Origin of the sequence: Arboricoccus pini, from assembly GCF_900187945.1 — a bacterium.
Taxonomy (GTDB): domain Bacteria; phylum Pseudomonadota; class Alphaproteobacteria; order Geminicoccales; family Geminicoccaceae; genus Arboricoccus; species Arboricoccus pini.
Map to the genome: position 1 here is coordinate 343,997 of NZ_FYEH01000002.1, position 56,637 is coordinate 400,633.

At 64.8% G+C, this 56,637-nt stretch carries 53 protein-coding genes, 1 pseudogene and 1 riboswitch (2 of these 55 only partly in view); of the genes and pseudogenes, 23 read left to right on the forward strand and 31 right to left on the reverse strand.

The window, feature by feature from the left end; translation table 11 throughout:
* A protein-coding gene (locus tag CFB17_RS04345; RefSeq protein WP_243389720.1) for a CreA family protein crosses the window boundary here: on the reverse strand, positions 1-341 show its 5' portion. Its footprint begins 136 nt before the window's first position; 341 of the gene's 477 nt are visible here — the first part of the coding sequence; its start codon is at positions 339-341; its stop codon lies off the left edge, out of view.
* Between the two features lie 217 nt (positions 342-558).
* Between CFB17_RS04345 and CFB17_RS04350 the strand changes: the two genes are divergently transcribed.
* Positions 559-1,713 (forward strand): aminotransferase, encoded by a 1,155-nt coding sequence (locus CFB17_RS04350; RefSeq protein WP_088560159.1) that lies wholly within the window; start codon positions 559-561, stop codon positions 1,711-1,713.
* Positions 1,707-2,546, forward strand: coding sequence for a 23S rRNA (adenine(2030)-N(6))-methyltransferase RlmJ (locus CFB17_RS04355; protein ID WP_088560160.1), 840 nt, complete (start codon positions 1,707-1,709; stop codon positions 2,544-2,546). Before CFB17_RS04350 ends, CFB17_RS04355 begins: the two co-directional genes overlap by 7 nt.
* A 34-nt stretch (positions 2,547-2,580) precedes the next feature.
* On the opposite strand, the gene CFB17_RS19110 is transcribed toward CFB17_RS04355, so the two are convergent.
* Both CFB17_RS19110 and ligD read right to left on the reverse strand, forming a co-directional pair.
* Positions 2,581-2,748 (reverse strand): hypothetical protein, encoded by a 168-nt coding sequence (locus CFB17_RS19110; protein WP_165769418.1) that lies wholly within the window; start codon positions 2,746-2,748, stop codon positions 2,581-2,583.
* 85 nt (positions 2,749-2,833) lie between these two features.
* Entirely contained in the window at positions 2,834-5,401 is a 2,568-nt protein-coding gene (ligD, locus tag CFB17_RS04360) for a DNA ligase D (RefSeq protein WP_088560161.1), read from the reverse strand.
* 395 nt (positions 5,402-5,796) lie between these two features.
* On the opposite strand from ligD, the gene CFB17_RS04365 reads away from it, so the two are divergent.
* On the forward strand, positions 5,797-6,747 hold the full coding sequence (locus CFB17_RS04365; RefSeq protein ID WP_088560162.1) for an aminotransferase class IV: 951 nt from the start codon (positions 5,797-5,799) through the stop codon (positions 6,745-6,747).
* Between the two features lie 61 nt (positions 6,748-6,808).
* Here the strand turns inward: CFB17_RS04365 and CFB17_RS04370 are convergent, their stop codons facing one another.
* Together CFB17_RS04370 and CFB17_RS04375 are read right to left on the reverse strand one after the other, a co-directional pair.
* Positions 6,809-8,002: an acetate/propionate family kinase gene (locus tag CFB17_RS04370; protein WP_088560163.1), complete on the reverse strand. Its 1,194-nt coding sequence runs from the start codon at positions 8,000-8,002 to the stop codon at positions 6,809-6,811.
* On the reverse strand, positions 7,999-8,985 hold the full coding sequence (locus CFB17_RS04375; protein ID WP_088560164.1) for a phosphate acetyltransferase: 987 nt from the start codon (positions 8,983-8,985) through the stop codon (positions 7,999-8,001). Before CFB17_RS04375 ends, CFB17_RS04370 begins: the two co-directional genes overlap by 4 nt.
* Positions 8,986-9,341: 356 nt before the next feature.
* Positions 9,342-9,558, forward strand: a riboswitch (cobalamin riboswitch).
* A 41-nt stretch (positions 9,559-9,599) separates the two neighbouring features.
* Between CFB17_RS04375 and cobW the strand changes: the two genes are divergently transcribed.
* From cobW to CFB17_RS04390, 3 genes are read left to right on the forward strand one after another with little or no spacing between them, the layout of a single operon-like run.
* Positions 9,600-10,646 (forward strand): cobalamin biosynthesis protein CobW, encoded by a 1,047-nt coding sequence (cobW, locus tag CFB17_RS04380; protein ID WP_088560165.1) that lies wholly within the window; start codon positions 9,600-9,602, stop codon positions 10,644-10,646.
* Positions 10,647-10,656: 10 nt separating this feature from the next.
* Positions 10,657-11,556 carry a DUF1289 domain-containing protein gene (locus tag CFB17_RS19440; protein ID WP_243389721.1) on the forward strand — a complete coding sequence of 300 codons (900 nt, stop codon included), beginning with the start codon at positions 10,657-10,659 and terminating at the stop codon, positions 11,554-11,556.
* Positions 11,557-11,578: 22 nt separating this feature from the next.
* Positions 11,579-11,899, forward strand: coding sequence for a DUF1330 domain-containing protein (locus CFB17_RS04390; RefSeq protein ID WP_088560166.1), 321 nt, complete (start codon positions 11,579-11,581; stop codon positions 11,897-11,899).
* A 160-nt stretch (positions 11,900-12,059) separates the two neighbouring features.
* On the opposite strand, the gene ilvA is transcribed toward CFB17_RS04390, so the two are convergent.
* A complete protein-coding gene (gene ilvA / locus CFB17_RS04395; protein ID WP_088560256.1) occupies positions 12,060-13,586 on the reverse strand; it encodes a threonine ammonia-lyase, biosynthetic in 1,527 nt (508 codons plus the stop codon).
* Positions 13,587-13,886: 300 nt separating this feature from the next.
* Between ilvA and CFB17_RS19115 the strand changes: the two genes are divergently transcribed.
* The 6 genes from CFB17_RS19115 (at position 13,887) to CFB17_RS04425 (ending at position 19,237) form a co-directional block, all read left to right on the forward strand.
* A complete protein-coding gene (locus CFB17_RS19115; RefSeq protein WP_165769419.1) occupies positions 13,887-14,051 on the forward strand; it encodes a hypothetical protein in 165 nt (54 codons plus the stop codon).
* Positions 14,052-14,082: 31 nt separating this feature from the next.
* Positions 14,083-14,592, forward strand: a complete 510-nt coding sequence (locus CFB17_RS04405) for a flavin reductase family protein (protein WP_088560168.1) — start codon at positions 14,083-14,085, stop codon at positions 14,590-14,592.
* A 2-nt stretch (positions 14,593-14,594) separates the two neighbouring features.
* Positions 14,595-15,716, forward strand: a complete 1,122-nt coding sequence (ribB, locus tag CFB17_RS04410) for a 3,4-dihydroxy-2-butanone-4-phosphate synthase (protein ID WP_165769420.1) — start codon at positions 14,595-14,597, stop codon at positions 15,714-15,716.
* A 56-nt stretch (positions 15,717-15,772) separates the two neighbouring features.
* Positions 15,773-16,258, forward strand: coding sequence for a GAF domain-containing protein (locus tag CFB17_RS04415; protein WP_088560170.1), 486 nt, complete (start codon positions 15,773-15,775; stop codon positions 16,256-16,258).
* A 164-nt stretch (positions 16,259-16,422) separates the two neighbouring features.
* On the forward strand, positions 16,423-16,875 hold the full coding sequence (locus CFB17_RS04420; protein ID WP_133063835.1) for an oxidoreductase: 453 nt from the start codon (positions 16,423-16,425) through the stop codon (positions 16,873-16,875).
* A 16-nt stretch (positions 16,876-16,891) separates the two neighbouring features.
* Complete coding sequence (locus CFB17_RS04425; protein WP_088560172.1) at positions 16,892-19,237, forward strand: putative bifunctional diguanylate cyclase/phosphodiesterase; 2,346 nt, start codon at positions 16,892-16,894, stop codon at positions 19,235-19,237.
* 153 nt (positions 19,238-19,390) lie between these two features.
* Here the strand turns inward: CFB17_RS04425 and CFB17_RS04430 are convergent, their stop codons facing one another.
* The 4 genes from CFB17_RS04430 to CFB17_RS04445 all read right to left on the reverse strand — a co-directional run bounded on the left by CFB17_RS04430 (position 19,391) and on the right by CFB17_RS04445 (position 23,614).
* The gene (locus CFB17_RS04430) at positions 19,391-20,386 is read right to left on the reverse strand and encodes a 2-hydroxyacid dehydrogenase (RefSeq protein ID WP_088560173.1); all 996 of its coding nucleotides are present in this window, start codon (positions 20,384-20,386) and stop codon (positions 19,391-19,393) included.
* Positions 20,387-20,594: 208 nt separating this feature from the next.
* On the reverse strand, positions 20,595-21,365 hold the full coding sequence (locus tag CFB17_RS04435; protein WP_088560174.1) for a hypothetical protein: 771 nt from the start codon (positions 21,363-21,365) through the stop codon (positions 20,595-20,597).
* A gap of 130 nt (positions 21,366-21,495) precedes the next feature.
* Positions 21,496-21,876, reverse strand: coding sequence for a hypothetical protein (locus tag CFB17_RS04440; protein ID WP_088560175.1), 381 nt, complete (start codon positions 21,874-21,876; stop codon positions 21,496-21,498).
* A gap of 793 nt (positions 21,877-22,669) precedes the next feature.
* Positions 22,670-23,614: a zinc-dependent alcohol dehydrogenase family protein gene (locus tag CFB17_RS04445; protein WP_207761929.1), complete on the reverse strand. Its 945-nt coding sequence runs from the start codon at positions 23,612-23,614 to the stop codon at positions 22,670-22,672.
* A 120-nt stretch (positions 23,615-23,734) separates the two neighbouring features.
* Between CFB17_RS04445 and CFB17_RS04450 the strand changes: the two genes are divergently transcribed.
* A complete protein-coding gene (locus tag CFB17_RS04450; RefSeq protein ID WP_088560177.1) occupies positions 23,735-24,094 on the forward strand; it encodes a winged helix-turn-helix transcriptional regulator in 360 nt (119 codons plus the stop codon).
* Between the two features lie 84 nt (positions 24,095-24,178).
* Here CFB17_RS04450 and CFB17_RS04455 read toward each other — a convergent pair whose 3' ends face one another.
* Complete coding sequence (locus CFB17_RS04455) at positions 24,179-24,688, reverse strand: flavin reductase (RefSeq protein ID WP_088560178.1); 510 nt, start codon at positions 24,686-24,688, stop codon at positions 24,179-24,181.
* 143 nt (positions 24,689-24,831) lie between these two features.
* Here CFB17_RS04455 and CFB17_RS04460 point away from each other — a divergent pair, with 143 nt between their 5' ends.
* Entirely contained in the window at positions 24,832-25,722 is an 891-nt protein-coding gene (locus CFB17_RS04460) for a glutamate racemase (RefSeq protein WP_243389722.1), read from the forward strand.
* Between the two features lie 6 nt (positions 25,723-25,728).
* On the opposite strand, the gene CFB17_RS04465 is transcribed toward CFB17_RS04460, so the two are convergent.
* The 4 genes and pseudogenes from CFB17_RS04465 to CFB17_RS04485 all read right to left on the reverse strand — a co-directional run bounded on the left by CFB17_RS04465 (position 25,729) and on the right by CFB17_RS04485 (position 30,768).
* Positions 25,729-27,477 carry a L,D-transpeptidase family protein gene (locus tag CFB17_RS04465; protein ID WP_088560180.1) on the reverse strand — a complete coding sequence of 583 codons (1,749 nt, stop codon included), beginning with the start codon at positions 27,475-27,477 and terminating at the stop codon, positions 25,729-25,731.
* Between the two features lie 169 nt (positions 27,478-27,646).
* A pseudogene (locus CFB17_RS04470) lies at positions 27,647-28,858 on the reverse strand (multidrug effflux MFS transporter).
* Between the two features lie 66 nt (positions 28,859-28,924).
* On the reverse strand, positions 28,925-29,623 hold the full coding sequence (locus tag CFB17_RS04480; protein WP_088560183.1) for a DUF1045 domain-containing protein: 699 nt from the start codon (positions 29,621-29,623) through the stop codon (positions 28,925-28,927).
* Positions 29,623-30,768: an alpha-D-ribose 1-methylphosphonate 5-triphosphate diphosphatase gene (locus CFB17_RS04485; protein ID WP_243389723.1), complete on the reverse strand. Its 1,146-nt coding sequence runs from the start codon at positions 30,766-30,768 to the stop codon at positions 29,623-29,625. The genes CFB17_RS04480 and CFB17_RS04485 overlap by 1 nt, the downstream gene beginning before the upstream one ends.
* Positions 30,769-31,077: 309 nt before the next feature.
* Between CFB17_RS04485 and CFB17_RS04490 the strand changes: the two genes are divergently transcribed.
* Positions 31,078-32,253 carry an alpha-D-ribose 1-methylphosphonate 5-triphosphate diphosphatase gene (locus CFB17_RS04490; RefSeq protein ID WP_165769421.1) on the forward strand — a complete coding sequence of 392 codons (1,176 nt, stop codon included), beginning with the start codon at positions 31,078-31,080 and terminating at the stop codon, positions 32,251-32,253.
* A 31-nt stretch (positions 32,254-32,284) separates the two neighbouring features.
* On the opposite strand, the gene CFB17_RS04495 is transcribed toward CFB17_RS04490, so the two are convergent.
* Positions 32,285-32,974, reverse strand: a complete 690-nt coding sequence (locus CFB17_RS04495; protein ID WP_088560185.1) for a metal-dependent hydrolase — start codon at positions 32,972-32,974, stop codon at positions 32,285-32,287.
* 310 nt (positions 32,975-33,284) lie between these two features.
* On the opposite strand from CFB17_RS04495, the gene CFB17_RS04500 reads away from it, so the two are divergent.
* The 4 genes from CFB17_RS04500 (at position 33,285) to spt (ending at position 37,642) form a co-directional block, all read left to right on the forward strand.
* Positions 33,285-35,075, forward strand: coding sequence for a fatty acyl-AMP ligase (locus CFB17_RS04500; protein ID WP_088560186.1), 1,791 nt, complete (start codon positions 33,285-33,287; stop codon positions 35,073-35,075).
* A 29-nt stretch (positions 35,076-35,104) separates the two neighbouring features.
* Positions 35,105-36,046: an NAD-dependent epimerase/dehydratase family protein gene (locus tag CFB17_RS04505; protein WP_165769422.1), complete on the forward strand. Its 942-nt coding sequence runs from the start codon at positions 35,105-35,107 to the stop codon at positions 36,044-36,046.
* Between the two features lie 54 nt (positions 36,047-36,100).
* Positions 36,101-36,373 carry an acyl carrier protein gene (locus CFB17_RS04510; RefSeq protein WP_088560187.1) on the forward strand — a complete coding sequence of 91 codons (273 nt, stop codon included), beginning with the start codon at positions 36,101-36,103 and terminating at the stop codon, positions 36,371-36,373.
* 72 nt (positions 36,374-36,445) lie between these two features.
* Complete coding sequence (gene spt, locus CFB17_RS04515; RefSeq protein WP_088560188.1) at positions 36,446-37,642, forward strand: serine palmitoyltransferase; 1,197 nt, start codon at positions 36,446-36,448, stop codon at positions 37,640-37,642.
* A gap of 24 nt (positions 37,643-37,666) precedes the next feature.
* Here the strand turns inward: spt and CFB17_RS04520 are convergent, their stop codons facing one another.
* The 3 genes from CFB17_RS04520 to CFB17_RS04530 all read right to left on the reverse strand — a co-directional run bounded on the left by CFB17_RS04520 (position 37,667) and on the right by CFB17_RS04530 (position 40,912).
* Entirely contained in the window at positions 37,667-38,503 is an 837-nt protein-coding gene (locus tag CFB17_RS04520) for an aldo/keto reductase (RefSeq protein WP_088560189.1), read from the reverse strand.
* A gap of 128 nt (positions 38,504-38,631) precedes the next feature.
* A complete protein-coding gene (locus tag CFB17_RS04525) occupies positions 38,632-38,853 on the reverse strand; it encodes a YbdD/YjiX family protein (protein ID WP_088560190.1) in 222 nt (73 codons plus the stop codon).
* A complete protein-coding gene (locus CFB17_RS04530) occupies positions 38,825-40,912 on the reverse strand; it encodes a carbon starvation CstA family protein (protein WP_207761930.1) in 2,088 nt (695 codons plus the stop codon). The genes CFB17_RS04525 and CFB17_RS04530 overlap by 29 nt, the downstream gene beginning before the upstream one ends.
* Positions 40,913-41,814: 902 nt before the next feature.
* Here CFB17_RS04530 and CFB17_RS04535 point away from each other — a divergent pair.
* Complete coding sequence (locus CFB17_RS04535; RefSeq protein WP_165769423.1) at positions 41,815-42,693, forward strand: TIGR01459 family HAD-type hydrolase; 879 nt, start codon at positions 41,815-41,817, stop codon at positions 42,691-42,693.
* 30 nt (positions 42,694-42,723) lie between these two features.
* On the opposite strand, the gene CFB17_RS04540 is transcribed toward CFB17_RS04535, so the two are convergent.
* A complete protein-coding gene (locus CFB17_RS04540; protein ID WP_407642378.1) occupies positions 42,724-43,416 on the reverse strand; it encodes an orotate phosphoribosyltransferase in 693 nt (230 codons plus the stop codon).
* A 113-nt stretch (positions 43,417-43,529) separates the two neighbouring features.
* On the opposite strand from CFB17_RS04540, the gene CFB17_RS04545 reads away from it, so the two are divergent.
* Entirely contained in the window at positions 43,530-43,742 is a 213-nt protein-coding gene (locus tag CFB17_RS04545) for a hypothetical protein (protein ID WP_088560192.1), read from the forward strand.
* A 10-nt stretch (positions 43,743-43,752) separates the two neighbouring features.
* Here the strand turns inward: CFB17_RS04545 and CFB17_RS04550 are convergent, their stop codons facing one another.
* The 5 genes from CFB17_RS04550 to CFB17_RS04570 all read right to left on the reverse strand — a co-directional run bounded on the left by CFB17_RS04550 (position 43,753) and on the right by CFB17_RS04570 (position 48,218).
* Complete coding sequence (locus tag CFB17_RS04550) at positions 43,753-44,814, reverse strand: sulfate/molybdate ABC transporter ATP-binding protein (RefSeq protein ID WP_088560193.1); 1,062 nt, start codon at positions 44,812-44,814, stop codon at positions 43,753-43,755.
* A gap of 83 nt (positions 44,815-44,897) precedes the next feature.
* A complete protein-coding gene (gene cysW, locus CFB17_RS04555; protein WP_088560261.1) occupies positions 44,898-45,773 on the reverse strand; it encodes a sulfate ABC transporter permease subunit CysW in 876 nt (291 codons plus the stop codon).
* A gap of 4 nt (positions 45,774-45,777) precedes the next feature.
* Positions 45,778-46,641 (reverse strand): sulfate ABC transporter permease subunit CysT, encoded by an 864-nt coding sequence (gene cysT, locus CFB17_RS04560; protein WP_088560194.1) that lies wholly within the window; start codon positions 46,639-46,641, stop codon positions 45,778-45,780.
* A 9-nt stretch (positions 46,642-46,650) separates the two neighbouring features.
* The gene (locus tag CFB17_RS04565) at positions 46,651-47,679 is read right to left on the reverse strand and encodes a sulfate ABC transporter substrate-binding protein (RefSeq protein ID WP_088560195.1); all 1,029 of its coding nucleotides are present in this window, start codon (positions 47,677-47,679) and stop codon (positions 46,651-46,653) included.
* A 92-nt stretch (positions 47,680-47,771) separates the two neighbouring features.
* A complete protein-coding gene (locus CFB17_RS04570) occupies positions 47,772-48,218 on the reverse strand; it encodes an RrF2 family transcriptional regulator (RefSeq protein ID WP_088560196.1) in 447 nt (148 codons plus the stop codon).
* Between the two features lie 267 nt (positions 48,219-48,485).
* On the opposite strand from CFB17_RS04570, the gene CFB17_RS04575 reads away from it, so the two are divergent.
* Positions 48,486-49,202, forward strand: coding sequence for a phosphatase PAP2 family protein (locus CFB17_RS04575; protein ID WP_088560262.1), 717 nt, complete (start codon positions 48,486-48,488; stop codon positions 49,200-49,202).
* Here CFB17_RS04575 and CFB17_RS04580 read toward each other — a convergent pair.
* Together CFB17_RS04580 and CFB17_RS04585 are read right to left on the reverse strand one after the other, a co-directional pair.
* A complete protein-coding gene (locus CFB17_RS04580; protein ID WP_165769424.1) occupies positions 49,180-50,007 on the reverse strand; it encodes an SDR family oxidoreductase in 828 nt (275 codons plus the stop codon). The genes CFB17_RS04575 and CFB17_RS04580 overlap by 23 nt on opposite strands.
* On the reverse strand, positions 50,004-50,375 hold the full coding sequence (locus CFB17_RS04585; protein ID WP_088560197.1) for a phosphomannose isomerase type II C-terminal cupin domain: 372 nt from the start codon (positions 50,373-50,375) through the stop codon (positions 50,004-50,006). The genes CFB17_RS04580 and CFB17_RS04585 overlap by 4 nt, the downstream gene beginning before the upstream one ends.
* A 268-nt stretch (positions 50,376-50,643) precedes the next feature.
* Here CFB17_RS04585 and glyA point away from each other — a divergent pair, with 268 nt between their 5' ends.
* On the forward strand, positions 50,644-51,951 hold the full coding sequence (gene glyA / locus CFB17_RS04590) for a serine hydroxymethyltransferase (RefSeq protein WP_088560198.1): 1,308 nt from the start codon (positions 50,644-50,646) through the stop codon (positions 51,949-51,951).
* A 113-nt stretch (positions 51,952-52,064) separates the two neighbouring features.
* Here glyA and acnA read toward each other — a convergent pair whose 3' ends face one another.
* From acnA to ccmA, 4 genes are all read right to left on the reverse strand, one after another.
* The gene (acnA, locus tag CFB17_RS04595) at positions 52,065-54,776 is read right to left on the reverse strand and encodes an aconitate hydratase AcnA (RefSeq protein WP_088560199.1); all 2,712 of its coding nucleotides are present in this window, start codon (positions 54,774-54,776) and stop codon (positions 52,065-52,067) included.
* A gap of 151 nt (positions 54,777-54,927) precedes the next feature.
* Positions 54,928-55,650, reverse strand: coding sequence for a heme ABC transporter permease (locus tag CFB17_RS04600; protein ID WP_088560200.1), 723 nt, complete (start codon positions 55,648-55,650; stop codon positions 54,928-54,930).
* A 41-nt stretch (positions 55,651-55,691) separates the two neighbouring features.
* Positions 55,692-56,360, reverse strand: a complete 669-nt coding sequence (gene ccmB / locus CFB17_RS04605) for a heme exporter protein CcmB (protein WP_088560201.1) — start codon at positions 56,358-56,360, stop codon at positions 55,692-55,694.
* On the reverse strand, positions 56,360-56,637 hold the 3' portion of the coding sequence (gene ccmA, locus CFB17_RS04610) for a heme ABC exporter ATP-binding protein CcmA (RefSeq protein WP_088560202.1). Its footprint extends 349 nt past the window's final position; only the last 278 of its 627 coding nucleotides appear in the window; its start codon lies off the right edge, out of view; it ends in the stop codon at positions 56,360-56,362. Before ccmA ends, ccmB begins: the two co-directional genes overlap by 1 nt.

Sequence of the window (56,637 nt, forward strand, 5' to 3'; positions counted from 1 at the left end):
GCCAGCGCCTTGAAGATCAGGCTCTGGCGCTGGCTGAAAATTTCCTCACCCTTGGCCCCCTTGGCGATCTTGCCGATCACGATCGCCCCGGTCTGCCGGCAGGCGATCGAGCTGTTCGAGGGGTCCTCGAACCAGTTGCCCTTGCGCAGCTTGTCGATCAGGCCGCGATCGAAATAGGTGACATGGCAGGTCACACCCTCGACGGCTGGATCGGTGATTGCCTCGACGACGATGTCATTGCCGGTCCAGTCCGTGCCGAAGCGGCCCACCTCGTCGGCCCGGACGGCAGGCATGGCCAGCAGCAAGGCGCCGGCGAAAAAGGCAAAACCGAGCATGCGCATTCTAAATCCTGTCCCTCTCATGAGGCGCCGGTGAATGATCCCCGGTGCCGGCGCGCACCATGCCGCGAGCATAAGGGAGGAATAAGTCTGTGCGAGCGGTGGCGCCACGTCGATCGACGATCCTTGCCAAGGTGTCGCTCAGGCTCGCCACCCAGCGATTGGCGGGAAGCCCGATTGCGCCTAGATCCTTGGCCGACGAGCATTCCTGGGCGTTTCGATGAACAGCATCTTCGCGGACCTCGAGACCACCGTCTTCGAGACCATGTCCGAACTGGCAAGACGACACGAGGCCATCAATCTGGGCCAGGGCTTTCCCGACGATCCGGGCCCCCTCGACGTGCGCGAGGCGGCAGCACGCGCGGTGATCGAAGGCTCCAACCAATATCCGCCGATGCTGGGGCTCCCCAGCCTGCGCGAGGCGGTTGCCCAGCACTATGCCGAGCATCAAGGCATCAAGCTCGATCCGGTCACCGAGGTCATGGTGACCTCCGGCGCCACCGAAGCCCTGGCGGCGTCCCTCCTGGCCCTCATCGAGCCCGGCGACGAGGTCGTCCTCTTCGAGCCGCTCTATGACGCCTACCTGCCGCTGGTGCGCCGCGCCGGCGGCTTGCCCCGCCTCGTGACGCTGGCCCCGCCCGAGTGGCGGTTCGATCGCGCCATGCTCGAGCGGGCCTTCAGCCCGCGCACCCGGGTCGTCGTCTTGAACTCGCCGCTGAATCCGGCCGGCAGCATCATCTCGGCGGAAGAGCTGGCACTCCTGGCCGAGTTCGCGGAGCGCCACGACGCGGTCGTCATCGCCGACGAGGTCTGGGAGCACGTCACCTTCGATGGCCGGCGACATCGCTCCGTCCTCCAGGTGGAGGGCCTGCGCGAGCGTGCCGTCAAGATCGGCTCGGCCGGCAAGATCTTCTCCCTCACGGGCTGGAAGGTAGGCCTGGTGGCTGCGGCACCAAGCCTTCTCAAGGCGGTGTCGCGGGCGCATCAGTTCCTGACCTTCACAACGCCGCCCAACCTGCAGGCGGCGGTGGCCTACGGCCTCCTCAAGGACCATGCCTTCTTCGATGATCAAAGACGACGCCTGCAGGCACGTCGCGACCGGTTCGCCGACGGCCTGAGGGCGCTGGGCCTGGCCGCCCTTCCCTGCCATGCGACCTATTTCCTCAATCTCGACATCGGCCCGCTGGGAGCCGACGACGACAGGCTCTTCTGCCGCGACCTTGTCGAGCGGCACGGTCTGGCGGCGATCCCCGTCTCGGCCTTCTATGCCGAGGGTCGGATGCGGCATGTCGTCCGCTTCTGCTTTGCCAAGGACGAAGCCCTCCTGGATGCGGCACTGGAGCGTCTGGGCCGGCTCCGCGACGTCTCATGCTGAGCTATCGCCATGCCTTCCATGCCGGCAACCAGGCCGACATGCTCAAGCACGCGCTGTTCTGCTTCACGCTGGCCTATGCGTTGCAAAAGCCTCGACCGCTCTTCGTCCTCGACACGCATGCGGGTGCCGGCAGCTACGATCTGGAAACGGCCATGGCGCTCAAGACCGGCGAGGCCATGGCCGGCATCGGCCGTCTCCTGCCATTGGCCGGCGAGGCGCCGTCGCTCTTCCAGGATTATCTGCGCCTGGTGCGGGCCGCCAACGGAAAGGGGCCGCTGCGGCGGTATCCGGGCTCCCCGGCCCTGGCGGCGGCGATGCTGCGGCACGGCGATCGCCTTTGCCTGATCGAGCTTCATCCAACCGACCACCAGACCCTGATCGCCACGTTCGCCAGCCAGCGCCGCGTGCGCGTGACGCGAGAGGACGGGCTGAAAGGACTGCTGGCGCGGCTGCCGCCGGCCGAGCGCCGAGCCGTCGTCTTGATCGACCCCAGCTACGAGATCAAGAAGGATTATGAGGACGTCGTGGCCGGTCTCACGGCCGCATACCGGCGGTTTCCCACCGGCACCTACATTCTCTGGTATCCGGTGGTCGATCGCGCCCGGATCGATGCGATGATGACGGATATCGCAGGCTCGGGCATGCGCCGTCTCTTCAGGCTCGAATGGGGAGAGCAACCAGACAGTCTTGGCCACGGCATGACCGCCTCGGGCATGGTTGTCGTCAACCCACCCTACACCTTGCCCGAGGCCGCCGAGTCGGGACTTGAGTGGCTGGCAACGCATCTGGGCGCGGGAGGGCCGCGTCTGGCCGAATGGCTGGTCGGCGAATAGCCCTGCGATGCGGCCGACAGGTGGACGAGGCCGGCTATTTCTTCAGCGATTCATCCTTCTTTTTCGCGGGCTGAGGCTGCGGTTGGGGCGGGGGCTCCTCATCGCCGGTGATGCCGCCGCCGATGGGGATCGGATCACTGCTGGGGAACGTATCGTCCAGGGCTTCGTCCAGATCCTCGTCCTGCTTCTTCTTCTCGCTCATCGGTCATCCTCTCAGGGCCGGTCCTGGCAGCAACGGGCGGCAGGCACGCGATGTTCCGAGCCAAGCCAGGCTTCTTTAGCCCCGCTCAGGACTTCTCGACTCCCATGGTCGCCAGCGCCTTCGGCTTGAGGCCCTGGCGCAACCTCGCATAGCCCGCCCATGGGTCGCCCAGCTCCGACAGGCGGCGCATGGCTTCCTGCAGCGTGACGAGATTGGCCCGGTCGATCTGGGAAAGCTCGTCCCAGGAGACGGGCCAGGCGATCGGGGCGCCCTCCCGTGCCCGCGTCGAATAAGGTGCTATGGCCGTCGAGCCTCGCTGGTTGCGCAGATAATCGATAAAGATGCGCCCCTTGCGCTTGGCCTTGCTCATGTTGGCGACGTAGCGGTCAGGCGATGTCTTAGCCAGATTCTGGGCAACGCCCTTGCAGAAGGCTGAGACTTGCGTCCACCCGTGCTCCGGGCGGATCGGCAGGACGACATGGATTCCCTTGCCGCCGCTCAGCATGGGAAAGCTCTTGAGCCCAAGGCCGGCCAGCAGCGCGCGAACCTCCAAGGCCCCCTCCTTGACATCGGCGAAGGTCAAAGACGGATCGGGGTCGAGATCGAAGACGAGGCGGTCCGGATGCTCGTAGTCGGCAGCCCGCGCGCCCCAGACATGGAATTCCAAAGCGCCGATCTGAGCCAACGAGACCAGCCCCTTGGCACCGTCGATATAGAGATATTCCCCCGTCCCGCCGTCGCTCTCGGGGACGGCCACGCTCTTGAAGGCAGCAGGCAGGCCGCTGCCTTTGTGCTTTTGGAAGAAACAGGCCTTGGTCGGTCCTTCGGGACAGCGCACAAGGCTGGCAAGGCGCCCTTTCACGTGTGGCAGCATGAAGCTCGCCACGGCGGCATAATAGCGGGCGACATCGAGCTTGGTGATCTTCTGGCGCGCGTAGAGCATGCGCCCGGGATGGGTGAGCCTGACACCGGCCACCTCCCCCGCCACGCTGGTGGCAGGCTTAGGGACTGGCGCGGCTGCCGCTTCAAGCTCCAAGGGTTCTTCCAGCACGACCTCCTTGGCGGGCTTGTCCAGACGCAGGCCCTTGAAGCGTCCGTGCCTGATGATCCCCTCGCCCGTGAACCCGGCAAAGGCGATCGCCGCCACAAGTTGGGGCTCTATCCAACGGGCATCGCGTCGGATCGCGGCCGGCACCTTGAGATCCATTGCCGGGTTGGCACGCGCGAGTTCGACAAAGCGCCGGCCCAGATCCTCAAAGTCCCGGGCATCGAAACCGCTGCCGACACGCCCCGCATAGCGGAGCTGCTTTGCCTCGCGCGTCGCCAGCAGGAGGGAGGCAAAGGGCTGCTTGTCGGATGGGCGATAGCCGACGATGACGAATTCCTGATCCTTGCCGCATTTGACCTTGAGCCAGCTCTTGCTCCGGCCAGCCCGGTAGGGCGCATCGATGGCCTTGGCGACGATGCCCTCAAAGCCTTTCTGGCAGAGGGTCTCCAGCATCCTTGCCCCGCCTTGCCGAAGATGATCGGTATAGAAGATTGGCCCCGTCCTGGCCGTGTCGCCCAACAGTCCCTTTAGCCTTTCCTTGCGCTCGATGAGCGGCAGGGAGCGAAGATCCTCGCCCGCGACCCTCAAAAGATCGAAGGCGAAATAAGAAAGGCCGGCATCGTCGCCGGCCTTCAACGTCGCGACGAGGCGGCTGAAATCCGTGCCGCCATCGGCACGGACGGCCACGATCTCGCCATCGATCAACGCGCTCTCCAGCCCCATGGCACCGATCGCGTTCGCCAGACGCGGAAAACGCGCCGTCCAGTCGAGGCCGCTTCGCGTGAGGATGCGAACGTCCTGGCCGGCACAAGCCACAAGGGCGCGATAACCGTCGAACTTGATCTCGTAGAGCCAGTCCTCGCCCTCCGGCACGCGATCGACCAAGGTAGCCAGAGCCGGCGGTTCGAAGGTCGGCAGGCCCAATGCCTTCTGGCGACGACGGGGCGCGGTTTTGGTCTGGGTCGCGGATCTGCTTTTCGATGGGGTGTCGGGCTTGACCGCCCGGCCGCCGGCAGGCGGAGACGCCGCCGCGATCGCCGCGAAATCGCGGCCGGATAGAGCACTTTGGGTGAATTCCTCCACCACGTCCCGCAGGGGATCGGCCACCTGGTCGCGCTCCTTGATCAGGAGCCAGTTCTTCCGCTTGGCATCGCTCTTGCCCTTCATGAGGACGAGGACCCATCGGCCCTTCAGGCGTTCGCCTTGGAGCTCGAACTTCAGCATGCCGTCCTTTAGGCCGGCCGCCGCATCACCCAAAGGCCGCCACTTGCCGATATCCCAGACCATGACGGTCCCGGCACCGTAATTGCCCTTGGGAATGGTGCCCTCGAAGTCGCCATAATCGAGCGGATGATCCTCCGTCTCGACGGCCAGGCGCTTCTCGCCAGGGTCGAGCGACGGGCCGCGCGTGACCGCCCAGCTCTTGAGGACTCCATCCAGTTCCAGGCGGAAATCGTAATGTAGCCGCGTCGCGTCGTGCTTCTGGATCACATAGAGGCCGGGCCGAGCGACGGCCTGGCCGCCATCCGGCTCGGGCGTGGACTGGAATCGCCGCTTTTGCCGATAGATCGCCAGCCTGTCATCGACCCGCGCCCCTGCCGCCATGGCCACCAGCCTCCGCTCCAGAACGGCCCTTAATCCAGGCCGAACGTCGGCCGGCGCTGCATGGTTCCACACTGAACCGGCGCCTGTCGCGAGCCGCAGGGCCACAAGGCAGAAAGCGCCGGCGAAGGCGTTGCCAGCCCATCTGGTCGCCCGCTCTCAGGCCGGTGATCCTGGCATCTTCCGACCCGCCGTCCTGCTCAAGAAACAGGCCGCGTCGCCGAAAGGCCGGGCGTCAATGCGGCAGCACCCCTTTGCTGCCGACCAGGGGCATCCCGTCGGGATTTCTATCTTGGCAGGTGCGCTGGCACAGCCCGAGAGATGCAGTCATTCGTCAAGAAAGCGTGTGGCATTCAAGCTGCATGCACTGAGGCCACACGAGGCTGACGGGGGGACCGATGACGCTGAGCAACGAACGAGTGGCCTGGTTCAATGGCAAGTTTCTGCCCGAAAGCCAGGTCCTGATACCGTTTCGCGACCGCAGCTGGACCGGCGGCGACGGTTGCTTCGATGTCACGAGGACCTTCAATGGCAGGATATTCCGCCTGGATGAGCACATCACCCGGCTCTATCGTTCGTTGAAATATCTACGGATCGATCCCGGCGTGTCACCGGCCGAGATGACGAGGCTGAGCGAGGAAGTCTTCGAGCGCAACCGCCACCTCCTCGGGCCGCATGAGGATTACTGGGTGGGCCAGCGCATCAGCCGTGGCGTTGATCCCTGCCAGGACGACCATATCGACTATCATGGTCCCAACGTGATCGTCGAATGCCGCCCGATCCCCTATCGCCAGCGGGCGCGGATGTTCGAGGACGGCATCCGGATCATCGTCCCCTCGACGAGGCGCACGCCGCCTTCCTCGCTGACCCCCAGGGCAAAGACCCATAATTATTTGAACCTGATCGTGGCCTCGCAGGAGGTCAGCGCCATCGATCCCGCCGCCTGGGCGATCCTCTTGGACATCAATGGCAATCTCTGCGAGGGCAACGGCTCCAACATCTTCCTCGTCAAGGACGGCCAGCTCTTCACCCCGCAGGAGCGATATGTCCTTCCTGGCATCTCGCGCGGCATGGTCATGGATCTTGCAGCCAAGATGGGCCTCGGCGTGCGGGAGGCGGATCTAGATCTCTACGATGCCTATAATGCCGAGGAGATCTTCATCACCTCGACCTCGCTTTGCCTTTGCCCCGCCGTCTCGATCAACGGCAACAAGGTCGGCCCCGAGGGTCAGGTCTGGGGGCCGGTGGCGACAAGCCTGGCCAAGGCTTATGCCGAAGCCGTGGAGTGCGACTTCGTCGAGCAATATCTTCTGCATCGGGAAAACGGTGGTGCCACCCGTCCCTTCTAGGGCCGGGTGGCAACTAAGAGCCGCTTTTCTGGTCGGCCGGCGCCGGTCGCGGCTGGTGGGGTTAGGCCTCCAGGAGGGCCAGCGTATGGCGGGCGATCATGAGCTCCTCGTCGGTCGGCAGGACGCGAAGCTCCAGGCGGCTGGCCGGCGTCGAGATGAGCGGTGCCCCAGCCTCGTTGGCGGCCTCGTCGAGTTCCACGCCTAGCCAGGCAAGGCGCTTGGCTATACCCGCCCGGACAAAGGCGCTGTGCTCGCCGATGCCGGCCGTGAAGACCAGGCCGTCGATCCCGCCCATGAAGCAGGTGAGTTCGGCTGCCGCCATGGCCGCGCGCGTAATGAAATACTCGAGCGCCAGCTTGGCGCGAGGATCTTGGCTCGATGTCAGGTCACGCACATCGTTGGTGCGTCCCGAGAGGCCCTTCAGGCCGCATTCGTGATAGAGCAGATGGTCGATCTCCTCGCCGCTCATGCCTTTCTGCCGCATCAGATAAAGAACGACCCCAGCATCGAGCTGGCCCGGCCGCGTGCCCATGGGAATGCCATCGAGGGCGGTGAACCCCATGGTGCTGTCGACGCTGCGACAGCCGTCGAGGGCGCACATCGAGCACCCTGAGCCCAGATGGGCGACGACTGTGCGACCGGCGGCCAGCCGCGGTGCCACCGCCGGCAGCCGGCTGGCGATGTATTCGTAGGACAGGCCATGGAAGCCGTAGCGCCGCACGCCGTCCTCATAGAGCCATTCGGGGATGGCGAAGCGGTCGGCGATCTCGCTGTGGCCGCGATGAAAGGCCGTGTCGAAGCAGGCGACCTGCGGTAGGTCCGGCCGACGGCGGAGGATCGAGCGCATCGGCGCCAGGTTGGCCGGCTGATGGAGGGGCGCCAGCGGCGTCAGCGCCGTCATGGCCTCCAGGATCGCGGCATCAATCCTGACGGGCGCCTTGAAGTTGAGACCGCCATGGACGACGCGGTGGCCGACCGCCAGGATGCGGACATCGTCCTGGCGGTCCCGAAAGAAGCGGCCGACGACATCCTGGGCGGCCTCGACATCGGCGATGCCTTCCGCAAAGGCCTCGTCGGCCAGCGTGGCCCCCTTCTCGTCCTTGACGCTCAGTGCCGCATGCGGGGTGCCGATGCCGCTGAGCGCGCCATGCAGGAGCGAGCGAAGCTCCTTGCCCTCACCAGTACTCTCGACGGCGAAGCTCTCGAATTTGAGACTGGAGGAGCCGGCATTCAGAACGAGGATCGTGTCGGTCATGGCGCCGATCCCTTCAAGGGCGCGTTCCGGCGGCGATAATCGGCATAGAGCGCCGCCACGCCGGCCGAGGCCAGCCGGGTCTTCAGGCTGTCGGCCCGGCTCGTCAGGATGATCGGCACCCGGGCACCGAGCACGATGCCGGCGGCATCGGCGTTGGCCAGGAAGGAGAGATTTTTGGCCAGCATGTTGCCGGCTTCGAGATCAGGCACGATGAGGATCTGCGCCCGGCCAGCCACCTTGCCGCCGATATGCTTGATGGTAGCGGCCGCCGGGCTGATGGCGTTGTCGAGTGCCAAGGGCCCGTCCAGGTCCCCGCCCTCGATCTGGCCGCGCTCGGCCATCTTGCACAAGGCGGCTGCATCGAGGGTGCCCGGGATCTTCGGATTGACGGTCTCGACGGCTGAGAGGATTGCCACCCGCGGCCGCCCCAGACCCAGGCCTTGATGGAGGTCGATCGCGTTGCGGACGATGTCGGCCTTGGTCTCGAGATCGGGAAAGATATTGACGGCCGCATCCGTGATGAAGAGCGGCAAGGGATAGGTCGGCACGTCCATGATGAAGACGTGGCTGATGCGCCGCTCGGTCCTCAGGCCGCCTTCCTTGGCAACGACGGCCCGCATCAACTCGTCGGTATGGAGGCTGCCCTTCATCAGAAGTTCGGCCTGACCTTCGCGCACCAGGGCCACCGCGCGTTCGGCTGCGGCGTGGCTGTGCGGCATGTCCTCGATCGGCAGATCGCCAAGGTCGAACCCGTGCTCGGCCGCGACAGCGCGGATGCGCGCGGCCGGCCCCACGAGCCGTGGCCTGATAATGCCCATGCGCGCGGCCTCGATGGCTCCCTCGAGCGAGGTCTCGTCGCAGGGATGGACCACGGCGCAGCTTATGGCGTCGATCTTCTGAGTCTTGGCGATCAACTCTTCATAATGCGCGCGCGGCGGTGTCGGCCCATCACCCTTGACCGGCGGCGTAATCACCTCGCTCATGCCTTGCTTCCTGTCGCCGGCATGCGCCGCCGGATGCGGGCCCCGCCCGGGACCTTGATGCTAGGCACCCCGGCGATCGGAAGGGTGCCAAGAAAGTCGGGCCGCATGAATGCCACCATCATGACCTGCCAGCCAGCGACCGGCAGCCTTCGGCTCGCGGATGAAGGGGGCAAAGTCCACGATCGTCCGGACCGCTTCGAGCCTCGCCCCGCCGACGGCCATGATAGACCCTTCTCCGCTGAAGAAAATCCTCTTGCCGAAGGTATAAGGCGGTCTACTCCATCGTCCCGCATGTGCGAAGCAGCCGGTCGCATATTTCAATCACGCTTTGGGCCATTGCGGCGGCGTCGGCCATCGGCCACCATGGGGAGGACGGTGCCCCGTTAAAATCAGGGGCCGAAAAGGGAAGCCGGAAGCGTGCCTGGATATGGCGCTCCAGCCGGCGCTGCCCCCGCAACTGTAAAGGGTCATGTCCCGCCCTTTCCTGCGCCACTGGCGGCCCTGGCCGCTGGGAAGGCCGGGCAGGACAACGAGGCCCTGAGCCAGGAGACCTGCCGTCGCAGCTTGACGTCCACCAGCAACCCGGGCGGGGTGTCCCGGGCAGGAGAAAATGCATGAAAATTCCGGCAACGATCGTTACCGGCTTCCTTGGCGCCGGCAAGACGAGTCTCATCCGCCATCTCCTGGCCAACGTGCGGGGCCGCCCCCTTGCCCTGATCATCAACGAGTTCGGAGATATCGGCGCCGATCGGGAGATCATCAAAGGCTGCGGCATCGCCGAATGCGACGAGACGGACGTCATCGAGCTTGCCAATGGCTGCATCTGCTGCACCGTGGCCGACGATTTCCTGCCGGCGATGCGCCAGATCCTGGCGCGGGAACCGAAGCCCGATCACATCATCATAGAGACCTCGGGCCTGGCGCTGCCCAAACCGCTGGTCAAGGCGTTTGCCTGGCCGGCCGTACGGAACGCCGTGACCGTCGACGGCGTCGTCGTCCTGGCCGATGCCGCGGCGGTCCTTGCCGGCCGCTTCGCGCATGATCCGGCGGCCCTGGCCGACCAGCGCGCCGCCGATCCTTCGCTCGATCACGACAGCCCGCTTGAGGAACTCTTCGAGGAACAGCTCCTCTGTGGCGATCTCGTCGTGCTCAACAAGCAGGATCAGGTGGGCGCCGGTGATCGGCCGGCGATCGAGGCTCTGGTGCGGCCTTATCTGCGCCCGGGCGTGGGGCTGCTCTGGGCGGAGGGCGGCAAGATAGATCCGGTGGTAGCGCTTGGCCTGGGCATCGGCGCCGAGGACGATCTTGAGAGCCGCCCCTCGCACCATGATGACGGCCAGGATCACGACCATGACGAGTTCGACAGCTTCGTCCTACAGGTCCCCTCGATCGCCGATCCCGCCCTTATCGAGACGCGGCTCAAGGTCGCGATCGCGCGCTTCGACATTCTCCGCGTGAAGGGCTTCCTCGCGGTCGATGGCCGGCCGCTCCGCCACGTCGTCCAGGCGGTGGGCCAGCGCCTCGAGCGCTATTACGACCGTCCCTGGCGACCGGACGAGGCACGCCAGGGCGGTCTCGTCGTCATCGGCCAGCGGGGGACGGCAGGCGGCCTGGATCGCGCCAGCATCGCCCGGATGGTGCTGGACGGTCTGCCGGCCTGAGCCGCAGCACTTGAGCCTCATCCCCTCACCCTGCACCGGGATCTGCGCGCTCGACCCGGCGACGGGCTGGTGCCGTGGCTGCGCCCGGACGGCCGACGAGATCACCGCCTGGCCCGGCCTTAGGCCGCCCGCCCAGGCGGCGATCTGGGCGGATTTGCCTGACCGCCGCGCGATCCTTCGCATGCCCTTCGAGCTCCTGCCCTGGACGGGAGCTTCCTTGCTCCGGCGGCTGGCCGAAAGCGGGCGCTCCTTTGCCTGCAGCATGGGGACGACCGGGGCCGTGGCCGAATTCGTGCCCGACGACGCGACCCGGCTGGAGATGCAAGACGACAGGCTGGGCGCGCGTGCCACCGATGGAGCGTTGCTGCTGGAAGACCGGCCTGGCATGCGCGCTTTCGCCGTTAGCCTGGAGAGCGGCGCCGAGGCCGTGGTCCTGGCTTTGCATCGTGCCCGACTCAAGGTCGTTCACCCTGACTGCGTCACTCGGCTCGGACCGGACGACATGGCCTTGATGCCGGGCGAGAATGACTGCGAACTGATCGACCTGGGGCTGGGTCGCCGGACCTGCCGGTTTTGCGTCAGAACCAAGGAGCCCCATCTTCTGGAGGAAGCATCTCTCGCGGCCGGGCGACAGTGGCAGGACAAGACGCATCGTCTGGTCCCTCTGCTTCTCGCTGCCAGCCCCACCCGCGTCCTCCTCGGGCCGTTTGGTCGCATTGAGGTCAAAGGACCGATCGGCCGGCAGGGAGTGGGCTCCCGCACGCATCTGCTGCCACCATTGCTTGAACGTGGCCAGGATCTGGGGCCAGGCTCGGGCCTGCCGCCCGATTACATTGCCTTGGCCATCCTGCACGGCGGTCCCAACACCCTCTTGCCGCCCTGCAATACGCGCGCCTTACTGAGCGTTTGATCAACGGCGGAAAGAATTCCCTATGACCAAGGCATACTGGCTGGCCCAGGTCGATGTGGCCGACGCTGAGGCCTACAAGGCCTATATTACCGCCAATGCGGTTGCATTTCGCAAATATGGCGCCCGCTTCCTGGTCCGCAGCGGCACGGCACGGGTCGTCGAAGGGCAGGCGCGAGGGCGCACCGTCGTCATCGAATTTCCCGATATCGCTGCCGCCAATGCCTGCTATGGGTCGCCCGAGTACCAAGCGGCCATAGCTCTGCGCCGGCCCGTTTCCACGGCCGACGTCCTGATCGTCGAGGGCTATGATGGCCCCCAGCCAGCAGACCGGGCGGCAGGCTGACCCTGCTTGCCCCGGCACATGATGGGGCCCGCAGCGCCTGAGGAATGGCGGCGCGACCGAAGCCGCGCCGCCGGAACCGGACCGCAGCAAACGCTCCAGGCACCTTCCAAAACGGAACTATAACCTAATTGATGAGTCAATCAATAGGGTTTTGGCGGCCTCATGAGGCCGGGGAAGCGCCAAGAAACAGGGCATAGGCCGGATTGTCGGTCTCGTCGCTGTAGGGATAGGCTAGGCGCTCCAGATAGGTGGCAAAGCTGGCCTCCTCGCCGGGCGGGATCTGGATGCCGGCCAGGACGCGGCCGTAATCCGCACCCTGGTTGCGATAATGAAAAAGCGTAATGTTCCAGCTGGCGGACATGCCCTCGAGAAACTTCATGAGGGCGCCCGGCCGCTCAGGAAACTGGAATCGATAGATGCGCTCGTGTGCGATGCCTTCTACGCGACCACCAACCATGTAGCGGGCATGAACCTTGGCCATCTCATTGTCGCTGAGATCGACGACGGAATAGCCTTCCGCCCTTAGGGCCTGGGCAATCTCGCGCCCCTCGGCCAAGCCTTTGTTCAGAGCCACGCCCAGGAAGATCTGCGCCTGCGAGCCGCCGGCGAAGCGATAATTGAACTCGGTAACCGCGCGCCGACCGAGGGACTGGATCAACCGTCGATAGCTGCCCGGCTGCTCGGGGATGCCGACCGCCAGGAGGGCCTCGCGATGCTCGCCGATCTCGGCTCTCTCGGCGATGTGCCGCAGGCGATCGAAATTGAGATTGGCGCCGCTATTGATGGCGATCAGCGCGCCTGGCACGGTCCCTTCCCGCTCGCGGTATTTCTTGAGCCCAGCCAGGCCCAGCGCGCCCGAAGGCTCGGCGATCGAACGGGTCTCGTCGAAAATGTCCTTGATGGCGGCGCAGACCGCATCGGTATCGACCGTGATGATCTCGTCGAGAAGCAGGCGGCAGAGCTTGAACGTCTCCGCGCCGACTCGTCGGACGGCCACGCCGTCGGCAAAAAGCCCCACCTGATCGAGCGTCACCTGGGCATCCGCCTGGATAGCCGCCTGCATGCTGGCTGCATCATCAGGCTCGACACCGATAATGCGGGTCTCGGGACGGAGAAACTTGACGTAGGCAGCGATGCCGGCCGCCAATCCGCCGCCGCCGATCGGCACGAAGATCGCTGCGATTGGAGCGGTGTGCTGGCGCAGGATCTCCATGCCGATCGTGCCCTGGCCGGCAATGACGTCGGGATCGTCGAAGGGGGGGATGAAAGTGAGGCTTTCGGCTGCGGCGATCTTTCGCGCATGCGCTGCCGCCTCGTCATAGCCATCGCCATGCAGGACGACCTCGCCACCAAGGGCGGCCACGGCCTGCACCTTGATGCCAGGCGTGGTGAGCGGCATGACGATAACGGCCCGGCCGCCGAGCCGGCTGGCGGCCAGGGCCACGCCTTGGGCGTGGTTGCCGGCCGAGGCGCAAATCACTCCGCGGCCGAGGCTGTCGGCATCAAGGTTCGCCATCTTGTTGTAGGCGCCGCGCAGCTTGAAGGAGAAGACCTGCTGCAGGTCCTCGCGCTTCAAGAAAATGTCAGCATCCAGGCGTCCGGAGAGCTTTTCCAGCCGGTCGAGCGGTGATTCGATCGCGACGTCATAGACGCGGGCAGCCAGAATACGGCGCACATAGGCAGCGATCAGGTCCGCCGCTTCGTCCAGATCGGCAGGCACGCCATCGGCGTGCGATTTCTGCAGGGCATTCACCATCGATCGACTACTTCGTTACTGGAGATCGGAACGGGCGTTCTAGCCGCTGGCGGCCGAGCGGCCAATGCGCGTTTGGGCCGGCCACTTTCCGGCTATACGACGGGCCTCAGGATCACGGTATGGCATGGGATTTGCTTCCGCCTGACCAGCCCCTCCGGGCGGCCCTGCTTGACGACTTATTATTTGTCTATCAGAATTGTCGTGTTTGGCAGCCAGACGATGGAGACGAAGATGTCTATCTTATCCGGCGGTGAGTTCGAAAGCCTCGTCATGCTCGTCCTCCTCATTCTGACGACGGGTGCCGCTGTTATTCTCAGCCTGACCGACTCGCGGCTTGCCCCAGAGGTTGAAACGCCGCCCACCGATTCGCATTTCCTCTCGGGTCGTCGCTACTAAACGCAACCCTTTCATTTTCTCTGGCGATTTCATGACCACGCAGACGCTCGAGCGCAAAACCGGCTTGCTGGCCGCCGATAAGGATCTTTTCAAGCAGGTAGCCGGGCACTGGGTAAGTGGTGTGGCCATCATCACGACGATCGACGCCCAGGATCGTCCCTTCGGGCTTACGATGAGCGCCGTGACGTCGCTCTCGCTCGACCCGATGCAGTTCCTGATAGCCGTCGACAAGCGCTCGACCTCGCTGCCGGCACTGCATGAAAGCCGCAAGTTCTGCATCAATTTCCTTTCGGCCGGGCAGCGCGACGTTGCGATGCGGTTCGCCGGCAAGAGCCAGGACAAGTTCAGCGAGACGCCGCATGTGCGCAGCATCGACCGACTTCCCGTGATCACGGGCAATCTCGCGACCTTGATCTGCGACGCCGCCGAGATCCTGCCTGGTGGCGATCACGACATCATCATCGGCGATGTCCGCCATATCGAGGTGCTGGGCGGCGAGCCGATGGTCCATTTCCGTGGCGCATTTCGCGACCTAGCTTGACCATGCTGGAAGCCGGAAGCGGCGCGGACCACCTGGATCGGCCGACCCATCCGGGCGTCGTTCGGCACGCGATCGAGGGTCTGACGACGACCGAGCAGCTCCTGGTCGAGGCCCGCGCCGGGCGGATGGTCATTCTCGTCGATGACGAGACCGCGAAGGGTCGAGGGGCGCTCATCATTCCAGCGGATGCGGCATCGGATTCGACCGTCACCTTCATGGCGATGCACGGTCGGGGGCTGATCTGCCTGGCATTGACCGAGGCGCGCTGCCGGGCTCTGCGGCTGGAGCGGCAGCCGCAACGGCGAGCCAACGGCCTGAATAGCGCCTTTACCGTCAGCATCGAGGCCAGGACGGGCGTGTCGACTGGGATATCTGCGGCCGATCGGGCACGCACCATCGCCGTTGCGATCGATCGAGCGGCCACCCAATCGGACTTGGTCTCGCCGGGCCATGTGTTTCCGCTGGCGGCCAAGGAAGGCGGTGTCCTGGCGCGCGAGGGCAGCCCCGAGGCGGCCGTGGATCTGGCGCGGCTCGCTGGCCGCGACCCGTCGGGCGTGATCTGTGAGGTCATGACCGATGATGGTGACATGGCCACATTGCCCGATCTTTTAGCGTTCGGTGCCCGTCACGGGATCAAGATTGGCTCGATTGCTGACTTGGTCGCATACCGGCTGCATCGTGACCGGATCGTCGAGCCAGTGGCGGCCCTGCCCTTCGCCAGCCGGCATGGCGGCCACTTCGAACTGCATGTCTTCGCCGACCGCGTGAGCGGCAAGGAGCATCTGGCCTTGGTCACGGGCGATGTCGCAGGTGGCGTGCCAGTGCCGGTCGGCTCCCATGACGTCGATCTGCTGGCGGACGTGCTGGGCGGTGACCGGCCGACGCGCGAGACCCCGACGCTGCCCGCGACCATGGCGGAGATGGCCGAGGCGGGACGCGGCGTGATCATTCTCGTCGATGCGGATATCGACGGTGGCCCGCCGCGGGAAGAAGGCGACCATCCGCGACTCCATGCGATCGGCGCACAAATTCTGTGCGAACTCGGCATCCGGGATATTTTGCCTCGAGCACTGAGCGAGCGGCATCAATTGGCGTGCCAGCGCCGCGGCCTGCGGCTCGTCTAAAGCGCGGTGGTCAGCTAAGAAGTCTGTCCGCGAGCCACGGGACGAAAGAGACCAGGATGAGGTTTGCCGCGAGCGCTCTTGAGACCGACGACAAGCCCACCTTCTACGCAGATCTCGGCCGCCAGCTTTCGGCCCTGATTGACGGCGAGACGGATCGCATTGCCAATTTGGCCAATGCGGCAGCACTGATCCACGATCAGGTCCCGGACCTGAACTGGTCGGGTTTCTATCTGCTGCAGGGCGAGGAACTCGTGCTGGGCCCCTTCCAGGGCAAGCCCGCGTGTGTCCGCATCCCGCTTGGCCAAGGCGTATGCGGTACCGCCGCCGCGTCACGCCAGACCCTGCGTGTGGCCGACGTGCATACCTTTCCAGGTCATATCGCCTGCGATACGCGATCCCGCGCGGAGCTTGTCGTGCCGCTGATCGCCGGCGACCGGCTTCTCGGCGTGCTCGACTTGGATAGTCCGACCGCGGCACGCTTCGATTGTGAGGATGAGACGGGCCTGCAACACCTGGCCGACCTCCTGGCCCAGCATCTTTAGTTGCCGATTGACACCACTGCGCGAATTTTGCAGCAAATTTATACATCGTTAGGCAAGTTCGTGTAGATGTCGGGACACCGGCAGCAAGAAGGGCGAGCGAGGCGGCGATGAATAGGCGTTTGTTCCTTGGACTGGGCGCCTATGCGGCCAGCGGGACATCCGACATGGTCGAGACCGCCAGGATACAGGAAGAAATTCCCGGACACCTTGTCATACGTGGCGCGATTGATGCCGCTTTGGGCGGCGAGACCATCTACGAACTCCCTCGGCTGCAACAGCTACCATCGGTATCGTTCAAGACCATCACACCCTGGACCACCGGGGCACATACCTTCAAAGGCGTCAACCTGAAGACGCTAATGGCGGCGGTCGGCGCACGCGGCTCAATAGTTCGGGCAACAGCGCTCAACGATTACGCGATCACGATCGATCTCAGTGACTCGGCCGCGAGCCTAGCGATCGTGGCCTACGAGGAGGACGGCCAGCCGATCCGCGTTCGCGACAAGGGTCCACTTTGGATCCTATTTCCTTTCAGCGATCATCCAGAACTGCTGACTGATCGCGTCGAGGGCTGGTCGATCTGGCAGCTCGACGCGATCGAGGTTCTGGCGCCATGATCGCCCTGGCCGTATCTTGACCAAGTTTGCCAGAGCACGTTTCTGGCGGGATCGGCGCACGACGGTGCTCGCCTTGATGGGCCTGCTGGCAGTTTTGATCTCCTTTGGCGCCCAGAGCCTCAAAGATCTCAATCAATGGCATGAGCAACAATTGAGGGTCCTCAGGGACGGCACCTGGTTCACGCTTCAGGCCCAGGCGCATTTTAGTCGCCTTATGGTCGACCTCGATCGATACGCAGAGGGTGACCCCACCGTCACGCATGATGCCCTCATGCTGCAGTTCGAGGTGTTCTGGAGCCGTGTCGACGTCTTCAGCTTCGAGCAGGCGGCCGTCGTCTTCCTGGGAGAGAATGGCGTCCAGGATTTCGTCCGCTCAAGCCTCGCGGTACTGCGACGGACCGAGCCCGGCCTTCAGGCATTGCACGCCGGGGACGCGGTAGCCGCGGCGACGATCCGACGCCAACTCGACGATGTAGGCAGCGCGCTCAGCACCCTGTCGCTCACTATCAACGCCAAGCAGGTCAACTCGCTGCAGACGAACGACGCGCGGAGCGCTGCCTTGTTCCGCCGCGTCTCGTTCGGTATGGCGGCCACCGCCGCGACCGGCGTCATCCTCGTCCTCATGCTCCTTAGCGCCATGCGCCAGCAACAACGACATCTCAAGACGGCGCTGGCCGCCGAACGGCAGGTCTCGACCGCCAAGGCGGATTTGCACGCGGTCATCGATTCCCTTCCTGCCATCATCTCGGCCAGGGATCAGGCAGGTCGCTATCTCTTCGTCAACCGGTCCTTCGCCCAATTCTTCGGTGTCTCGCAGACGGCGACCATCGGCTCCGCCTATCCTCCCCAGGGGATGCTGGCACCGCCAACCGGCGCGGATATGCCGTCGGGCGGCCATGGCGGCTATCACGAGGTCGAGGTCACGGCGCACGACGGCAAAAAGCGAACCATGCTGATGACGGACGTGCCGCTTCGGGACGCCGGCCCGAATCCCGACCGCACCGTGCGCATCGCCCTCGACATTACCGAACGCAAAGAGGCCGAGAACCGGATCCGCTTTCTGGCCGAGTGCGATGTCCTGACCGGCGTGCCGAACCGCGCCTTCCTGCTCGATCACCTGGACAAGCTACTGCGGCAGCGCCCGCAGCCGCTCTTGAGCCTGACGATCGTCGATCTCGACGATTTCAAGGCGGTAAATGAAATGCTAGGCCATTCCGCCGGCGATGCGCTACTCGTGGCCCTGGCGCTGCGGCTCGGCGAGGGCGAGGGCAACCACATGATCTGCCGCCTGGGTGGCGATGAATTCGCCATCCTCAGCCAGGGTGTGCGCTCCGATCGCGCTGCCATGGCCCAGGCAGAAGCCCTGCAACTGCGGCTGCATCAGCCCTTCATCATCAACGATAATGTCGTGCACATCAGCGCCAGCCTCGGCCTCGCCATGACGCACCGAGAATCCAGCACGACCGCCGACCTGCTCCGCAACGCGGCAATAGCTCTCGCCAGCGCCAAGTCGAAGGGACGTGGGCGGATCGCCTCCTTCACGGCCAGCCTCGCCGCCCAGCATACGCACCGCAAACGCCTCGAAGCCGACCTCCACGGCGCCCTCGCGAACGGGACCGAACTGCGGCTCGAATACCAGCCCAAATTCGAACTTTCCATGCGACAGCTGACCGGCTTTGAGACCCTGCTGCGCTGGGATCATCCGCAACTGGGACCCATCAGCCCCAGCGTTTTCGTGCCTATCGCCGAGGAAATCGGCCTGATCGGCCGCCTCGGCTCCTGGGTGATCACCGAGGCCGCGCGGCAGATCGCCGAATGGGAAGGCCGCGGACTGGCCTCCTGGCTCAAATTCGCCGTCAATCTCTCAGCCGCCCAATTCATCCACGGCGATATCGTCAGCTCCACCATCGGCATTCTCCGCACGGCCGGCGTCCGCCCCGACCGGCTCTCGATCGAGATCACCGAGAGTATCTTGATGCGCGACGTCGTGCGCGCCTCCGACGCCCTGAAGCGCTTCCGCGAACATGGCATCGGCGTATCGATCGACGATTTCGGCACCGGCTTCTCCTCCCTCAGCTACCTCGTCCAGTTTCCCTTCGACGAGCTCAAGATCGATCGCCATTTCGTCCGTACGATGCTGCATTCTCCCGCCGCCCGCGCCGTCGTCCGCAGCGTCATCGACCTTGCGCGCAGTCTCGAGGCCACCGTCGTCGCCGAGGGCATCGAGAACGAGCGTCAGCTCATCGCCCTGCACGACATGGGCTGCCGGCTTGGCCAGGGCTTCTTCCTGAGCGAACCCCTCCGGCCGGCCGCCGCCGCCCTGCTCATGGAAGGTTGCAGGGCCCTGGCCGTCGCGTCCTGAAGGTCACGCCCACAGGCCAAGGCCAGCATCGACCACCGCGCCGCCTCGAGCCGCCAGCCACGCTTGCGGCCGACGCACGCGTCGGGCCCTTAGCTCGCGTCGTCCATGACTTCGCGAGCAGACAGAGCCTGAGGCCGCCTCCCCGTCACCGGCTCATGACAGCCGAACCTCGTTCAGCAAGGGCTCGCCCGCCTCGAAGGCCCGAACATTCGCTAGTGTCGTTGCGCAGATCGTGTCGATTGCCTCACGCGTAAAAAACGCCTGGTGGCCCGTGACGATGACATTGGGAAACGAAACGAGGCGCTGGATGACGTCATCGCCGATGACGTCGCTCGAATGATCGCGAAAAAACAAGCTTGCCTCCTGCTCGTAGACGTCGATCCCGAGGCCACCGATGCGCCCGGCCTTGAGCGCCTCGATGGCAGCCAGCGTATCGACGAGACCGCCCCTACTCGTATTGATCAAAAGAAGGCCCGGCCTCGCCTGGGCCAGCGCCTCCGCATCGACGATATGCCGCGTCGCGTCCGTCAGCGGACAGTGCAGGGAAACAATGTCACTCGTCGCCATCAACTCGGCCGACGTAAGATAATGACCGCCCAGCGCCTCGAACGCCGGATTGGGAAACGGATCAAACCCGACAATCTCGCAGCCGAATCCCTGCATGATCGAAGCAAAGACCCGGCCGATCTTGCCCGTGCCGATGACACCCACCCTGCGCCCGCGCAGATCAAAGCCCAAAAGTCCGTCCAGCTCGAAATTACCCTCCCGCGTGCGATTATAGGCGCGATGAATCTTCCGGTTGAGCGCCAGGATCAATCCAACCGCAAATTCCGCAACGGCATAAGGCGAGTAGCTCTCGACCCGGGCCACACGCAAACCCAGATCGCGCGCCGCCGCGAGATCAATGTGGTTGAAGCCCGTCGAACGCGTGGCGATGAACCTGGTCCCCCCCGCCGACAAACCCGTCAGCACCTCGCGGTCGACAAGGTCGTTGACGAAAACCGAAACCGCCGGAAACCCCTCCGCCAGCGTCACCGTATGCGGCTCGAGCATAACCTCGTGAAAGATCAACTCGTGCCCGAACGCTCGATTCGCCTCCGTCAGGAACTCCCGATCATACCGCTTGGCGCTAAATACCGCGACGCGCATCCACCCCATCCCCACAACCCAGCAATCCCACTCAGTATGAGAACAACCGCTCATCCGCCAAGCCCGATTACGTGAGAGGAGGAAGCAGGCTCCGTCGGCCTTCGAGAAAGCAGGGATGCCTCCGGCGGCCAGGGGCCGAAAGGCCCCTGGACCCGGGTTGGGGCGGGATTGTTGGTGCGGGTGAGGATCGAGTCTTAGCCGGCCAGGATCACGAGGGCGGGCCGGTCCCGTAGCGGCCGATCTTCCGGGCACCCTGCAAGCGTATCGCCGCCTGCATGCTCTCCGCCGGCCGCTCGTGCCAGTACCGCGCCACACCCCGCGCCACCGCCTCCAGGCGAAGCGAGGGCAGCGCGTTCTGACCAAGGCCCGTACCCATCCGCTCGGCCTCGGACGCCAGCTTGTCCGCCAGCCGGTTCAGCTCAGCCCGATTGTCCCGCGCCACCCGGCGCAGATCGGCCAGGGCCAGCGCTTCCGCCTCCTCCTGGTGCTCGGGTATCGCCGCGCAATGGCTCCAGTCGCCCGGCGGCTGGCGCGGTTCGGCCGGCGGTGCGGCCTCGCGACGCTCGGGCCTGGGCTGCGTCTCCCGCGCGGCGGCCTCGGCCCGGGCGACGAAACGCTCGGCCATGCTCCGGGCCGGATCGCGGCCCCGGTGCTGCTCATGGAGGACGAACATGGCGACCCGCATGTCGCCCGTCTCCAGACCCATCTCCAGGATGGAGAGCGCCAGGGGTGCCAGCCGGGCGATGCGCTCCTCATAAGGGAGCGATGCCACCGCGCTGTAATGCCGAAGCAGCTCCTGGAACTCCTCGTCCCGCAGCAGCTTCTCGACTTCCATGACCGGCACGCGGTTGACGAGCGCCATCTCCTGGGCGGTACGTCCGGCCGCCATGGCCTGGGCCGTGCGCCTGCGATCACGCCTGGCCCAGAAGGGGTAGCGGCGCCGTGGCGGCTTGGGGGCGAGGCGATCGGTCCAGTCCATGGGGCCCACTGTACAAGGAATATAGTCCTTATACAATAGCTCTCATGCGCCGCCCGCTGTCCGACCCACCCATCGCCCCCAGGTCCAGGAGGCGGTGCCTCCTGGTCGCCGAAGGCCCTTCACTCTTTTATTAAGGTGCCGTGCCCTGTACCTGTTTCTTGGCGTGGGTCAGTTTTTTCTGGCCGCTTTTGGCGGCTGCCTGGGTGTGGGTTCTGGCCTTGCTCGCCTGGCTGTGGATGGTGCTCTTGCCCGTCTGCATGCCCGTTTTGGCCTTGCCCATTTGATCCTGGGTCATGGAGTTGCCGCCGGTCATGGGCGTATTTCCGGCGCCCGAGGCATTGCCGCCCGTCATGGGCGCGTTGCCGACACCCGAGGAATTGGCACCGGCTCCGGAAGTATCGCCGCCGGCTGGCGGAGGGGATGCTTGATCGGTGCTCTGGGCCATTGCCGGGACTGTCGCGCCCAATAGCGCGGCCGCCAATCCGAGGGCGGCGATCTTTGTCGTACGCATGGGGCTGACTCTCCTTTAGTTATCCATTCGCCCCCGACAAATGGGTGCCCTCGGCATTGGGTTCCACTTCCACAACGTTTTTCTGACAATACCCGCCTAACAAGGCGGCAACATATATCGCTATAATGTCAATATTTTCTCATCTCATTAACAAAAAAGAAAGAACATCCATCTTCGTTGAAAATCATCATTGAATTTTTGAACAAGAAATTATCGGATTTATATGACGCCGCATTCATACGAATCCGGCGGCGTGGAATGTCTTATTTTCATCTAGATCGAAGTCGATGTGGCAATATCCTGTCCATGGCCCGATCATCGCGCGCAATGACGCATGCCCCTAGCCGTCCGTCGACGAGGATGGGTGGCTGGACCCACCTCGCAAGCCAGAGGATGCCGTGGGCGATATCCGACATGGAAATGGCCGATGCTTGCGGCAGCCTCTCAACGAGCGGTCGCCTGTCCATCGACTATCCAACGGCCTACCGATGCCGTGATCGTCGACGCGAAAATTGCCTTGCCTCCGGCCGCTATCTTGCGCGGCCAAGGCGGGAGACCCGCCTTTCGACATCTGGCTTGGCGACGGGGCCGCGATGCGGGCAGGATCCGCTCCTCAGGCTGAGGCGGAAATCTACTTTACGACCCGCCCCAACGCTCCTGCCCCCCGGCAGCAAACCGCGAGCGCTTTTGCCCAGGATCTTGCCACGGGAAGGCCGCACCCCGTCGCCGACGTCGCGCTGGCACTTGTTCATGCGCGCGCGGGATTCCTTACTCATCCTTCAGGGGTGCCCCGTCAGTCGGCGACCTCGATGACCAGCTTGCCGAAATGGCCGGCACCTTGAAGCGCCTCATAGGCGGCCTCGGCATCCTCGAAGCCGAAGACCTGATCGACTTGCGGCTTGATACCTGTGGCCACCAGCGATCGCAGCATCGCCACGGGACCCACATAAATGCCTTGCAGCGTGATGCGCTTTTCCAGGATGGCGCCAGTATTGACCGGTCCATCAAAGCCGGAGATCACGCCCATGAGGGAAATCCGGCCGTCGAAGCGCGTGGCCTCGAGCGTCCTGCTGAGGGTGGCCGGCCCGACGACGTCGACGGCGAGATCGACGCCGATCCCGCCCGTCAGGCGCAGCACTTCCTTTTCCCAGCTCTCGCAAGTGCGATAATTGATGACCTCGTCGGCGCCGAGAGCACGGGCGCGCTCCGACTTCGCGGTCGAGCTGGAAATCATGATGACGCGCGCACCCGCCATCTTCGCCAGCTGCAACGCGAAGATGGAAACACCGCCCGTGCCGAGCAGCAGCACCGTCTCACCGGGCTGGACGGGACGACGCTCGAAGAGGGCGGACCATGCCGTGACGCCGGCACAGGGCAAGGTCGCGGCCTCGTTAAAGCTCATGGCGTCCGGAATAGGCACGGCACCCGTGGCGGCGACGACCAGCCGCTCGGTCAAAACGCCATCCATGCCAGGGCCGCCAAGGCTGGTGGCCTTCTTGGCCGGCGAAAATGCGCCCTCCACCCAGCCGGGCATGAAGCCGATGACGACACGGTCGCCGATCGCGAAGCCTTTCACACCCTCGCCGATGGCGGTGACCACGCCAGCCCCGTCCGACATGGGCACGATATCGCCGAACCGCTTGGCGATGATGAGGTCACGATAATTTAGCGATGCCGCCTTGATATCGATGGCGATCTGGCCGGCACCGGGCGGCGTCGCCTCGAAAGTGTCCCTCATAAGCCGAGGGCTTTCTTTTCCAGTCAGTTTGTAGTGTCGCATGGTTCCTCCTTTACGGAAGAGCTAGATAAGGCCGAGGCTACAAAAGAGTAAGTATGAACAATTTTAGCATGTACTATCATGGATGATACTGTGACGACGCGCCGCGACCGGCGAAAGGCCGGCCGCACCGGCTGCGCCGTCGAGGCGACGCTCTCGGTCATCGGCGGCGTGTGGAAGCCGGTGCTCCTGTTCCATCTCCTGGAGGGCAAGTTGCGCTTCAACGCGCTGTGCAGGCTCACGCCTTCAGCGACCCCGCGCATGATCACGCTCCAGCTCCGGGAATTGGAGGCCGACGGAATCATCAACCGGATCGTCTATCCGGAGGTGCCCCCCAAGGTGGAGTATGAGCTGACCGAACTCGGCAGGTCGCTGGCGCCCGTGCTTCTGAGCATGCGCGATTGGGGGCAGCGGCTGCAGATGCTGGAATCGGCAGCTTGACAGGCAGAGCGCGAGCGGATCAGGCCGCGTGCCATCGCCGTAGGCACCGACCAATCTCTAACCAGCCTAGCCTAGATCCTGGCCTCAGGCCGGCGGATCGAGCGCCACATCGACGGTGCGGTAGACGCGACGGAAATAGACGAGGCCCGGCGCCTCGGGCCTGACGCGCAGGTCGACCACCTCGCAGAAGAGGACGGTGTGGGTCGAGACGTCTCTGCGGTCGGTGATGCGGCAATCAAAGGAGACAATGGCCTCGCGCAGGGCGGGTGCACCGGTCGTGAGCGACGTCCAGTGCGCCTCGGGGAAGCGCTCGGCCAGCGGAACGTCGCCGACACCGGCAAACATCGAGGAGATCGTCTCGTGGCCCGGACCCAGCGTGTTGACGCAAAGGACGCCATTTTCCGCAAAGACAGCGTGCTGGCGGCTAGCGCGGTTCTGGCAGACCAGCAAGGTCGGTGGCCGATCGGTGACCGAGCAGACGGCCGAGGCGGTAAAGCCGCCGCGACCGGCCGGTCCGTCGGTGGTGATGACGTTGACGGCGGCCGAGAGCCGCGCCATGGCATCGCGATAGGCCTCGATCGTTAAGGGCGACATGCGTTGACCTTCCCCTGCCTCTGGACCCCCTGTCGCTGGCCCATTCGGCTGCCTCCGTCGCGCATTATCTCAAGCGTGGCCGGTCCGCGCCATCCCTCTCGGCCGTTGGCAGGCATAGCGGGGTTCGCCCGAGGGCATGGAAAGTGGCAGGCGAAGCGCGGACGGCCGGTCGCAAACGGGGTACCAGCGCTATGATCGGCGTCTTCGATTCCGGGCATGGCGGCCTTACCGTGCAGCGGCATCTCTCAGCGATACTGCCGGGGGAATCGTTTCTCTATCTAGGCGACCATGCGCGAGCACCTTATGGCAGCCGCCCGCCGGGGGAGGTCCTGGCCTTCACCCAGGCAGCCTGTGCCCGGCTCTTCGAGCACGGCTGCGGCCTCGTCATCCTGGCCTGCAACACGGCGGCGACGCGGGCCCTTCGCCCCCTGCAGCAGGTCTGGCTGCCGAGGGTGGCACCTGAGCGGCGTATTCTTGGAATCGTCGTGCCGACGATAGAGGCCATGACCGGCATGCCCTGGGCCGGAGGCCCACCGCTGGTGCGAGCACCGCTGGCACCAGCCACAATCGGGGTCTTCGGCACCAAGCTGACGGTCGAGAGCGACGTCTACCCGATCGAGGTCGCCAAGCGGGCACCCGAGGTCTCGGTGATCCAGGAAGCCTGCCTCGACCTCGCGATGGCGATTGAGCGGGACGCGGCCCAATCCGACCTCGAGGCGCTGGTCAGAGCATCGACGACGGCTCTCCTGGCCAAACTCCAGGGGCGGCGCCTCGATGCCGTCGCGCTTGCCTGCACCCATTATCCCCTGGTGGCATCGCTCTTCATGCGGCACCTGCCGCCAGCGACGCTCATGCTCTCCCAGGGCGAACTCACAGCACTTAGCCTTCGCGCCTATCTCGAGCGGCATCCCCGCTTCCGGCGGCAGCCGGGCGAAGAGCCCGGATGCCGCTATCTGACGACCGGCGATCCGGCGGCGGTCACGCGCATCGCCACGCGCTTTGCCGGCCAGCCCGTGCCGTTCGCGACCGCCTGAAGGGCCTCAGGTCGGCGACTGCTGCTGCGCGTGCGCCTCGGTGGGGGCCCCCGGAAGCTCGAGCAGCCGTCCACGCCTTGCCTCCAGCCGCGTGGCGAGAACCTCGTCACGGTCGTAGAGGTCCTCGCGGAACTGCGGCTTGCCGTTCTCGTCGACCCAGGCCGTCAGATAGATGATGTGGACCGGAATTGCCTGCTTGAGGGTCACGACCCGGGTTCGCCCGGCATCCAGGACACTATGGATCATGGCGTCGCTCCAGCCCTGCGGCTGGAGGAGGAGGTCGGCCAGTTCCATCGGCTTCATCAGCCGGATGCAGCCATGGCTGAAGGAGCGGCGCTGGCGGGCGAACAGGGCCTTTGAGGGTGTGTCGTGGATATAGACGTTATAGGAATTGGGAAACATGAACTTCATCTGCCCCAAGGCGTTCTGCCCGCCCGGGGTCTGGCGCACCCTGTAGGGGAAGTTCTGCGCGTTCACCTGGCTCCAGTCGACCAGCCAGGGATTGACCGGCTGGCCGCCTGAGAGGAGCAGGTAGGAATTGCGCTCCAGATAGCCGGGATCGGCGCGAATCTTGGGCAGCATCTCCTTGATGGCGATGCTCTTGGGCACATGCCAGTTCGGGTTGAACTCGATATAGCTCATATCGGCACTGAAGGTGGGCGTCTGGTCCTTGGCCGTGCCGACCACGACATGCTGCTCGTAGGCGACCACCGGCTTGCCCGTCGCCTCGTCCGGCGTGATCAGCTGCAGGCGGTAATCGGGAATGTTGACGACGAAATAAGGCCCGCTCGGATCGGGATCGAAATGGCGCAGCCGCTCCATGTTGACCTTGATCTCGCGCAGCCGCGAACCGGTCCCATCGCCCAGCGCCGCGTAGGTCTGCGCACCAATGACGCCGTCATTGTTCAAGCCGTGCCGTGCTTGAAAATGCTTCATCGCCTCGACCAGCGGCGGGTCATAAGTCGAGCCCGCGAGCTCACCTTTGAAATCGCCCGACTGCGTCAGACGCTGGCGCAGCGCCGGGATCATCGCGCTCACCGCGCCGGGCGCGACCTTGCCCACATTGGGCACGGGCGTCCAATGCTCGCCGGACTTGGCACTCAAGGAGGCCAAAAGCGTCCTTAGACGCGCATAGGCCGGCAGGGCGGGCGGCAGGGCGTCCAGGAGGGAAGCCAGATCCGGCACCGTCGATGCCGCGGTCAGGAAGCCTCCCGCCTCGAAGGGCAAGGTTGAGAGCGGAATGTCGAAGCCATTCATCGTCGAGCGCAGCCGGCCCGTATGCACGTCGCGCGCATAGCGAATCAAAGCGGCACTGATCAGCGTCTCACGCTCGACCAGCGAGGCCATGTCGGCCTTGGCCGCCAGCGCGGCGATCTGACTCACGCCATAGTCCTCGGGATCGAGCCCCTCGCGGTCAGCCGCCGCCAGCCTTTCCACCACGAGTTGACCGCGTGCGAGCGCATCGGCCGAACCCGTCCAGATCGGCTGCCAATCACGCGCGGCATAGACCATGGCCATGGATTGCATGTCGTTATGCGCCGGCGCATCGACAGCCACGAGCGGCTGCAGACTCGCCTGCAGTCCCGCCGCCAGGCCGTCGGCCGGCATCGTCGCCTCCCCGACATCGGGCGATTGAGTGGCTGCTGCCACATGATTGCCCAAAAGGCCGAGCAAAATGGCGGCGATGGCGAGCGAACTGGGACGGCCAGCAAGTTTTCGGGCTCCTGGCCCCTCGCGCCTCAAGCTTTTGCGCACGTCCCACTTCCTTCCAAAACCTGTAGCAACCCCCGTCGCCTGGTTGCGCCCTAGGCAACAGAGTATCTTAACCTGGTCCCAAGATAGCTCGAACCGTTCTATCGGACCGCGTTATTAGCGCAACAGGCGACAAGCTTAACAGAGCCGGCCAGCCGCACCACGTAACGCCTTATGCAGCCGGCCGAGCGATCCAGCGAATGATTGCCAGGCAGAGCAACGCGCAGCCGAGAATGGTAAAGAGAGCAGGCCGCGCCGTACCATCGAACAGAAAGGCCGCCAGCGCCCCAAAGAGGGCGGCGATCGCCGTCTGCACCACGCCCAGCGAGGAACTAATGGCGCCGACCATGCCCGCATGCCCCTGCATCGCCAGCGCCGTCGCGTTGGCGAGAATGAGGCCATAAAAGACGAAAAGGAGGCAAAAGCCCGAAACGAGCGCCCAGCCGGAGCCGGGTGCCAGCCTGTCGATCAAGAGGAGCAGCAGAGCGGCTGCCAGCGTGCCGCACAGGCCGATGCGGATCACGCTGCGCAGCGCCACGAGCCGGCAAAGCCGCGCATTGACGAGATTGCCGATCGCCACGAAGGCTGCCACCACCGCAAAGCCGATCGCAAAGCTTTGCTCGTCCATGCCGTGCGCGACCATGAAGATGGCCGGCGCATTGGTCAGATAGACGTTCAAGATCGCATAGGCAAAGGCAACGATCAGCGTCGCTGACAATGTCGAGCGATGCGCGAATAGAACGACATAGCCCGCGAGCAACCGCCTCGGGCCCAGGGCGTCCAGCTGATAGTCCCGGATTGATTCCGGCAGGAAGCGCCAGACCAGGACGAGGAGCATCATGCCGTAGGCGACGAGAAAGACGAAGATCAGCCGCCAGGAGCCCAGCCGCTCGATCAAGGCGCCGATCGAAGGCGCGATGATGGGTGCGATGATGAAGGCGGCCAGGATCAGCTACATCATCCGCGCCATGCGCTCACCCTCGAACAGGTCGCGGATCATGACACGAGAGATGATGGCGCCCGCCCCCCCTCCCGCGCCCTGCACGAAGCGCGCGAACAAGAGCGTGTTCATGTCGGGAGAGAGCGCACAGGCAAGCGAGCTTGCGACATAGATGGCGATCCCCGCCATCAAGACGGGCTTGCGGCCGAACCGATCGGCCAGGGAGCCCCAGAAGAGCTGCCCCACTGCATAGCCGAGGAAGAAGAGCGTGATCGTAAGCTGGCCGCGACTTAGGGGCGCCTCGAGGTTAGCAGCCGTGGCTGCGATGGCTGGCAGATTGATGTCGGTGGCGATCGCCGTCATCGTCATCAGTGCCGCCATTAAAGCGATGAATTGCCTCGGCCCCAGGGCTATTCCCTGCCGTTCCGTCCGCGCCTTGCTCATGCCTTGCCAGATTTTCTCACGCCGCCTGTGCCCAGCGACAGCCCCATCTCCGATCGGGCCCGGCCCTCAGCTCAGAGCCGGTCCCTGAAACTCGTATCGACCTGTGACGACGAACGGCGAATCTCTGTCACGCTGCTCGAAGACGCCTAGCGCGTCGATGACGAACGGGTCCCGGATCAAAGGCGTCACCGCCTCCTGCAAGGCGGCCAGCAGCCTCGCTTTCTCATCCCCGTAGACCCGCCCGGTTAATGTCATATGAAACTGAAAGAATTCAAAGACGTAGGGATAGCCAAACCGCTCCAGGTAATCCCGCTGCTCGGGCAGCAGCCGGGCGGGATTGCGCCGGGCGATATCGGCCTCACTGAGCGGCGCGCGCAAGGCATCCAACTCCTCCACGCAGGTCGCCGCCAGATCGTCGAGGTCGGCCAGCGGCTCGCGTGGGATCAAGGCCAGGAAATCGCCCACCGCCGCCAAGCGAAGATCGAGCGAAAAAGGCCGGTGGCCCTGCGCCAGATCGGCCACGCCTTGATGCAGGGTCGCACTCTCGATTCCACTCGCCAGTTCGAAGGGCGCCTTGAGCGTGCCGTGAAAGCCGTAATGCGCCGGGTCCGCCGTCGCCCTGGCCAGCGCCTCTGGAGCGACGCCAGCCAAAATGGGCTGCACCACTTTCTTTCCCTTATAGGGATCCCAACCCAACCACTGGTTGGCGAACTGCATCAGCGGCGCTCGCTCCGGTGGCACGGCATAGACGGCATAGCGGCGCATCAGGCTTCCCTTGCTCCTGCGACCCAGACTTCGCGCACCAGTGGCCGGCCGTCCCGCAGGGCCACGCGGACGAGATCAGCGCGCATCCCCTGCCCGATTCGACCGCGATCGTCGAGTCCCGCGGCGCGCGCCGGATTGGCGCTAACCGTGGCAATGGCCCTGGACAGGCTATAGCCGAAGGCGTCGCTTGCGAGCCTGAACGCGGCCGGCAGCAGGGCAGCTGGAATATAGTCGGAGGAGATGATGTCCAACTGGTCCTCGCGCGCCAACTCGGCGGCCGCCACATTGCCAGAATGCGAGCTGCCGCGAATGAGATTGGGTGCCCCCATCAACACCTGCATACCGGCCCGCCGCGCCGCGACCGCCGCTTCGAGCGTCGTTGGGAACTCGCTGATCACGCAGCCTAGCGCCGCGGCCTCCTCGATATGCTCGAGCCTCGCATCGTCGTGGCTAGCCACCGGAATATTTTTTGTCGCCGCCATGGCGCAAAGCTGCCGGCGATTATCCGAGCCATAGCGCCGGGAACCCTCGATCAGCGAGGCGACATGCGCCTCGACCGCAGCGTCGTCGACACTGGCAGCCGCCCGATAGCGCCGCTTATACGCCTCGATATCCGGCGACTGGCGATCCCCAGGGGCGTGATCCATCAAGGAGATGAGGCCGAGGCCCGGCTCCGCCGCCAGGCTCTCGAACAGCGCCACGATCTCGGCATGCGTCACCTCGCAGCGCCAGTGCAGCCGGTGCTCGGCCTTGAGCATGCCAAGCCGCCGCGCTTCCGCCAGGCCTGCCAGCATCGGGACCAGCCACTCGTCGCGCGCATCCCAGCCGGGTGCAGCGCCCAGAACCAACGAATCGTAGACCGTCGTGATCCCCGAACCGGTGATCTGAACGTCATGGCCGACCGCGGCCGCCACCGCGTCCCATTGCACGCCCGCGCGGGGGCTGTAGTGCTTTTCGAGATTATCGGTGTGTAACTCGATCAGGCCTGGAATGAGATAATCGCCCTCCAGATCGACCGCAGCCGGCAATGCCGAAGACGTGGCGGACACACCGCCGATGCGAGCCCCCTCAAGCTGCATCGAGCCCAGAACCACCTCGTCCTCGGTGACGATACGTGCATTCGAAAAGACGATTTCGGGCGCCATGCAAGCTTCCTGGGCTCAAGCGGATGCGAAGAACGCCAACCCTGTCCCATAGGTCCCAGGAGCAAGGCTGGGGCCGACGGATCGAAGCGCCGATCCGCGACCATTGAATGGCACCCCTAGTCGTTTTCGCCGCTGGTTGGAACCATTCGAGCACAACCGTGGGGCTACGGCTCCGGTTCGCGCCTAGTCCGGCAACCGGAGGGCGCTTGTCCGTATGCACGCCAGCAGGGTGGCTCTTGTCCGACCGCGCGGATGACGGCATGTGCTGGGGTCAAAGGCTGCCCTTTCATGCCGGACCAGGAACCATCAATGGCCCCACCCTCCATGCGACTTCGCGCCCACCGGGTGCTTCTGCCCGAAGGCCCGATTCGCCCGGCTACCCTGACGATCGAGCAGGGTTTCATCCAGGAGGTAACCGAGGGCGGCACGAGCAAGGCCGTATTGCTGCCGGAGGACCTGCTGCTGGCACCCGCCTTCGTCGATCTGCATGGCGATGCGTTCGAACGGCAGATCATGCCCCGCCCGGGCGTCATGGTCGATCTTGGCGTCGGCCTCCTCGACACGGACCGCCAGCTGGCTGCCAATGGCATCGCCACGGCATTTCACGGCGTTACGTGGTCCTGGGAGCCCGGCCTGCGCGGCACCGCGACCGGCCGGGGCGTCATGGACTGGCTCAATGCCGCAAGCCGGCATCTTTGCGCCGAGCATCGCATCCATCTGCGCTTCGAGACGCATAATTTCGCGGGACTGGACGAGGCGCTACGCCTGATCGAGACGGGCCGGATCGGACTTTTGGCCTTCAACGACCACACGTCCAAGATGGCGGCCGACGCCTTGAAGCCATCGGGCAATATCGGCAACGCCTATCGCGCTGGTGTACCGGTCGCCCGCTTCAACGAACTGGCTTTGGCGGCGGCCGCCCGGAGCACTGAAGTTCCGGCAGCCCTGAAGCTGCTGGCAGCGGCCGCCCTGGCGCGGGGCATCCCCATGCTCGCCCACGACAGCGAGACGCCCGAGGAATGGCGGACCTTCGCGGCACTCGGCTGCGGCGTCGCCGAATTTCCCTTGAACCTGGAGACGGCGCGAACGGCGGTCGATGAAGGCCATGACGTCGTCATGGGCGCACCCAACGTGCTGCGCGGCAAAAGCCACATGGGTTGGGTGTCCGCCGAGAGCCTGATCGCCGCCGGCGCCTGCACGATCCTGGCCTCGGATTACTACTATCCAGCCCTCCTGCAGGCGGCCTTCCGGCTGGCGCAAGGCAAGATCCTGCCGCTGGAGCGCGCTTGGGATCTGGTCAGCCGCAACCCCGCCCGCGCGGCCGGGCTCAAGGATCGCGGGCGGATCGCGACCGGCTGCCGCGCCGATCTTTTGGCCATCGCCACGCCGCCCGGCATGCCGCCGCATGTGATCGCCACGTGGCGGCAGGGCCGGCCGGTCTTCGGGCCGCTTCTGCACGGGGCGGAGGGCGCGTCTGGCCGCTAGGTTCAAGGCCGCCCCGGCCGGACTTCGACGCCTAGACCTCGATGGGCTCGCCCGGGGTCGGAATCTGCACCCGGCCGCGCGTGACTAGGCCCGAGAGCTTGTGCGGATCGCCATGCAGCAGCGGAAACGTCCCCCAGTGGGCGGGGATGACGAGATCGAGATTGAGGAATTCGTTGCAGGCGATGGCCGCCAGTTCAGGCCCCATCGTGAAGCGGTCGCCGACCGGCAGGATGCCGACCCTGGGCTCGTAGATCCGCTGGATCAACGCCATGTCGGAGAAGATGCCGGTATCGCCCGCCACGTAGACGCTGGTGCCGCCGCCGCGAATGACGAAGCCTGCGGGATCGCCCATGTCGATGGAACGGCCATTCTCCGTCAGGCTGGAGCTATGAAAGGCCTGGACCATGGCGAGACTGAAGCCGCCTTGCTCGAGGCGGCCGCCAATGTTCATGGGCTCCAGCTTCTCGACACCCTGGCTGCCGAGCCAGGCGCAGATCTCGGGCTGGGCAAAGACGGTGGCACCGTATTTCTTGGCGAGACGAACCGTGTCGCCCACATGGTCCTCATGGCCATGCGTGAGGGCGATGATGTCGACCTTGTCGATCTTGGCCTCGGCACCCTCGGGGAATGTCGGGTTGCCGGTCCAAAAGGGATCCAGCAGCAGGCTGTCGGACGAGGTTTGCAGATGGAAGGCCGCGTGGCCGAGCCAGGTGATTTGCATGGCTGCTCCAGCAAGGGGGCGTGACAGGAGGGATAGGTAGCTCAGCACGTCGCCGTCGCCCAGCCATGCGCCGATTTGGCATGACGCCGTGCATATCCTAAAAGACGTCCACACAGATGACGCACGACCGCCACGGTTCTGTAACATTGTGTAACGCGACTTGAGTGGGCCTTGGCCGCTCGCGACGCTATCTAGACACTTGCCGATCAAGGACGCCCACCGCGATCGGACGCGGACGATGCCCTAGCATGTCCGCGCTGTATGAATAGAAGACCGGCTAAGCCGGTTTGTCGGAGGAGCGGACAGCTTCATGTTGCAGCCTACACCGAAAGCCAACCTGTCTCTCCCGTTCAAGAGCGCCGGCTTTGCGACGCTCGTCGATGGACTCGACTATGCGGCACGCGGCGAGACGGGCTTCAATTTCTTCAGCGCGCGCGGCGAGCTCGAGTTCGTCCTCTCCTATCAGGATCTGCGCCGGGCGGCCCTGGACCTGGCTCCGCGTTTCCGCTCGGCAGGCCTTGAGCGCGGCGATCGCGTGGCCGTCATCGCCGAGACGACGCCTGCCTTCCTCAAGGTCTTCTTCGCCTGCCAGTATGCCGGCCTCGTGCCGGTGCCGCTGCCGCTCTGCATCAATTTCGGCGGCAAGGATGCCTATGTGGCCCGGCTGCAGGGCATGCTGCTCAGCGCTGGCGCCCGGGCCGCCATCGGTGCCACCGAGCTGCTGGCCACGCTGGAAGAGGCCGCGATCGAGACGGATGTGCGCTTCGTCGGCACGGTCGAGGCGCTGGAAGCTCTGGAGCCGACCGGCCAGCTGGTCCATCTGCGGCCGGAAGATCCCTGCTACATCCAATATTCTTCGGGCAGCACGAGCTTTCCGCGCGGCGTCCTCGTGACCCAGGCGGCGATCACCGCCAATGCCCGCGCCATTGCCGGCGGCATCGAGCTCAGGAGCGGCGATCGCTGTACGTCCTGGCTGCCGCTCTATCACGACATGGGCCTGGTCGGCTGTTGCCTGACGCCCGTGCTGAACCAGATCCCGGTCGACTATATCGCCACCACCGGCTTTGCCCGCCGGCCCCTCTCCTGGCTGAAGGTGCTCTCCGAAATGGGCGGAACGATCTCGTTCAGCCCGACCTTCGGCTACGAGCTCTGCGCCAGGCGCGCGGCCGGCAGCGCCGTTGCCGACTATGATCTCAGCCAGTGGCGCCTGGCCGGCATTGGCGGCGAGATGATCCGCCCGAAGGCGCTGGGAGAGTTCGCCCGGACCTTTGCCGCCGCCGGCTTCGACAAACGCGCCTTCGTCGCCAGCTACGGTCTGGCCGAGGCGACCCTGGCCGTCACCTTCGCGCCCTTGCATCGGGGCGTCGAGATCGACCTCATCGAGCAGGGCGACGCCTTCGAGCGCCTGCGCCTGGCGATCCCGGCCAGTGCCGTCGTCGACCGTGGCACGCACCGTACCCGCGCTTTCGTCAAATGCGGCCGGCCGATGGCCGGCTACGCGCTCGAGATCCGCGACGATGCCAATCGCCGCCTGCCCGAGCGCACCGTCGGCCGGGTCTGCATCAAGGGCCCCAGCCTGATGACGGGCTATTTCCGCAACGTCGAGGCGACGAACGCGGTCATGGTCGAGGATGGCTGGCTCGACACGGGCGACATGGGCTACCTCGTCGACGGCGAACTCGTCGTCACCGGCCGGACGAAGGACCTCATTATCCTGAACGGCCGCAATATCTGGCCGCAGGACCTCGAATGGGCCATCGAGCGCATCGAGGGCGTGCGCGTTGGCGACGTCGCCGCCTTCTCGATGACGGGCGACGAGGACAAAGAGCGTGTCGTCGCCGTGGTGCAATGCCGGACCAGCGACAGCGAGGCGCAAGAGCGCCTGCGTAGCGATATCCATGCAACGCTGCAGCGCGTGGCCGGCGTCGATTGCGAGGTCGTCCTGGCGCCACCGCGTTCCTTGACCTTCACAACGTCGGGCAAGCTCAGCCGGGCGGCCGCGAAATCCAAATACGCGAGCGGCGCCATCCGCGACGTCGGCGAGGCCGCTCCGGCGGCGGCCGCCAACCAGGCCTGGGGCCAGCTGGCTCTCGCCAGCTGAGTTGCGGCCAGCACGCAGCAGGCAAACCCTTGATCATCGCGCTGACGGGAGCCACCGGCTTTATCGGCCGGCCGCTCCTGACCAGGCTCCTCGACCAGGGCCACAAGGTCAAGGCGCTGGCAAGACACCCCGAATCGTTGCCGCCAGCCCAGGGCCTGGTCGCCGTCAAGGGCGACCTTGGCAATGCGCCGGCGCTGGCCGAACTCGTTGCCGATGCCGAGAGCGTCATCCACTTGGCAGGCTTGGTCGCGGCGGCGGATCCCACCGCCTTCGAGCATGCCAACGCGGCAGGCAGCCGTAATCTCGCCGCTGCCCTCGCCAGCGCCAATCCAAGCGTGCCGCTGCTCGTCATCTCCTCATTGGCGGCGCGGGCCCCCGAGCTTTCGCCTTATGCCGCCAGCAAGGCCGGTGGCGAGCGGGCCTTCGCCGGCCTGCCCGACGTCCGCATCGTGCGCCCACCCGCCGTCTATGGCCCGGGTGACAAGGGGACCTTGCCGATCTTCCAGCAACTGAGCCAGGGCTGGCTGACGGCACCACGCGGGCGGCATCTTTTCTCGATGATCCATGTGGACGACCTAGTGGCACTCCTGGCGGCCCTGGCCGTCGGGGATGCCGGCGACCCGGCAAGGCTGATCGAGCCGGATGATGGCACGGATGCCGGCTATGGCTGGGACGATCTGGCCCGTATCGCTGCCCTGGCCATGGGTCGACGCGTCCGCGTCCTGAAGCTGCCACGTGCAGTCTTCGAGGGTGTCGCCCGTCTCATGGAGCTGGCGGCGCGCGGCCTGCGCCAGACGCCGCCTTTGGATCGAGGCAAAGTGGCCGAACTTTTCCATCCCGACTGGCGGGTGGAGCGGGCGACGCATCAGGGCCTCATCTGGCGCCCGACCCTGGATTTCACGGCGGGGTTCGCAAGAACTCTGGCGTGGTATAGAAGCGCGGGCTGGATCAAAGCCGGCAAGACGAAGTGAACAAGGGGTGCCTGGACACAGGAACCTCCCGCGACGAACGGACGGACGGGTATCATGGTGGACGTAACGAGCGACAAGGACGTCGCGGGCAGCGACGAGGTTTTCAAGGAGGTCTGCGGGCTGGTGACGCGCTTTGCTCCCGAGGGCATGGCGCTCACACCCGACACCGAACTTGCGGCCCAGCTCAATATCGATAGCGTGGCCGCCATGGATCTCGTGATGGAGATCGAGGACCATTATAATATCGACATTCCAATCAACGAGATCGCGGACCTGCGTACGCTAGGCGACCTGGCCAAGCTCGTCCGCCGGCACGTCAAAGGCTGAGCGCCACCTTCTTTCTTTCTACCTTGCCGCCTTCCGGGGCGACTGACCCCTTTGCAGCGAGCTTTCGAGCGCATGGATATCTTCGATAAGTACGCCACGATCATCGGCCGGCACGACAAGGTCTTGGAAGCCGGAACGGATCCTTTCGCCGTCCGCGTCGATGAGATGCTGAGCGCCACCGAGGCGATGATTGGCGGCCGCCGCACCATCCTCCTCGGCACCAATAATTATCTGGGCCTTACCTTCGACCCGACGGCGATCGACGCCTCGGTCGAGGCGGCCCGCAGGGACGGTACCGGCACCACGGGCTCGCGCATCGCCAACGGCAATTATGCGCAGCACCAGGAGTTGGAGCTTGAACTGGCGGCGTTCCTGAAGCGTCGCTCCTGCATGGTCTTCACGACCGGCTACCAGGCAAACCTGGCCATGATCGCCGGCGTCGCTGGCCCACGCGACGTCATCTTCATGGACAGCGACAGCCACGCCAGCATCTATGACGGCTGCACGCTCTCCGGCGCCAAGGTCATCCGCTTCCGCCACAACGACCCTGACGACCTCGACCGTCGCCTCGCCCGCTCGCCCGAGGGCGAATGCAAGCTCATCATTGTCGAGGGCCTCTATAGCATCCTGGGCGACACTGCCCCGCTCAAGGCCTTCGCCGAGGTCAAGAAGAAGCACGGCGCCTGGCTAATGGTCGACGAGGCACACTCACTTGGCGTCTATGGCGGCGAGGGCCGCGGCGTGGCCGAGGCCCAGGACTGCGAGGCGGACGTCGATTTCGTCGTCGGCACATTCAGCAAGAGCCTGGCCGCGATCGGCGGTTTCGGTGCCGCCAACCATCCGCGCTTCGACTGCCTGCGCTTCTGCTCGCGCCCCTATATGTTCACGGCCTCGCCCAGCCCAGCAAGCATCGCGTCGGCCCGCGCCTCGCTGCGCCGCATGGCCAACGATCCGAACCTGCGCGCCGCCATCTGGAACAATGCCGAACGGCTGCATGCGGGCCTTCGCCAACTGGGCTACACCGTCGCCGCTGCCCCGGGCCCGGTCGCGGCGATCCGGCTGCCGGACGAGGCAACGGCCGTCGCCGCCTGGAACCGGCTCCTGCAGCTTGGCGTCTATGTCAATCTGGCCGTGCCACCGGGCACGCCGAACGGCGCCTGCCTGCTCCGCTGCAGCCTCTCCGCCGCCCATGCGCCAGCCCAGATCGACGAGGTGCTCGGCCGCTTCGAACGCCTCAGCCAATCGCTTCGCGAGCTTGCGACAGCCTGAGCGGACGCCGAGTCCGCTCGTCTTTTAGAGCATCTCGATCGACGGATTGCCTTTAGGCGCTGGAAAGAGCCGATTCAGCGCCGACAGGGTCTCGTCCGGCAATTCAAGCTCGAGCGCGCGGCGATTCTCCTCCACATGCACCGGCCGCGCAGCCTTCGGGATCGGGATCACGCCCGGCTGGCGGAGCAGCCAGGCCAGCGCCACCTGCGCCACCGTCGCGCCCAGACCGGCGGCGATCTTCTTGAGCCCCGCATCGCGAAGCATGCGCCCCTGCTCGATCGGCGAGTAGGCCATGAGCGGTATCGAACGACGACGGCAAAGCGGGGCAAGACGCGCCTCGGGCCAGCGCCGCGTCAGGTTATAGAGAACCTGATTGGTGGCGCAGGCCGCGCCGCCTTCGAGAGCCAAAAGCTCGGCCATGTCGTCGGCGTCGAAATTGCTCACACCCCAATGACGGATCTTGCCAGCCGCCTGCAGGGCCGCGAAGCCCGCCAGCGTCTCCTCGAGCGGATGGCTGCCCGTCCAGTGCAGCAGATAGAGATCGAGATGATCGGTCGCCAACCGCTTCAGACTCCGCTCGCAGGCAGCCACCGTCCCCTGCCGACTGGCATTCGACGGCAGCACCTTGCTGACCAGCACCACCTCGTCCCGCCGCCCGGCAATTGCCGCACCCACGACCTCTTCCGAGCCCCCCTGGGCATACATTTCCGCCGTATCGACGAGCGTCAGGCCCAGATCAAGGCCACGGCGCAGTGCTCTTGCCTCCGCCTCCCGATCGGCGCCGCGCTCGCCCATGTTCCAGGTACCTTGCCCCAGCCGCGGTGTCCGGCGCCCGGCAATCTCGATCATCGGAAGTGTCATCGACAGCTGCCTTGCTCTTTAAGAAAAAGCAGGCGGATGTCGTCGAGCCGACGTCCGCCCCTCGATTCCTCGGGCTCGCACCGACACTGCCAGCGCCGCCCTCCCGCTATCGGCCAGGGATTGCCATGTCAGCAGCAGCGCAGACCACGACCACTGCCATCGGCATAGCGTCGCGACTGCATGAGCCGGAAAAACTCGGTCTTGCTCAGTACCGGCCGCTCGGGATGGACCCGGCCCTGATGCGCGACATAAGTCTCATAATCCTGAATGCCGATCATGAGATTGGCCGTCTCCTTGAGGCGGCGGCCCAACCTGCCCAATTCAGGCCCGAGATTGCACAGGCAGTTCATAGCTGGCCTCCCTTGTACTTACCCGATGGCTGCGAAGCGCCTGGCGGGAGACGGTGACGCCATAGACCAGCATGATGACGACCACCGCCATGAAGATCAATGTCAGCCCGGCATTCACATAGTCATTGGTGACGATGCGGCTCATCTCGAGCGCGTTCTTGGCGGGCGCCAGCATCTGGCCATTCGCCAGGGCCGCGCGGTACTTGGCACCGTGCGCAAGAAAGCCGATGGCCGGGCTGGAATCGAAGAGCTTTTGCCAGCCCGCCGTCAGCGTGCAGATCGCGAGCCACGCGGTCGGCAAGATGGCAACCCACGCATAGCGCTCATGCTTCATGCGAAAGAGGACGACCGTCGCCAGGGTCAGCGCAATCGCCGCCAGCATCTGGTTGGAGATGCCAAAGAGTGGCCAGAGCGAATTGATGCCGCCCAAGGGATCGACGACGCCCTGGTAGAGGAAATAGCCCCAGGCGGCGACGGCCAGGGCGGTCGCCATTAGATTGGGTAGCAGTGCCTGGGTCCGCTTGAAGGCCGGGATCGCCGTACCCAGCAGATCCTGGATCATGAAACGGGTAACCCTTGTTCCGGCATCGACGGTCGTGAGGATAAAGAGGGCCTCGAAGAGAATGGCGAAATGGTACCAAAAGGCCATCATCGTCTTGCCGCCGACGGCACCTGAGAGAATATGCGCCATACCGACCGCCAGAGTCGGCGCGCCGCCCGCGCGACTAAGGATCGAACTCTCGCCGACATCGCTCGCCAATTGGGTCAGCATGTCGGGCGTGATCACGAAGCCCCAATTGCTGACCGTCTGTGCTGCCTGATCGACCGTGGTGCCGATCAGAGCCGCTGGCGCGTTCATGGCGAAATAGGCGCCGGGCTCGAGAACACAGGCGGCGATCAATGCCATGATGGCAACGAAGCTCTCCATGAGCATGGCGCCATAGCCGATCAAGCGGGTCTGCACCTCGTTCTCGATTAGCTTGGGCGTGGTCCCAGAGGCGATCAGCGCATGGAAGCCGGAAACGGAGCCGCAGGCGATCGTGATGAAGAGGAAGGGAAAGAGGCCGCCCGAGAACACGGGACCGGTACCGTCGACAAAACGGCTGACGGCCGGCATCTGCATCTGCGGCTGGACGACGAGGATACCCAGCGCCAGCGCCGTGATCGTGCCGATCTTGAGGAATGTCGAGAGATAATCGCGCGGCGCCAGCACCAGCCATACCGGCAAGATCGAGGCGATGAAGCCGTAGCCGATCAGGATCAGGGCCAGGGTTGGGCCGCTATAGGTGAAAAGCGGTGCCAGGCTCGGGGTCTCCGCAACAGTCCGGCCAAAGACGATCGAGGCCATCAGGAGAACGAATCCGATCAGCGACATCTCGAGGATGCGCCCCGGCCGAACGCGGCTGTAAATGCCCATGAGCACGGCAATGGGAATCGTCGCAAAGACGGTGAAGGTGCCCCAGGGGCTGCCGGTCAGCGCCTTGACCACGACCAGCGCCAGCACGGCCAGGAGGATGATCATAATCATCAAGACGCCGAACAAAGCGACGATGCCCGGGACGTTGCCCATCTCCGAGCGGATGATCTCGCCCAGCGAGCGCCCATCGCGGCGCGTCGAGATAAAGAGGATCAGGAAATCCTGCACGGCACCGGCAAAAACCACACCGACCAGGATCCAGAGCGTGCCGGGCAGATAGCCCATCTGCGCTGCGAGAACCGGCCCCACCAGCGGCCCGGCACCCGCGATCGCGGCGAAATGATGGCCAAAAACGACGTTCTTGTTGGTCGGGACGAAGTCGAGGCCGTCATTATAGCGGACGGCTGGCGTCACGCGCCTGGGGTCGAGCTGCAGCACCCGGTCGGCGATGAAAACGCTGTAGAAACGGTAGGCCAGCAGATAGACGCAGACGGCGGCCGTCACGAGCCAGACCGCGTTGATCGTTTCGCCCCGATGGAGCGCGACAATGCCTAACGCGAAGGCGCCCAGAATAGCGATTGCGGCCCAAATCACGTAGGTCCAGCCGCCGCTGGCTGGCGAATGTTTTGTTAGGGTGGCCACGGCCACTTCTCCTCAACCTGATCACATTAAACGCTGTAAATATCAGCAGCCGCCGGCACAAGCCATCAGGGGCAAGGCCGGAAGGATCACCCCAACCGCGGCAAGACGATCATCGATGCCGGCCTGGATGGCAGGCCGACAGAAATAACCGAACCGACGCCCGTGCCCGTGCCCGTGCCCGTGCAGGATGCGCCCGTGCCACGCGTTTGGGCACCGGCGTACATGGCCTACAGGCAGCGCTCATCCACGGTCCCTTGCCGAGGAGCTTTATCGACCTCATCGCCGAACTCGACCATCGGCCCGAGGATCTCGTCCTCACCAAGCGAAGTTGGCAACTCTCCCCGCGAGTAGCTCGAACTGCGGTCTGACCAACTCTCCTCCCCGCAAGGCGGTTGACGGGATAGCCAGCTATTCGTCGCGCCCTGGTCGGCCGATGCGGAAACTGTCCAGTGCCTTCGTGGGCAGCACGATTTCCTTCCACACCGCCTGATTGATCCGACTATCCTGCGTGCGCTCCACGCGCTGCCGGTCAATCGGGGCGAGGGCAGCGGCGCTTTGGAGCGCTCGCCCGTGCGGGTCAGACGCGCCTTGCCTTCATGGCGTCGGTGCTGACGCGGCTTCACTGTCGCGGCGGCCATGCCCCGGCGCGAAAAGCAATCGATCCCCAAGAACGCCTTGATGGCTCACTCCTCGCCCCGTCGCTCCCCGTGATTTCGCCAACGGCGGACAGATCCGGCCATGCAGCGCGAAGATCAAAATCCTGCGCAAGCGTGTCGCGGACCGACGCGCCGCAATGCATGGCAAGCTCCCCTTGGCCGCTGTCGACCGTGAAATAGGATTCCGATAGGAGGGGGCCTAATATGCGACCAGCGACTTCCTGTAATCTGGAGAATGTCCACCCGATGTCATCGACCGCCTTCATCAACGGGGCAAGCGCCCTCGTCGACCGCTTCGACGGCTTCATCCTCGATCAATGGGGCGTCTTGCATAATGGCCGCGAGCCTTATCCCGGGGTCCTCGAGGCGCTGCGACAGCTGAAGGATGCCGGCAAGTCGATCGCACTCTTGTCGAATTCCGGCCGCCGGGCGGATTTCAGCCGAGCTCATCTGGCCGAACTGGGCTTCGATCTTGATATGTTCGAGGCCATCGTCACCTCGGGCGAGACGACCTTCGAGGTCGTGGAGGCGCGCGACATGCCGCCGCTCGATCGGTTGGGTAAGCGCTGCTACCTGATCACGCGCGACGGCGACCGCTCGGTCCTGTCAGGTACGGACACGGTGCTGGTCGAGGACGTCGAGGACGCCGACTTCATTCTCCTCTCCGGCGTCGACAGCCCGATGCTGACCGAGGAGGATTATTATCCCGCCCTGGAGGAAGGGGCCAAACGCGGCGTCCTCGCCATCTGCTCCAACCCCGACCTCTACGCGCCGACCGATGTGGGTCTCGTCTTCGCGCCCGGCCTGCTTGCCGTGAAATACGAGGAACTGGGCGGCCAGGTCTTCTATGTGGGCAAGCCGCACGAGCCGGTCTATCGCGCCTGTCTGCGTGCCCTGGCCGCGATCGATCGCTCGCGCATCATCGGCATCGGCGACAGCCTGGACCACGACGTCAAGGGCGCCGCCGGCATGGGCCTGGCCTCGGGCTTCGTCCTGAACGGCCTGCACCAGGAAGCCTTCGCCGCAGCCGGGGCGCAGGAGGCAGGCCTGAAAACGGCCCTGGACGCGCTTTGCCGGAACCACGCGATCTGGCCCGATTTCGCTCTGCCAGCCTTTCGCTGGTAGGCGGCAGACCCGGCGAGGCTCTCCCGATGCCTAGGCCGGGGCCTTGTCGATCCCGCCATGGGCGGCAGACCAAGTAATGGGGTCGTTCAAGAACGCCTCGACCTCGGCCAGGATCTCGGGGCTGAAGAGCCCCTTGGCGCGCGCCGCCGCCAGCACATGGCGCCAGGTCGTCAAATAATGCAGCTTCACGCCGAGCTTCTCGATAATCTGGGCGGCGTGCGGAAAGATATCGTAGAAGAAGAAGACGAAGACATGCTCGACCGGTTGGCCCGCCGTCCGCAGGGCCTCAACGAAATTGATCTTGCTGCCGGCATCGGAGGCCAGGTCCTCGACCAGAAGCGTGCGCCAGCCTTCCTTAACGACGCCCTCGATCTGGGCGTTGCGGCCAAAACCCTTGGGCTTCTTGCGCACATATTGCATCGGCAGCATCAGCCGCTCGGCCATCCAGGCGGCATAGGGAATGCCTGCCGTCTCGCCGCCCGCCACGGCATCGAAGGCCTCGATGCCGACGTCCCTGGCAAGGACAGCCTCGGCCATGTCGATCAAGCGGCGCCGCGCCCTTGGAAAGGAGATCAGCCGCCGGCCGTCGATATAGACCGGACTGGCCCACCCCGAGGTAAAGATATAAGGCGGGTCCGGACGGAAATTGACGGCCTGCACATCCAGGAAGATTCGCGCCGCCTCGTCGGCGATCTGCTCCTTGTCCGAAAAAGACGGCATCATCCTCACTCCATGGCCGGTCGATCGCTGGCCGGCTGCATCCAGCCGGCGGCGCAGACAGTTCCTAGACGAGTGCGTCCGTGCGGACCAGCGCCCCATGCAAAGGGCTTACGTCCGTGACCCTGCTTCCCACGCTTGCCCTCTTCTGCCTGGCGCTGGCCGCCATCGGTCTCGCGATCCGGACGGAGCGCCGGACCCTGCCGCCGGGTGCCCTGCGCGCGCCCTCGACGCTACTGCTGGCGCTGGGCGTCGTCGGCGGCATCCTGCTCCTTGCCCATCTCGTCACGCTGACGACCGGCCTCAGCCTGCCCGGTCGCGCCGGCTTCTAGGCGACGGTCGCTAGCGTGGCTGATCGATGAAGATGCGGGCCCGGTTGGTGCTCAGCCAGACATGCTGGCCCCGCTTGATGTCGAGCTCGTGCCAGCGCCTTCGGGTCAATTCCGCCTCGATCGGCTGCCCCTGCCCTTCGAGATCGAGCTCGAGGCGGACGATGGGACCGAGCGCGCTGATGTGACTGACGGCCGCCGGCACGCTGCCCGGCTGGGCGGTCGCGGAGACCTCGACATCTTCCGGGCGGACATAGGCCGAGGCCACGCCTTCCTCCGGCATGTCGTCGCCCACCGGAAAGCGGCGGCTCCAGACGATCGCTTCCCTGCTCTCCACCGTCACCGGCAATTTGTTCACATCGCCCAGGAACTCATAGACGAACGAACTGGCCGGCCGATCATAGATCTCGGTCGGGCTGCCGATCTGCTCGATTCTGCCATTACTCATGACGACGACGCGGTCGGCCAGTTCCAGGGCTTCCTCCTGATCGTGGGTGACAAAGACCGACGTCAGCTGCATCTCGTCGTGCAGGCGACGCAGCCAGCGCCGCAACTCTTTCCTCACCTTGGCGTCGAGCGCACCGAACGGCTCGTCCAGCAGGAGGACGCGTGGCTCGATCGCCAGGGCCCGGGCCAGGGCCACACGCTGGCGCTGACCGCCCGAGAGCTGGCCCGGATAGCGCTTGGCGAAAGCGTCCAGCTGGACGAGTTGCAGGAGCCGCATCGCCCGCTCGACGATCTCGGCCCGTGGCAAACGCTGTTGCCTTGGCTTCACCCGCAGGCCGAAGGCTACATTGTCGAGGACCGTCATGTGGCGAAAGAGCGCGTAATGCTGGAAGACGAAGCCGACGCCGCGCGCGCCCACATGCCGGTGACCGGCATCCTCGCCGTTGAAGAATACGCGCCCGCCCGTGGGGAAATCGAGCCCGGCTATGATCCGCAGCAGTGTCGTCTTACCCGAGCCCGACGGTCCAAGGAGCGCCAGCAATTCGCCCGGCTCGACCTTCAGCGAGACATCGTGGAGTGCGGTGAAGCCGTCGAACTGCTTGGCGACGTTTCGAACCTCGATACTCATCCAACTTCCCGTCAGGACTGCAGGAGCAAGCGGCCGGGCGGCACTTAGCCCAGCACCGCCCGCTTGGCAAAGGTCTCGTTCAGCTAGTGACGCCGAACGCTCGCCGCCAGCTCGTCGCCATAGCGCACCTCGAGCACCGTCTTGATCAACAGCGTGACCAGGGCCAGGAGGGCCAGGAGCGAGGCGACGGCGAAGGCCGCCACAAGATTATACTCGTTATAGAGGATCTCGACATGCAGCGGCATCGTGTTGGTCAGGCCGCGAATATGCCCCGAGACGACCGAGACCGCACCGAACTCGCCCATCGCCCGGGCATTGCAGAGCAAGACCCCATAAAGGAGGCCCCAGCGGATATTGGGCAGGGTGATCCGCCAAAAGGTCTGCCAGCCGGAGGCACCGAGCGACAAGGCCGCCTCCTCGTCCTCCGTCCCCTGCTCCATCATCAAGGGGATGAGCTCGCGGGCGATGAAGGGAAAGGTGACGAAGATCGTCGCCAGGACGATGCCCGGCAGCGCGAAGATGATCTCGATGTTATGCGCCTGCAGGAACGGCCCCAGCCACCCCTCGGCGCCGAACAGCAAGACAAAGACGAGGCCCGAGATGACGGGACTGATCGAGAACGGCAGGTCGATCAGCGTCAAAAGAACGCTCTTGCCCTTGAACTCGAATTTGGCGATGGCCCAGGCGGCAGCAACTCCGAAGACGAGATTGGCAGGCACGGCAATGGCGGCCACGAGCAGCGTGAGCCTGATCGCCGCCTGGGCATCCTCATCGGCGAAAGCCGCCAGATAGGCGCTCAGCCCCTGTCCCAGCGCCTCCGTGAAGACGACGACCAGCGGCAGCACCAGAAAGGTCAGCAGGAACAAGGCCGTCAGGCCGATGATAAGGAAACGGGCGAGCGACGATTCCTCCGTCGGCCGCCTGAAGCCGGTTTCGGTAGGCTGGATCGTCTGGGCCATCAATTCAGCCGCCGGTGATGCGCCGCCGGCTCCAGGCCTGCAGCAGGTTGATCACGAGAAGGAGGGCAAAGGAGATGACGAGCATGATGGCGGCGATCGCCGTCGCCCCCGCATAGTTATATTCCTCGAGCTGGATGCGAATCAAAAGCGGTGCGATCTCCGAGACGTAGGGAAGATTGCCCGCGATAAAGATCACCGAGCCATACTCGCCGACCGCGCGCGCGAAGGCCAACGCCATGCCCGTCACAGCCGCCGGCAGGAGCGAGGGGACGACGACCTTGACGATCGCCTGCGTGCGCGTGGCGCCCAAGGTAGCGGCCGCCTCCTCCACCTCCAGGTCGAGATCCTGCAGCACAGGCTGGACGGTACGCACGACGAAAGGCAGGCCGACAAAGACCAGGGCGATGACGATGCCAAGCGGCGTATATGCAACCTTGATGCCCAACGGATCGAGATACTGGCCGAGCCAGCCATTGGGTGCGTAGAGGCTGGTAAGCGCGATGCCGGCTACCGCCGTAGGCAGCGCGAAAGGCAGATCTACGATCGCGTCCAGCAGGCGACGCCCGGGAAACTCGTAGCGGACCAGCACCCAGGCCGTCAGCGTGCCCATGACCAGGTTGAAAAGCGCAGCACCGATGGCCGTCCCGAAACTCAACCTCAAACTCGCGACGACCCGCGCATCCGTGGCGATGCGCCAGATCTCGCTCGGTCCAAGCCTACCCGCGTGCAGGAAAAGACCGGCCAAGGGGATGAGGACGACCAAGGCCAGATAGAAGAGCGTGAAACCCAAGGACAGGCCCAGGCCAGGGATGACGCGGGGTTGCCTGGTCGCGGCCAACCCCGCCGTCGGAAGAGCTTGGGCAGCCATCGAGCGCCGTTACCGCCCCGCCTTGAAGATCTGGTCGAACGTGCCGCCGTCGCCAAAATGCTCGGCCTGCGCCTTTTTCCAGCCGCCAAAGCGCTCGATCGTGAAAAGATCGACCGGCGCAAAGCGCTTCAAATCCTCGGGGTCCGCCGCGGAGGGATCGCGCGGCCGATAGTAATTATGCGCGATGATCTTTTGCGCCTCGGGCGTGTAGAGGAATTTCAGATAAGCCTCGGCCTGCGTCCGCGTACCATGCGCATCGACATTGGCATCGACGACGGCCACCGGTGGCTCGGCAAGGATGCTTTTCGGCGGCACGACGATCTCGTACTTGCCGCCACCGAACTCCTGTAGTGCCAGCCACGCATCGTTTTCCCAGGAGATCAACACATCGCCGATGCCGCGCTGCGCGAATGTCAGTGTCGAGCCGCGCGCGCCAGTATCCAGCACAGGCACGTTCTTAAAGAGCGCGGTCATATAGTCGCGCACCTTTGCATCGTCCTTGTACTGATCCTCGGCCCAGCCCCATGCCGCCAGATAATTCCAGCGCGCGCCGCCGGAGGTCTTCGGATTGGGTGTGATGACGGAGACGCCGGGCTTGGCGAGATCGCCCCAATCCTTGATTCCCTTTGGATTGCCCGCCTTGACGACGAAAACGATCGTCGAGGTGTAGGGCGTGCTGTTATCCGGCAGGCGAGACTGCCAGTCGGGCGCGATCTTCTTGGTACGCTCGGCGATGACATCGATATCGGCCGCCAACGCCAGGGTCACCACGTCGGCCGGGATCCCGTCAATGACCGAGCGCGCCTGGGCGCCCGAACCGCCATGCGAGGCGCGCAGCGTCAGGGTCTCGCCGTGCTCGGCCTTCCATTTCGCCGCGAAGGCCTCATTGATCGCCCGGTAGAGTTCGCGCGTTGGATCGTAGGAGACGTTAAGGAGCGTCACGTCAGCACGCGCCGCTCCTATCGTCGACAAGCCGATCAAGGCTGCCAGTACCAAGCGGCGACCCGTCGTCAAAGGACGACTTTGCCAGATTTTCATTTTCTTTCTCCCGCAAGCCAGATCGCGCGCTGCGCCCAGCAGCAACCTGCTAATTGTCTATCGCAAAGATAGTCAATAGCGAAAGGGCGATGCTAGATCGCGTAGAAGAGAATCTTCTCGTCGACCTCGCCGGCGACGGCGTCCGCCAGAGTCGTGTTGTCCAGGATGTCGGCCATGGCATCGCGCACGCGCCGCATGACCTTGCGGATCGAGCATGTTCGCTCGTCTCGACAGTCGGAGCATCGGCGATAGCCGGTAACGCTGGCACAAGGCAGTGGCGCCAAGGGTCCGTCCATGATCCGGATGACCTGGCCTAACGTGATCTCCCCAGGCGGCTTGGAGAGGCAATAGCCGCCTCCCTTGCCGCGCTGGCTGTGGAGGAGGCCGTGCTTCTTCATGTCCAGCAAGATGAGCTCGAGAAACTTTTTCGGCACGTTTTCCTGCTCGGCGATGTCCGCCACCAGGACCAAGCCTTTCTTGTCGTGCTGCGCTAGCATCAACAAGGCCCGCAACGCATACTTCGCCTTCTGAGAAAGCAACGGCACTGCTCCAAGACTGCCGGCAAATAGGCCCTGCCGGCTAAACCCGCTAAATCCTATCATAAATAGAGATGATTAGAAGGCAGCACCAGTGTTGCCAGCCTGTTCACCAACCGGTGATGTCGTAAGCTGGCACAATCGACATTGATGCCACAATCGTGGAAAGAGCAAAAATCGACGTGGCGCGAACCCAGCCGATGCAACTGGAACCAAAGGCGGGCTCGCTCGCTTTGGCGCCAGGATAGCCACCAAAGGTATCTTTTGGCCATGCACGTCGTCTTCCCTGTCTCTCGCCGTGGTTCTGGCCTGTTGCTGGCGTTCGCCATCGTCGTGGCGTGCCTAGGCAGCTTCGCCGAATTAGCAGAGCAAGTCGCCACCGGCGGCACACGGGGCTTTGATGAAATGATCCTCCTGGGACTGCGCCACGCCGACGACCCATCCGCGCCGCTCGGTCCCAAATGGCTGCAGATCGCCGCCCTCGACCTCACCTCGCTTGGCAGCATTGCCGTCCTTTGTCTGCTGACGACGCTGGTCTTTTTCTATCTTCTCCTGATCCGCCGCCGCGCGCTCGCCCTTCTGGTCGCCGTGGCTCTGGGCGGCGGGCTACTCGCGATGCCCCTCTTGAAGCGCGGTTTCGACCGGCCGCGTCCCAATCTCGTCCCCCACATGGTGGACGTCTACACGCAGAGCTTTCCGAGCGGCCACGCGATGCTCTCGGCCATTGTCTATCTTACGCTGGGAGCGCTTGTCGCCCGAGCCCAAAAAGAATTGGGCACAGCCATCTTCGCCATCGGCGCCGCAATTCTCCTGACCCTGCTCATCGGCGCGAGCCGGGTCTATCTGGCGGTCCATTGGCCATCGGACGTGCTGGCGGGCTGGGCTATCGGCGCCGCGTGGGCGTTGCTCTGCTGGCTCGTCGCCTCCTGCCTCGATAGCCGCAATCGTCTGCCCGCCCCCAGAGTCAGCGACCTCCCGACACGTTGAGCAAAGTGGCGGTGATGTAGGAGGCCTTGTCGGACAGGAGCCAGACGACGGCTTCAGCCACTTCCTCGGCCGTGCCGCCGCGCCCGAGCGGCACAGTCGGCCCGAACCGGGCCAACCTGTTCTCGATGCCCGTGTCGTGCTGGATGTCGGTGTCGATCAGGCCGGGTCGCAGCCCCACGACGCGGATACCATCGCCAGCGACCTCACGACCGAGGCCGATGGTCAGGACGTCAACTCCACTCTTGGCAGCACCGTAGGGGATGAAGCCGCCGGCGCCGTAAAGCTCGGAGGCCATCGACGACATGTTGACGATAACCCCGCCCGAACCGCCGCGCGAGCGCGCCATCCGCCGAACGGCCTCGCGATTGCAAACCAAATAGGCCGTGAGGTCGACATCGACGACGCGTCTGATCTCCTCAAGGCTCATGTCGGCCAGCGGAGCAGAGCGATTGATGATTCCGGCATTGCTGACGAAAGCGCTGACATAGCCAAGTTCCTTGGCCGTGCGCTCGAACATGGCCTCGACCGCGGCCGGGTCGGCGATGTCGGCCTGGATCGTTATCGCCTTGCGTCCAAATGCCCGCACTTCCTCGGCCACGGCCCGGGCCGCATCCTCACGCCCGGCATAGTTGATGGCGACGTCATAGCCGTCGCGGGCGGCCAGCCGGCAGACAGCCGCGCCTAGGCCGCGCGAGCCGCCCGTGACCAGCGCCACCTTCGATTCCAGCCCGTCGATCTTGTCGACGATCCCCTCCGCCGACGGCAGGTTCTCAGCCGTCGAGGGCTGGATCGTCGACTCGCTCATGCCGGTGCCCGGCCATATTTGTCCTCGAGGCGGACGATGTCGTTCTCGTCCAGCTTCTCGCCATACTGCACCTCGATGAAGATCACGGGCGTGTCGCCGATATTCTCGATGCGATGCGCGGTCTCGACCGGCAGGTGCACGTGCTGGCCAAAGCCTAGATCGAGTTTCTCCTCGCCTCGGGTCACCCGCGCCTTGCCGGCAACGATCGTCCAGTGCTCGCTGCGATGATGATGGAGCTGCAAAGACAAGATCGCGCCCGGATTGACGGTGATACGCTTGACGGCAAATCCCTCGCCCGTGTCGAGAACTTCCCAGCGCCCCCAGGGGCGGTTGTCGGCATCGCCGCGCTTATAAGTGACTTCGGCCATTTTTCCTGTCTCCACGCCGGGCCCGCGCGAAATAAAGGGGCGGACCTTATCCTCTTCATCCGGGTAGCATCTGAGAGCGAGGCCGCCTAGGGCACCCCTATCCCCCGGTACGACCACCCCGCCTAAACGGGCAGGGTTGCTAAATTGCGGCAAAACCGCTTCGCATCGATCGATTTCTTCAAACAGAATGTCGGTTATCACATAGCCCGGGGAAGCCCCCAAGGCTATGAAGGCGGCCGACAAACTTTAGATGGCGCGGATAGGACAAATGTCGGAACAGCTTTCAGGTGAGCATAGCTCCAAAGACAAATCGGCCTTGTTCTTCGGCACGCCGCTGGCCGAAGCCGATCCCGAACTCTTTTGCGCCGTCGAGAAGGAGCTTGGCCGGCAGCGTCACCAGATCGAGTTGATCGCCTCGGAGAACATCGTCAGCCGCGCCGTCCTCGAAGCACAGGGCACCGTCCTGACGAACAAATACGCCGAGGGCTATCCGGGCAAGCGCTATTATGGCGGCTGCGAATTCGTCGACATCGCCGAGGCGCTGGCGATCGATCGCGCCAAGCGGCTTTTCGACGCGGCCTTCGTCAACGTCCAGCCGCATTCGGGCGCCCAGGCCAACGGCGCCGTCATGCTGGCCCTTCTCCAGCCGCACGACACGATCCTTGGCATGGACCTGGCGTCGGGCGGCCATCTGACACATGGGGCAAGGCCGGCTTTGTCGGGCAAATGGTTCAATGCCGTGCAGTATGGCGTGCGCCGCGAGGACGGGCTGATCGACTATGACCAGGTCCAGGAACTGGCCCTTCAGCACAAGCCCAAGATGATCATCGCCGGTGCCTCGGCCTATTCGCGCGTCATCGACTTCCCGCGCTTCAGGGCGATCGCCGACTCGGTGGGCGCCATTCTCTTCGTCGACATGGCGCATATCGCCGGGCTCGTCGCCACGGGCCTTCACCCCTCGCCCATTCCACACGCCCACGTCACGACGACAACGACGCACAAGACGCTGCGCGGCCCGCGCGGCGGGATGATTCTGACCAACGATCCCGACATCGCCAAGAAGATCAACAGCGCGGTCTTCCCGGGCCTGCAGGGTGGGCCCCTGATGCACGTCATCGCCGCCAAGGCGGTGGCTTTCGGCGAGGCGCTGCGGCCCGAGTTCAAGCTCTATGCCAGGCAGGTCTGCGACAATGCCCAGGCGCTGGCAAGCGTCATGGTCGAGCGCGGCTGCGCCATCGTCTCGGGCGGTACGGACAATCATCTCATGCTGGTCGACCTCAGGCCTAAGGGTGTGAAGGGCAACAGCACCGAGTCAGCGCTCGAGCGCGCCGGGATCACCTGCAACAAGAACGGCGTGCCGTTCGATCCGGAAAAACCCACCGTGACCTCCGGCGTTCGCCTTGGCACGCCTGCCGGCACCACCCGCGGTTTCGGCGTCGCGGAGTTCAAGGAGATCGGCCACCTGATCAGCGACGTCCTGGACGGCCTTGCGACCAATCCCGAGGGCGACGGCCAGGTCGAGGAGAAGGTCAAGGCCCGCGTGGCGGCCCTTTGCGAGCGTTTCCCGATCTATTGACGGCCAGGCGGCCGGCAGGCCGCGTCGGCATGCAAAAAGCCCCGGCGGGCATGACCCGCCGGGGCTTTTTCGTTCAACTCGGACCCGATCAGGTCCGGGTTCGAGTTGTTGGCTCAGGCGCGGCCGGCGGGCTCGCTGCTCGCCAGCAGAGAGCGCAGCACGTAGTGGAGAATGCCGCCATGGCGGTAATATTCCACCTCGTCCAGCGTATCGACGCGCACCAGAAGCTCGATGGTCTCCTTCGAACCGTCCTTGCGCGTGATCGTGGCCTTGGCCGTCATGCGCGGCTTGAGACCGGCGGCGATACCCTCGATGTCGATGATCTCGGACCCGTCCAGCCCCAGGGACTTGCGGCTCTGGCCGTTCTTGAAGACCAGCGGCAGGACGCCCATGCCGACGAGGTTCGAGCGGTGAATACGCTCAAAGCTCTCCGCGATCACGGCCTTCACGCCCAGGAGCAACGTCCCCTTGGCAGCCCAGTCGCGCGACGAGCCGGTGCCGTATTCCTGGCCGGCAATAACGACCAGCGGCGTGCCTTCCGCCTTGTACTTCATGGCGGCGGCGTAGATCGACATCTCCTGGCCATCCGGCTGGTGGAGCGTCAAGCCGCCCTCCTTGCCATCCAGCATCTCGTTCTTGATGCGGATATTGGCGAAGGTGCCACGCATCATTACCTCATGATTGCCGCGCCGCGAGCCATAGGAGTTAAAGTCCTGCGGCCGGATCTGGTATTCCATGAGATAGTCGGCCGCGGGACTGGTCTTCGCGATCGACCCCGCCGGGCTGATATGATCGGTCGTGATCGAATCGCCCAGCAGTGCCAGGACGCGTGCCCCCTTGATGTCGTTGAGGGATTCGGGCGGCTCCCGCGTCATTCCCTCGAAATAGGGCGGATGACGGACATAGGTACTGCCCTCGTCCCACTCATAGGTAAGGTCGGACCCTTCGGCCGAGATGGCCTGCCAGTGCTCGTCGCCCTTGAAGACCTCGCCATAGCGGGACGCGAACATGCCCGCCCCGACCGAGGCCTGGACCACGGCTGCGACCTCGGCCGCCGTCGGCCAGATATCCTTCAGATAGACCTTCTCGCCGCTCGGCGTCTCGCCTAAGGGCTCGTTCACGACATCCTTCAGGATGCTGCCGGCCAGCGCATAGGCGACGACTAGCGGCGGCGAGGCCAGATAGTTGGCCTTGACCTGGGCATGCACGCGGCCCTCGAAATTCCGGTTGCCCGAAAGGACAGAGGCGACGACGAGCTTGCCTGCACTGATGGCATCCGCGATCGGTTCCGGCAGCGGCCCGGAATTGCCGATGCAGGTCGTGCAGCCATAGCCGACGAGGTTGAAGCCCAATTGGTCGAGATAGGTGTCGACCCCGGCCTTCGCCAGATAGTCGGTCACCACCTGCGAGCCCGGGGCCAGGGAGGTCTTCACCCAGGGCTTGGCCTTCAGCCCCTTCTCCAGGGCCTTCTTGGCAACGAGGCCCGCCGCCAGCATGACGCTGGGGTTGGAGGTGTTGGTGCAACTGGTGATCGCCGCGATGACGACGTGACCATGCGCCAGCTCATAATCGGTGCCGGCCACAGGCGCCTTGGCGTCGATCGGCGTCTGGCCGGCCAGGGCGGGCAGCGCTTCGGCGAAAGCGGGCGCGGCCGACTTCAAGAGGACCCGATCCTGCGGCCGCTTCGGGCCGGCCAGGCTCGGCTGGACGGTCGAGAGATCGAGCTCCAGGACGTCGGTGAACACGGGATCGGGCGTGCTGGTGTCGCGCCACATGCCCTGAGCCTTGGAATAGGCCTCGACGAGGGCGATGCGCGCGGGATCGCGCGAGGTCAGCTTCAGATAGTCGATGGTCAGCTTGTCGACCGGGAAGAAGCCGCAGGTGGCGCCATATTCGGGCGCCATGTTGGCGATCGTCGCCCGGTCGGCCAAAGGCAGGTCGTCCAGGCCATGACCGAAGAATTCCACGAACTTGCCGACCACGCCCTTCTTGCGCAGCATCTGGGTCACGGTGAGAACCAGGTCGGTGGCCGTGGTCCCCTCGGGCAGCCTGCCCGTGAGCCTGAAACCGATGACCTCGGGGATCAGCATCGAAACGGGCTGGCCCAGCATCGCCGCCTCGGCCTCGATGCCACCCACGCCCCAGCCCAGCACGCCCAGGCCGTTCACCATGGTCGTGTGGCTGTCGGTGCCGACCAGCGTATCGGGATAGGCGATCTGCTTGTTGCCTTCCTTCCCGGTCCAGACGACCTGCGCCAGATATTCGAGATTGACCTGATGGCAGATGCCGGTCCCGGGCGGCACGACGCGGAAGCTGTCGAAGGCCTGACTGCCCCAGCGCAGGAAAGTGTAGCGCTCAGCGTTGCGCTCATATTCGAGCTCGACATTGCGCTCAAACGAGGTCGAGGCGCCGAAAGCGTCGACCTGCACGCTATGGTCGATGACCAGATCGCAGGACGAAAGCGGGTTGATCTTCGCGGGGTCGCCGCCGAGTGCCACCATGGCCTGGCGCATGGCCGCCAGATCGACCACCGCCGGCACGCCGGTGAAGTCCTGCATCAAGACGCGAGCCGGACGATAGGCAATCTCGGTATCGGAGCTCTGCGTCTTCAGCCAGCCGATCATCGCCTTCACGTGATCGACGGTAACCGAGCGGTTATCCTCATAGCGCAGCAGATTCTCGAGTAGAACCTTGAGCGAGACCGGCAGGCGCGAAATATCACCCAACTGCTTCTCGGCTTCAGGAAGGCTGAAATAATCGTAGCTGCTGCCGCCCACATCCAGCGAGCGGCGTACATTGAGGGTGTCGTGGCCTGATACGGGCACGGGTGTCCACCTTTCCGACACGAAACGACCGGGGGGCGAGAGCGCTCGCCTGGAGCCTCGGTGACGCCTTTTTTATGCGCCTGTCGATCTTATAGAGTGGAGTTGGAACGGGTCAAAGATAGCTTGGCGCAGATGACCCCGTGGCTTTTGTTCAGACAGCCTGACTTTGCGCCATGCGCAGGGCAGTCACGCGCTGGGCCTGCAATTCGCCGCGCAGGCGAAAGCAGAGGGCCACGACGTAATAGAGCTTGAAGACCACCGCCATGAAGAGCAGCGGCCAGAGCATCGAAGGATCCATGGTTGGAGCACCCCAGCGCAAAACGCTGGCTGGCTGATGCAGCGTGTTCCACCAGTCGACCGAGAATTTGATGATCGGTAGGTTGACGACGCCGACGATCGCCAGGATGGCGGCGGCACGACGCCCGCGCTCGGGATCGTCGAATGCGTCCTTGAGGGCCATGAAGCCCAGATAGAGAAAGAAGAGGATCAGGACCGAGGTCAGGCGGGCGTCCCAGACCCACCAGGTCCCCCACATCGGCTTGCCCCACACGCTGCCGGTGAAGAGAGCGATCGCCGTGAAGCAGGCGCCGATTGGCGCCGAGGCGCTGGCGACGATGCCGGCCACAGGATGCTTCCAGATCAGGGCGACGGCACAGGCCGTGGCCATGACGAGGTAGACAAAGAGCGCCATCCAGGCCGCCGGCACATGCACATACATGATGCGCACCGATTCCCCCTGCTGATAGTCGGCGGGCGCCACGGCCAGCACCCAGTAGAGGCCGATCGGCAGGGAAATGATCAAGCCGGCCAACGCCCAGGGCAGGACGATGTCCACGAGGCGCTGGAAGCGCAGGGGATTGGCTAGCGCGTGCATACCAGACCTTCTAGCGCCAGGATCGCTGCTCGTCGACCAGGCTATTCGAGAGCCAGGCGGAGGGCCGCCGCCACGGCAAAGGGAGTAGCTGCCATGGCCGCCAGCAGGATCGCCCCAAGGATCAGCCAATAGACGCTCGATCCCAGTCCCATGACCCCGGCATCGATGGCGCCGACGCCGAAGATCAGGACCGGAATCATCAAGGGCGTGACCAGTAGGGCCAGAAAGGCACCCCCTGCCCTGGCGCCGACCAGAAGGGCAGCGCCGATGGCGCCGATCAGCACCAGAGACGGCGTGCCCAGCAGCAGCGAGGCCGGCACGATCCACACGGTCTCGGTCGGCATCGCCATCATGATCGCGAGCAAAGGCGAAAGGAGGACGAGGAGCAGGCCGCTTACCAGCCAGTGGGCGCAAACCTTGGCCAGGATCAAGAGTTCAAGCGGCACCGGCGCCTGCGCCATGAGCTCCAGCGAGCCGTCGTCGAAATCCGCCTGGAACAGGCGCTCCAACGACAAGAGAACCGCTAAAAGGGCCAGAACCCAGATAATTCCGGGCGCGATCCGTGCCAGAAGATCAGGACTGGCGCCGACGCCGAGCGGGAACAGCGAGAGTGCCAGAAGAAAGAAGAGGACCGTCATGGCGCTGCTGCCAAAGCTCCGCGCCGAAAGACGAAGGTCACGCTCGAAGACCGCGCGCATCGCCCGCAGCATCAAGGCTCGAAATCCAGGCTGACTGTCGGATCGAGATCCAGATCCGCGTGCGAGACGAGAACGACGATACCACCCTCGCGCCGCTGCGCCGCGATCAGGTCGGTCAGACGCTGTCGGTTGGCCTGATCGAGGCCAGTCTCGGGCTCGTCCAGGAGCCAGAGCGGCCGTGCCACCGTCGTCAGGCGGGCAAGCGCCACGCGACGCCGCTGACCGGTCGAAAGGAAGCGCACGGGACGCATCGCGAGGCCGGCGAGATCGAGCGCCTCCAGGGCCGCGC

Coding starts and splice junctions, on each gene's coding strand:
- CFB17_RS04350 (WP_088560159.1), top strand. CDS start 559: ATGAACAGCATCTTCGCGGACCTCGAGACCACCGTCTTCGAGACCATG.
- CFB17_RS04355 (WP_088560160.1), top strand. CDS start 1,707: ATGCTGAGCTATCGCCATGCCTTCCATGCCGGCAACCAGGCCGACATG.
- CFB17_RS19110 (WP_165769418.1), bottom strand. CDS start 2,748: ATGAGCGAGAAGAAGAAGCAGGACGAGGATCTGGACGAAGCCCTGGAC.
- ligD (WP_088560161.1), bottom strand. CDS start 5,401: ATGGCGGCAGGGGCGCGGGTCGATGACAGGCTGGCGATCTATCGGCAA.
- CFB17_RS04365 (WP_088560162.1), top strand. CDS start 5,797: ATGACGCTGAGCAACGAACGAGTGGCCTGGTTCAATGGCAAGTTTCTG.
- CFB17_RS04370 (WP_088560163.1), bottom strand. CDS start 8,002: ATGACCGACACGATCCTCGTTCTGAATGCCGGCTCCTCCAGTCTCAAA.
- CFB17_RS04375 (WP_088560164.1), bottom strand. CDS start 8,985: ATGAGCGAGGTGATTACGCCGCCGGTCAAGGGTGATGGGCCGACACCG.
- cobW (WP_088560165.1), top strand. CDS start 9,600: ATGAAAATTCCGGCAACGATCGTTACCGGCTTCCTTGGCGCCGGCAAG.
- CFB17_RS04390 (WP_088560166.1), top strand. CDS start 11,579: ATGACCAAGGCATACTGGCTGGCCCAGGTCGATGTGGCCGACGCTGAG.
- CFB17_RS19115 (WP_165769419.1), top strand. CDS start 13,887: ATGTCTATCTTATCCGGCGGTGAGTTCGAAAGCCTCGTCATGCTCGTC.
- CFB17_RS04405 (WP_088560168.1), top strand. CDS start 14,083: ATGACCACGCAGACGCTCGAGCGCAAAACCGGCTTGCTGGCCGCCGAT.
- ribB (WP_165769420.1), top strand. CDS start 14,595: ATGCTGGAAGCCGGAAGCGGCGCGGACCACCTGGATCGGCCGACCCAT.
- CFB17_RS04415 (WP_088560170.1), top strand. CDS start 15,773: ATGAGGTTTGCCGCGAGCGCTCTTGAGACCGACGACAAGCCCACCTTC.
- CFB17_RS04420 (WP_133063835.1), top strand. CDS start 16,423: ATGGTCGAGACCGCCAGGATACAGGAAGAAATTCCCGGACACCTTGTC.
- CFB17_RS04430 (WP_088560173.1), bottom strand. CDS start 20,386: ATGCGCGTCGCGGTATTTAGCGCCAAGCGGTATGATCGGGAGTTCCTG.
- CFB17_RS04435 (WP_088560174.1), bottom strand. CDS start 21,365: ATGGACTGGACCGATCGCCTCGCCCCCAAGCCGCCACGGCGCCGCTAC.
- CFB17_RS04440 (WP_088560175.1), bottom strand. CDS start 21,876: ATGCGTACGACAAAGATCGCCGCCCTCGGATTGGCGGCCGCGCTATTG.
- CFB17_RS04445 (WP_207761929.1), bottom strand. CDS start 23,614: ATGAGGGACACTTTCGAGGCGACGCCGCCCGGTGCCGGCCAGATCGCC.
- CFB17_RS04450 (WP_088560177.1), top strand. CDS start 23,735: ATGGATGATACTGTGACGACGCGCCGCGACCGGCGAAAGGCCGGCCGC.
- CFB17_RS04455 (WP_088560178.1), bottom strand. CDS start 24,688: ATGTCGCCCTTAACGATCGAGGCCTATCGCGATGCCATGGCGCGGCTC.
- CFB17_RS04480 (WP_088560183.1), bottom strand. CDS start 29,623: ATGCGCCGCTATGCCGTCTATGCCGTGCCACCGGAGCGAGCGCCGCTG.
- CFB17_RS04485 (WP_243389723.1), bottom strand. CDS start 30,768: ATGGCGCCCGAAATCGTCTTTTCGAATGCACGTATCGTCACCGAGGAC.
- CFB17_RS04490 (WP_165769421.1), top strand. CDS start 31,078: ATGGCCCCACCCTCCATGCGACTTCGCGCCCACCGGGTGCTTCTGCCC.
- CFB17_RS04495 (WP_088560185.1), bottom strand. CDS start 32,974: ATGCAAATCACCTGGCTCGGCCACGCGGCCTTCCATCTGCAAACCTCG.
- CFB17_RS04500 (WP_088560186.1), top strand. CDS start 33,285: ATGTTGCAGCCTACACCGAAAGCCAACCTGTCTCTCCCGTTCAAGAGC.
- CFB17_RS04510 (WP_088560187.1), top strand. CDS start 36,101: ATGGTGGACGTAACGAGCGACAAGGACGTCGCGGGCAGCGACGAGGTT.
- spt (WP_088560188.1), top strand. CDS start 36,446: ATGGATATCTTCGATAAGTACGCCACGATCATCGGCCGGCACGACAAG.
- CFB17_RS04520 (WP_088560189.1), bottom strand. CDS start 38,503: ATGACACTTCCGATGATCGAGATTGCCGGGCGCCGGACACCGCGGCTG.
- CFB17_RS04525 (WP_088560190.1), bottom strand. CDS start 38,853: ATGAACTGCCTGTGCAATCTCGGGCCTGAATTGGGCAGGTTGGGCCGC.
- CFB17_RS04535 (WP_165769423.1), top strand. CDS start 41,815: ATGTCATCGACCGCCTTCATCAACGGGGCAAGCGCCCTCGTCGACCGC.
- CFB17_RS04540 (WP_407642378.1), bottom strand. CDS start 43,416: ATGATGCCGTCTTTTTCGGACAAGGAGCAGATCGCCGACGAGGCGGCG.
- CFB17_RS04550 (WP_088560193.1), bottom strand. CDS start 44,814: ATGAGTATCGAGGTTCGAAACGTCGCCAAGCAGTTCGACGGCTTCACC.
- cysW (WP_088560261.1), bottom strand. CDS start 45,773: ATGGCCCAGACGATCCAGCCTACCGAAACCGGCTTCAGGCGGCCGACG.
- cysT (WP_088560194.1), bottom strand. CDS start 46,641: ATGGCTGCCCAAGCTCTTCCGACGGCGGGGTTGGCCGCGACCAGGCAA.
- CFB17_RS04565 (WP_088560195.1), bottom strand. CDS start 47,679: ATGAAAATCTGGCAAAGTCGTCCTTTGACGACGGGTCGCCGCTTGGTA.
- CFB17_RS04575 (WP_088560262.1), top strand. CDS start 48,486: ATGCACGTCGTCTTCCCTGTCTCTCGCCGTGGTTCTGGCCTGTTGCTG.
- CFB17_RS04580 (WP_165769424.1), bottom strand. CDS start 50,007: ATGAGCGAGTCGACGATCCAGCCCTCGACGGCTGAGAACCTGCCGTCG.
- CFB17_RS04585 (WP_088560197.1), bottom strand. CDS start 50,375: ATGGCCGAAGTCACTTATAAGCGCGGCGATGCCGACAACCGCCCCTGG.
- glyA (WP_088560198.1), top strand. CDS start 50,644: ATGTCGGAACAGCTTTCAGGTGAGCATAGCTCCAAAGACAAATCGGCC.
- CFB17_RS04600 (WP_088560200.1), bottom strand. CDS start 55,650: ATGCACGCGCTAGCCAATCCCCTGCGCTTCCAGCGCCTCGTGGACATC.
- ccmB (WP_088560201.1), bottom strand. CDS start 56,360: ATGCTGCGGGCGATGCGCGCGGTCTTCGAGCGTGACCTTCGTCTTTCG.